The 56503-nt window shown below is 68.9% G+C and carries 52 protein-coding genes (1 of these 52 cut by a window edge); 30 read left to right on the top strand and 22 right to left on the bottom strand.

Annotated elements, in window-relative coordinates; genetic code table 11:
- Positions 1 to 671: 671 nt before the first annotated feature.
- Positions 672 to 1319, bottom strand: coding sequence for a ChrR family anti-sigma-E factor (locus tag IE266_RS06155; protein ID WP_189679156.1), 648 nt, complete (start codon positions 1317 to 1319; stop codon positions 672 to 674).
- A gap of 8 nt (positions 1320 to 1327) precedes the next feature.
- Positions 1328 to 1906, bottom strand: a complete 579-nt coding sequence (locus tag IE266_RS06150) for a sigma-70 family RNA polymerase sigma factor (RefSeq protein ID WP_189679155.1) — start codon at positions 1904 to 1906, stop codon at positions 1328 to 1330.
- A 190-nt stretch (positions 1907 to 2096) separates the two neighbouring features.
- On the opposite strand from IE266_RS06150, the gene IE266_RS06145 reads away from it, so the two are divergent.
- The 10 genes from IE266_RS06145 to IE266_RS06100 all read left to right on the top strand — a co-directional run bounded on the left by IE266_RS06145 (position 2097) and on the right by IE266_RS06100 (position 12685).
- Entirely contained in the window at positions 2097 to 3395 is a 1299-nt protein-coding gene (locus tag IE266_RS06145; RefSeq protein WP_189679154.1) for an NAD(P)/FAD-dependent oxidoreductase, read from the top strand.
- Positions 3392 to 4147, top strand: a complete 756-nt coding sequence (locus tag IE266_RS06140; protein WP_189679153.1) for a DUF1365 domain-containing protein — start codon at positions 3392 to 3394, stop codon at positions 4145 to 4147. The genes IE266_RS06145 and IE266_RS06140 overlap by 4 nt, the downstream gene beginning before the upstream one ends.
- A 17-nt stretch (positions 4148 to 4164) precedes the next feature.
- Entirely contained in the window at positions 4165 to 5361 is a 1197-nt protein-coding gene (locus tag IE266_RS06135; RefSeq protein ID WP_373310538.1) for an MFS transporter, read from the top strand.
- A gap of 3 nt (positions 5362 to 5364) precedes the next feature.
- A complete protein-coding gene (locus tag IE266_RS06130) occupies positions 5365 to 5928 on the top strand; it encodes a DUF3833 domain-containing protein (RefSeq protein WP_189679152.1) in 564 nt (187 codons plus the stop codon).
- Positions 5928 to 6659, top strand: coding sequence for an SDR family NAD(P)-dependent oxidoreductase (locus IE266_RS06125; protein WP_189679151.1), 732 nt, complete (start codon positions 5928 to 5930; stop codon positions 6657 to 6659). The genes IE266_RS06130 and IE266_RS06125 overlap by 1 nt, the downstream gene beginning before the upstream one ends.
- Before the next feature lie 70 nt (positions 6660 to 6729).
- A complete protein-coding gene (locus IE266_RS06120) occupies positions 6730 to 7047 on the top strand; it encodes a DUF3775 domain-containing protein (RefSeq protein ID WP_189679150.1) in 318 nt (105 codons plus the stop codon).
- A gap of 116 nt (positions 7048 to 7163) precedes the next feature.
- On the top strand, positions 7164 to 8132 hold the full coding sequence (locus IE266_RS06115) for a class I SAM-dependent methyltransferase (protein ID WP_189679149.1): 969 nt from the start codon (positions 7164 to 7166) through the stop codon (positions 8130 to 8132).
- 43 nt (positions 8133 to 8175) lie between these two features.
- Complete coding sequence (gene pdxR, locus IE266_RS06110) at positions 8176 to 9642, top strand: MocR-like pyridoxine biosynthesis transcription factor PdxR (protein ID WP_189679148.1); 1467 nt, start codon at positions 8176 to 8178, stop codon at positions 9640 to 9642.
- Positions 9643 to 9752: 110 nt separating this feature from the next.
- A complete protein-coding gene (gene xsc, locus IE266_RS06105; RefSeq protein ID WP_189679147.1) occupies positions 9753 to 11525 on the top strand; it encodes a sulfoacetaldehyde acetyltransferase in 1773 nt (590 codons plus the stop codon).
- Positions 11526 to 11545: 20 nt separating this feature from the next.
- Complete coding sequence (locus tag IE266_RS06100) at positions 11546 to 12685, top strand: acetate/propionate family kinase (RefSeq protein ID WP_189679146.1); 1140 nt, start codon at positions 11546 to 11548, stop codon at positions 12683 to 12685.
- 13 nt (positions 12686 to 12698) lie between these two features.
- Here the strand turns inward: IE266_RS06100 and IE266_RS06095 are convergent, their stop codons facing one another.
- Positions 12699 to 13556, bottom strand: a complete 858-nt coding sequence (locus tag IE266_RS06095; protein WP_189679145.1) for a phosphate acyltransferase — start codon at positions 13554 to 13556, stop codon at positions 12699 to 12701.
- A gap of 36 nt (positions 13557 to 13592) precedes the next feature.
- On the opposite strand from IE266_RS06095, the gene IE266_RS06090 reads away from it, so the two are divergent.
- From IE266_RS06090 to IE266_RS06070, 5 genes are read left to right on the top strand one after another with little or no spacing between them, the layout of a single operon-like run.
- Positions 13593 to 14729 (top strand): citrate/2-methylcitrate synthase, encoded by a 1137-nt coding sequence (locus IE266_RS06090; protein WP_189679144.1) that lies wholly within the window; start codon positions 13593 to 13595, stop codon positions 14727 to 14729.
- Positions 14683 to 15474: a sulfite exporter TauE/SafE family protein gene (locus IE266_RS06085; RefSeq protein ID WP_229863908.1), complete on the top strand. Its 792-nt coding sequence runs from the start codon at positions 14683 to 14685 to the stop codon at positions 15472 to 15474. The genes IE266_RS06090 and IE266_RS06085 overlap by 47 nt, the downstream gene beginning before the upstream one ends.
- 40 nt (positions 15475 to 15514) lie before the next feature.
- On the top strand, positions 15515 to 18328 hold the full coding sequence (locus IE266_RS06080) for a molybdopterin oxidoreductase family protein (protein WP_189679142.1): 2814 nt from the start codon (positions 15515 to 15517) through the stop codon (positions 18326 to 18328).
- Between the two features lie 25 nt (positions 18329 to 18353).
- Positions 18354 to 19103, top strand: coding sequence for a 4Fe-4S dicluster domain-containing protein (locus IE266_RS06075; protein ID WP_189679141.1), 750 nt, complete (start codon positions 18354 to 18356; stop codon positions 19101 to 19103).
- The gene (locus IE266_RS06070; protein ID WP_189679140.1) at positions 19103 to 19975 is read left to right on the top strand and encodes a dimethyl sulfoxide reductase anchor subunit family protein; all 873 of its coding nucleotides are present in this window, start codon (positions 19103 to 19105) and stop codon (positions 19973 to 19975) included. The genes IE266_RS06075 and IE266_RS06070 overlap by 1 nt, the downstream gene beginning before the upstream one ends.
- Before the next feature lie 162 nt (positions 19976 to 20137).
- Here IE266_RS06070 and IE266_RS06065 read toward each other — a convergent pair whose 3' ends face one another.
- A complete protein-coding gene (locus IE266_RS06065) occupies positions 20138 to 21508 on the bottom strand; it encodes an aspartate aminotransferase family protein (RefSeq protein ID WP_189679139.1) in 1371 nt (456 codons plus the stop codon).
- Between the two features lie 156 nt (positions 21509 to 21664).
- Here IE266_RS06065 and IE266_RS06060 point away from each other — a divergent pair, with 156 nt between their 5' ends.
- Together IE266_RS06060 and IE266_RS06055 are read left to right on the top strand one after the other, a co-directional pair.
- Complete coding sequence (locus IE266_RS06060) at positions 21665 to 22909, top strand: D-amino acid dehydrogenase (protein ID WP_189679138.1); 1245 nt, start codon at positions 21665 to 21667, stop codon at positions 22907 to 22909.
- 11 nt (positions 22910 to 22920) lie between these two features.
- Positions 22921 to 23715 (top strand): maleate cis-trans isomerase family protein, encoded by a 795-nt coding sequence (locus IE266_RS06055; protein WP_189679137.1) that lies wholly within the window; start codon positions 22921 to 22923, stop codon positions 23713 to 23715.
- 172 nt (positions 23716 to 23887) lie between these two features.
- On the opposite strand, the gene IE266_RS06050 is transcribed toward IE266_RS06055, so the two are convergent.
- Both IE266_RS06050 and recO read right to left on the bottom strand, forming a co-directional pair.
- Complete coding sequence (locus tag IE266_RS06050) at positions 23888 to 25798, bottom strand: elongation factor G (protein WP_189679136.1); 1911 nt, start codon at positions 25796 to 25798, stop codon at positions 23888 to 23890.
- 145 nt (positions 25799 to 25943) lie between these two features.
- Positions 25944 to 26669, bottom strand: coding sequence for a DNA repair protein RecO (gene recO / locus IE266_RS06045; protein ID WP_189679135.1), 726 nt, complete (start codon positions 26667 to 26669; stop codon positions 25944 to 25946).
- A 170-nt stretch (positions 26670 to 26839) separates the two neighbouring features.
- Between recO and IE266_RS06040 the strand changes: the two genes are divergently transcribed.
- Positions 26840 to 27766, top strand: coding sequence for an MBL fold metallo-hydrolase (locus IE266_RS06040; protein WP_189679134.1), 927 nt, complete (start codon positions 26840 to 26842; stop codon positions 27764 to 27766).
- A gap of 62 nt (positions 27767 to 27828) precedes the next feature.
- Here the strand turns inward: IE266_RS06040 and IE266_RS06035 are convergent, their stop codons facing one another.
- From IE266_RS06035 to IE266_RS05980, 12 genes are all read right to left on the bottom strand, one after another.
- A complete protein-coding gene (locus IE266_RS06035; RefSeq protein ID WP_189679133.1) occupies positions 27829 to 28605 on the bottom strand; it encodes a methyltransferase domain-containing protein in 777 nt (258 codons plus the stop codon).
- Positions 28606 to 28723: 118 nt separating this feature from the next.
- Positions 28724 to 30646, bottom strand: a complete 1923-nt coding sequence (gene ftsH / locus IE266_RS06030; protein WP_189679132.1) for an ATP-dependent zinc metalloprotease FtsH — start codon at positions 30644 to 30646, stop codon at positions 28724 to 28726.
- Between the two features lie 78 nt (positions 30647 to 30724).
- On the bottom strand, positions 30725 to 31984 hold the full coding sequence (gene tilS / locus IE266_RS06025) for a tRNA lysidine(34) synthetase TilS (RefSeq protein WP_189679131.1): 1260 nt from the start codon (positions 31982 to 31984) through the stop codon (positions 30725 to 30727).
- Positions 31975 to 32796, bottom strand: a complete 822-nt coding sequence (locus IE266_RS06020; RefSeq protein WP_189679130.1) for a tetratricopeptide repeat protein — start codon at positions 32794 to 32796, stop codon at positions 31975 to 31977. Before IE266_RS06020 ends, tilS begins: the two co-directional genes overlap by 10 nt.
- 1 nt (position 32797) lies before the next feature.
- Entirely contained in the window at positions 32798 to 33307 is a 510-nt protein-coding gene (gene pal, locus IE266_RS06015) for a peptidoglycan-associated lipoprotein Pal (protein WP_189679129.1), read from the bottom strand.
- A 72-nt stretch (positions 33308 to 33379) separates the two neighbouring features.
- Complete coding sequence (gene tolB, locus IE266_RS06010) at positions 33380 to 34699, bottom strand: Tol-Pal system beta propeller repeat protein TolB (protein WP_189679128.1); 1320 nt, start codon at positions 34697 to 34699, stop codon at positions 33380 to 33382.
- A complete protein-coding gene (tolA, locus tag IE266_RS06005; RefSeq protein WP_189679127.1) occupies positions 34696 to 35898 on the bottom strand; it encodes a cell envelope integrity protein TolA in 1203 nt (400 codons plus the stop codon). The genes tolB and tolA overlap by 4 nt, the downstream gene beginning before the upstream one ends.
- A 7-nt stretch (positions 35899 to 35905) precedes the next feature.
- Positions 35906 to 36382 carry a protein TolR gene (gene tolR, locus IE266_RS06000; protein WP_189679126.1) on the bottom strand — a complete coding sequence of 159 codons (477 nt, stop codon included), beginning with the start codon at positions 36380 to 36382 and terminating at the stop codon, positions 35906 to 35908.
- A 3-nt stretch (positions 36383 to 36385) separates the two neighbouring features.
- A complete protein-coding gene (tolQ, locus tag IE266_RS05995; RefSeq protein ID WP_189679125.1) occupies positions 36386 to 37081 on the bottom strand; it encodes a protein TolQ in 696 nt (231 codons plus the stop codon).
- A 96-nt stretch (positions 37082 to 37177) separates the two neighbouring features.
- Positions 37178 to 37579 (bottom strand): tol-pal system-associated acyl-CoA thioesterase, encoded by a 402-nt coding sequence (gene ybgC, locus IE266_RS05990; protein ID WP_189679124.1) that lies wholly within the window; start codon positions 37577 to 37579, stop codon positions 37178 to 37180.
- Positions 37580 to 37626: 47 nt separating this feature from the next.
- Positions 37627 to 38157 carry an RNA 2',3'-cyclic phosphodiesterase gene (gene thpR / locus IE266_RS05985; protein ID WP_189679123.1) on the bottom strand — a complete coding sequence of 177 codons (531 nt, stop codon included), beginning with the start codon at positions 38155 to 38157 and terminating at the stop codon, positions 37627 to 37629.
- The gene (locus IE266_RS05980) at positions 38157 to 38774 is read right to left on the bottom strand and encodes a hypothetical protein (protein WP_189679122.1); all 618 of its coding nucleotides are present in this window, start codon (positions 38772 to 38774) and stop codon (positions 38157 to 38159) included. The genes thpR and IE266_RS05980 overlap by 1 nt, the downstream gene beginning before the upstream one ends.
- A gap of 153 nt (positions 38775 to 38927) precedes the next feature.
- Between IE266_RS05980 and IE266_RS05975 the strand changes: the two genes are divergently transcribed.
- The 3 genes from IE266_RS05975 (at position 38928) to IE266_RS05965 (ending at position 40915) form a co-directional block, all read left to right on the top strand.
- Positions 38928 to 39548, top strand: coding sequence for a MarC family protein (locus IE266_RS05975; protein WP_189679121.1), 621 nt, complete (start codon positions 38928 to 38930; stop codon positions 39546 to 39548).
- 39 nt (positions 39549 to 39587) lie between these two features.
- Positions 39588 to 40169: a retropepsin-like aspartic protease family protein gene (locus IE266_RS05970; protein WP_189679120.1), complete on the top strand. Its 582-nt coding sequence runs from the start codon at positions 39588 to 39590 to the stop codon at positions 40167 to 40169.
- Between the two features lie 74 nt (positions 40170 to 40243).
- Complete coding sequence (locus IE266_RS05965) at positions 40244 to 40915, top strand: dienelactone hydrolase family protein (RefSeq protein WP_189679119.1); 672 nt, start codon at positions 40244 to 40246, stop codon at positions 40913 to 40915.
- Here IE266_RS05965 and IE266_RS05960 read toward each other — a convergent pair.
- Positions 40912 to 41751: a VOC family protein gene (locus IE266_RS05960; protein WP_189679118.1), complete on the bottom strand. Its 840-nt coding sequence runs from the start codon at positions 41749 to 41751 to the stop codon at positions 40912 to 40914. The genes IE266_RS05965 and IE266_RS05960 overlap by 4 nt on opposite strands.
- Positions 41752 to 41875: 124 nt before the next feature.
- Between IE266_RS05960 and IE266_RS05955 the strand changes: the two genes are divergently transcribed.
- On the top strand, positions 41876 to 42904 hold the full coding sequence (locus IE266_RS05955) for an aldo/keto reductase (protein ID WP_189679117.1): 1029 nt from the start codon (positions 41876 to 41878) through the stop codon (positions 42902 to 42904).
- Positions 42905 to 43056: 152 nt separating this feature from the next.
- On the opposite strand, the gene IE266_RS05950 is transcribed toward IE266_RS05955, so the two are convergent.
- The 3 genes from IE266_RS05950 to IE266_RS05940 all read right to left on the bottom strand — a co-directional run bounded on the left by IE266_RS05950 (position 43057) and on the right by IE266_RS05940 (position 47132).
- On the bottom strand, positions 43057 to 44793 hold the full coding sequence (locus tag IE266_RS05950) for an OmpA family protein (protein ID WP_229863907.1): 1737 nt from the start codon (positions 44791 to 44793) through the stop codon (positions 43057 to 43059).
- Positions 44794 to 44893: 100 nt separating this feature from the next.
- Positions 44894 to 46150 (bottom strand): vWA domain-containing protein, encoded by a 1257-nt coding sequence (locus IE266_RS05945; protein ID WP_189679116.1) that lies wholly within the window; start codon positions 46148 to 46150, stop codon positions 44894 to 44896.
- A gap of 73 nt (positions 46151 to 46223) precedes the next feature.
- Positions 46224 to 47132 carry an AAA family ATPase gene (locus IE266_RS05940; protein WP_189679115.1) on the bottom strand — a complete coding sequence of 303 codons (909 nt, stop codon included), beginning with the start codon at positions 47130 to 47132 and terminating at the stop codon, positions 46224 to 46226.
- A gap of 202 nt (positions 47133 to 47334) precedes the next feature.
- On the opposite strand from IE266_RS05940, the gene IE266_RS05935 reads away from it, so the two are divergent.
- The 8 genes from IE266_RS05935 to IE266_RS05900 form a co-directional block, all read left to right on the top strand.
- The gene (locus IE266_RS05935; protein WP_189679476.1) at positions 47335 to 48366 is read left to right on the top strand and encodes a glycosyltransferase family 2 protein; all 1032 of its coding nucleotides are present in this window, start codon (positions 47335 to 47337) and stop codon (positions 48364 to 48366) included.
- Positions 48363 to 48992 (top strand): sulfotransferase family protein, encoded by a 630-nt coding sequence (locus IE266_RS05930; RefSeq protein ID WP_189679114.1) that lies wholly within the window; start codon positions 48363 to 48365, stop codon positions 48990 to 48992. The genes IE266_RS05935 and IE266_RS05930 overlap by 4 nt, the downstream gene beginning before the upstream one ends.
- A complete protein-coding gene (locus IE266_RS05925; protein ID WP_189679113.1) occupies positions 48989 to 51301 on the top strand; it encodes a glycosyltransferase family 2 protein in 2313 nt (770 codons plus the stop codon). The genes IE266_RS05930 and IE266_RS05925 overlap by 4 nt, the downstream gene beginning before the upstream one ends.
- A 27-nt stretch (positions 51302 to 51328) precedes the next feature.
- Complete coding sequence (locus IE266_RS05920; RefSeq protein ID WP_189679112.1) at positions 51329 to 52378, top strand: glycosyltransferase family 2 protein; 1050 nt, start codon at positions 51329 to 51331, stop codon at positions 52376 to 52378.
- 105 nt (positions 52379 to 52483) lie between these two features.
- Positions 52484 to 53443, top strand: coding sequence for a phosphoadenosine phosphosulfate reductase (locus IE266_RS05915; protein ID WP_189679111.1), 960 nt, complete (start codon positions 52484 to 52486; stop codon positions 53441 to 53443).
- Positions 53444 to 53483: 40 nt separating this feature from the next.
- Complete coding sequence (pyrC, locus tag IE266_RS05910; protein ID WP_189679110.1) at positions 53484 to 54521, top strand: dihydroorotase; 1038 nt, start codon at positions 53484 to 53486, stop codon at positions 54519 to 54521.
- 164 nt (positions 54522 to 54685) lie between these two features.
- Positions 54686 to 56032: a calcium-binding protein gene (locus IE266_RS05905; protein ID WP_189679109.1), complete on the top strand. Its 1347-nt coding sequence runs from the start codon at positions 54686 to 54688 to the stop codon at positions 56030 to 56032.
- A 343-nt stretch (positions 56033 to 56375) separates the two neighbouring features.
- Positions 56376 to 56503, top strand: the start of a protein-coding gene (locus IE266_RS05900; protein WP_189679108.1) for a replicative DNA helicase. The gene runs 1369 nt beyond the window's last position; only the first 128 of its 1497 coding nucleotides appear in the window; it begins with the start codon at positions 56376 to 56378; its stop codon lies off the right edge, out of view.

Raw genomic sequence — 56503 nt, 5'->3', positions numbered from 1 at the left:
TCGCGCAGCTTGCTTTCGAGGGGGAGAGAGAAGCGCCCCTTGGCCGGAGCCTCGTGAAAAGACGCTTGATGTCTGCGCCCTCCCCTCTCCCCTCGGGGGAGAGGGGTTGGGGGTGAGGGGGGACCCCGATCAGACCTTCATGAACAGCTAGATCAGGTACTGTCGTGCTGCTTCTCATGCAGAGCCCCCTACCCTCTCCCTCCCCCTCAAGGGGGGAAGGAAGCGCCCTTGACCGGAGCCCCGCGAAAAGACGCCCGAGGTCTGCGCCCTCCCTTCTCACCTCGGGGGAGCGGGTGGGGGTGAGGGGGGCACCCCGATCAGACCTTCATGACCGGCTGGATCAGAGGCGGTAACGCGGCATCATGTCCCGCACCGCCCCTTCGAGCGGCAGCGAAGCGCCCTTGACCGGAGCCCCGCGAAAAGACGCCCGAACTCCGCACCCTCCCCTCTCCCCTTGGGGGAGAGGGGTCGGGGGTGAGGGGGGGGGGGACCCCGATCAGACCTTCATGACCGGCTGGATCAGACGCAGCAACCCGACTTCATGTACAGAACCGCCCCTTCGTGCGGCAGGTAAGCGCCCTTGGCCAGAACCCCACGAAAAGACGTCCGAGCAGCGCAACCTCCCCTCTCCCCGCGGGGGAGAGGGGTTGGCGGTGAGGGGGGCACCCCGATCAGATCTTCAGGAACGGCTGGATCAGGCGCGGGATCAGGCTGCGGAAGCGCAGCGGCGCGTCGGTCACCGCGAGGCAGATGCAATCGGCTCCGACATCGGCGATCGGCGTGTGCACGATGCTCTCGTCCGCCGTCTCGACATCGCCACGCGCAAAGCTCGCGATCTCGTCCGAAAAGGCGCCCTGCAGCACCATGGTCAGCTCGCGCCCGCCATGGCCGTGGTCGGGCACCGAGGCCCCGGCGGGGATGTAGAGCAGCCGCGCCGTGGCCTTGCCCGAGGTCGGCAGGATCGCCTGCCGCACCCCCATGCCGACCGGGCGCCACTTCACCGACGCGAGGTCGCCGCCGACGTAATCGGCCAGCGGCGCCGGCAGCACCGCGCAGCGCTTGCGCTCGGGCACAGGCTCGGGCGCAGAAGCCAGCTCGATCCGCGCCAGCGCGTGCTCGATGCTGCCCTCGGTCATCTCGACGCCGTCGTCCTCGATCAGCGCGCCGCCGACCGCGTCATAGGCAGCCACCGCCGCCCGGCAGGTATCGCAGAGCGACAGATGCGCCGCGACCATCAGCGAGAAGGCTTCCGGCAGGGTTCCCGCCGAATAGCCCATCAGCAGGTCGTCCCCGATATGATGATGTATCGTCTCTTCCATGCTCGTCATCACTTCATTGCGTGACGCAGGCGATCCAGCGCCAGGCGTATCCTCGATTTGATCGTTCCGAGCGGCAGCCCGGTCTCGGCGGCAATCTCGCTGTGGCTGACATCGCCCCAGTAGGCCCGCTCGATCAGCTCCCGCTGCGCCTCCGGCAGTGCCTTCAGCGCCGCGCGCAGCCGTTCGCTTTCCTGCTGCAGCGCCAGGGCGTCTTCCTGGTCGGGTTCCGCCTCGGGCCCCCAGGGCAGGTCTTCGGGCTCGGGCCGGCGGTCGCGGCGCAGCAGGTCGATCCGCCGGTTGCGCGCGATGGTGAAGATCCAGGTCGCCACCGAGGCGCGCGAGGGGTCGAACAGATGCGCCTTGTTCCAGAGCGTGGTCATCACGTCCTGCGCGCATTCCTCGGCCAAGGCCGCATCGGCCCCCGACTTCATCAGGAACCCCTTCACCCGCGGCGCGAAGTGCCGGAACAGCGCGGCAAAGGCCGCCCGGTCCCTCTCGTCGCGGATCCGCAGCATCAGCCGGACCCATTCCCCGGCATCCGGTGTGGCTTCTTCCTTGCCCAACGTCCTGCGACCCGCCTTCTTCATGGCCCGCCCCGCGCTTCCGGTTGCCAGAAGCGGGGCAGGCGTTTCGTCGATGGGTTCTAACGCGATCAGCATGTCCGGTCTACGCCGCCCCGGCCGGTACGGATCACTCGGCCCGGAGAAATTCTTTTGCATCCGGTTGCCGCGCTGCTGCGTAACCCACTGCACAACCGGAACAGAGACGAGGGACCACATGCCGTTTGAAACCGCCGCAGGCGCGCCGAGGAAGATAGCCGTGATCGGCGGTGGCATTTCCGGCATGGGCGCCGCCAATCTGCTGGCCGACACCCACGCGGTGACGCTGTTCGAGGCCGCGCCCCGCCTCGGCGGTCACGCCCGCACGGTGATGGCCGGCCGGAACGGCGACCAGCCGGTCGACACCGGCTTCATCGTCTTCAACCGCGCGAACTATCCCAACCTCACCGCGCTGTTCGAGCGGCTCGGCGTGCCGGTTACCGAAAGCAACATGAGCTTCGGCGTGTCGATCGACGGCGGGCGCATGGAATACGCGCTGCACAGCTTCGATGCGCTGTTCGCCCAGCGCAGCAACCTGCTGCGCCCCGCCTTCCAGCGGATGCTGCGCGACATCCTGCGCTTCAACGCCCGCGCGCTCGAGGTCTCGCAGGACCGCAGCCTGACCATCGGCGACCTGATCGAGCGGCTGAAGCTCGGCCCCTGGTTCCGCGACTACTACCTCCAGCCCTTCTCGGGCGCGATCTGGTCGACGCCCAAGGGCCGCATCCTCGACTTCCCCGCCTGGGCGATGGTCCGCTTCTTCGAGAACCACGCCCTGCTGAGCCATACCGGCCAGCACCAGTGGTACACGGTCAAGGGTGGCTCGGTCGAATACGTCTCGCGCCTCGAGGCCGCGATGCGCCGCAAGGGCGCCGAGCTGCGCCTTGCCACCCCGATCGAGGCGGTACGCCGCGGCCCGCTTGGCGTCGAGATCCGCAGCGCCGGCAGCGAGTGGGAGCTGTTCGACGAGGTGGTCTTCGCCACCCATTCCGACGACAGCCTGCGGATGCTGGCCGACCCCAGCCACGACGAGGCCGCGATCCTCGGCGCGGTGCGCTACCAGCCGAACGAGGCGGTGCTGCACGCCGATACCGCCATCATGCCGAAGCGCCGCAAGGTCTGGGCCAGCTGGAACTATTGCGAGGACGCCCGCGTGCCCTCGGACCGCATCGACCTCACCTACTGGATGAACTCGCTGCAGCCGATCCCGCAGGACGACCCGCATTTCGTGACCCTGAACACCCGCCGTCCGATCCGCGAGGAACTGGTCTACGACACCACCACCTTCCGCCACCCGGTCTACGACGCCGCCGCGCTGGCCGCGCAGGAGCGGCTGCGCCTGGTCAACGGCGCCAATGCGACCTGGTTCTGCGGCGCCTGGGTGAAGAACGGGTTCCACGAGGACGGCCTCTCCAGCGCCATCGACGTGGTCGAGGCCATGGCCCAGGCCGCCGCCGCGAGGCTCGCCGCCGAATGAACAGGGTCGAGCACATCGCCGGCCATACCTTCCACGCCCGCATGGGCGCGGTGACGAATGCCTTTCGCTATGCCATCGACTACGTGCTGCTCGACCCCGAGACCGCGCCGCAGGCCCCCCGCCTCTTCGCCCGCAACCGGCGCGGGGTGACGGCGCTGCACGATGCCGACCACGGCGGCCCGCCGGGCCAGGGGCGCGGCGCGGCCTGGGCGCGCGAGGTTCTGTCGCGCTATCAGGTGAGCGGCATCGCCCGCCTGCGCCTTCTGGCGCAGCCGCGCGTGCTGGGCCATGTGTTCAACCCGGTCAGCTTCTGGCTCTGCGAGGACGCAGAGGGCGCGCTTATCGCGGTGATCGCCGAGGTGACCAACACCTATGGCGACCGGCATTCCTATCTGTGTCACAAGCCCGATCTCTCGCCCATCGCCGCCGAGGACCGGCTGGAGTCGCAGAAGATCTTCCACGTCTCCCCGTTCCAGCCGGTGGCGGGCAGCTACCGTTTCCAGTTCGACATCCGCCCCGACCGCATCGGCATCCGCATCGACTATGGCCGCGAGGCGCGCGGGCTGGTCGCCACCCTGACCGGTCCGCGTGCGCCGCTCACCAACCGCTCGATCCTGTCGATGCTGCTGCGCCGCCCCTTCGGCTCGCGCCGGGTGTTGGCGCTGATCCACTGGCAGGCGCTCAAGCTCTGGTGGAAGGGCGCGCGCTTCCGGCACCGCCCCGAGCCACCGGCGCAGGAGGTCAGCCGGTGAGCACGATTGACATGCCGATGACCCGACCCCGCCTGCCGGCCTATGGCCTGTTCGCCGGGCTGCTGGCGGCGGCCGGGCTGCCGGTCTACCTGCACGCGCCGAAGTTCTATGCCGACAACTACGGCCTCAGCCTCGCCGCGCTTGGCAGCACGCTCTTCGTGCTGCGCCTGCTGGACGTGGTGCAGGACCCGCTGCTCGGGCGGCTGGCCGAACGCCTGCGCCACCACCGCGCCGGTGCCGTGGGACTGGCCGTGGCGGTGATGGCCGCCGGCATGGTCGGCCTGCTTGCCGTCGCCCCGCCCATCGCGCCGCTGCTGTGGCTCGCGCTGACGCTGACGGCGGTCTTCTCGGGCTACAGCTTCCTGACCATCTGCTTCTATGCCCAGGGCGTCGCCACCGCGCAGGAGCTTGGCCCGCATGGCCACCTGCGCCTTGCCCGCTGGCGCGAGACCGGCGCGCTGCTCGGCGTCTGCGCCGCAGCCCTTGCGGTGCCGCTGGCCGGCTATGCCGCCGCCTTCGCGCTGCTGGCGCTGGCCGCGACGCTGGCGATGCGCGTGGAATGGGACACCTCACGCCTGCCCGTCTCCGGCGGGCTGCGTCCGATCCTCGCCGACCGGCCCGCGCGCCGGCTGCTGCTGATCGCCTTCCTCAACGCCGCCCCGGTGGCGGTGAGCTCGATCCTCTTCCTGTTCTTCGTCGAAAGCCGCCTGCAGGCCCCCGGCCTCGAAGGCCCGCTGCTGCTGCTGTTCTTCCTCTCCGCCGCCGCCGCCGCGCCGCTCTGGAGCTGGCTGGCCGAGCGCCACGGCGCCAAGCGCGTGCTGCTCGCCGCGATGGTCCTCGCCGTGCTCTCCTTCGGCGGCGCGCTGGCGCTCGGCCCCGGCGATGCCCTGCCCTTCGCGCTGGTCTGCCTGGCCTCCGGCGCGGCCACCGGCGCCGACCTGACGCTGTTGCCCGCGCTCTTCGCGCGGCGCATGGCGCGGGTCTCTCCCGCCGCCGCCGAAGGCTTCGGCCTCTGGACCTTCATGTCGAAGCTGACGCTCGCCTTCGCCGCCGTCGCCGTTCTGCCGCCGCTCGAAGCCGCCGGCTTCCGCCCCGGCGCGGGGAACCCGCCCGAGGCGCTGGCGCTCCTGGGGCTGCTCTATGCCGGGCTGCCCTGCCTGCTGAAACTCGCCGCCATCGCGCTGCTGGCGGCCACCAACCCGGACGAGGACTGACCGATGGACAGCCTGACCTCCTTCCTGCTTGGCGGTGCAACCGTCCTTGCCCTGGCCCAGGCGCGCAGCCGCCTGACCGGCTTCGCCGCCCAGCGCCCCGAGGACTATGCCGCCAGCCAGCCGCAGTTCGACCTGCGCCGCCACCTGAACGGCGAGATCGACTGCGAAGGCGCGATCTTCGGCCCGACCGGCCGCGTCACCTCGCGTTTCACCGGCGATTTCCTCGCCCGCTGGGACGGCAACCACGGCACCATGCGCGAGCATTTCCGCTTTGACAGCGGCGCCGAGCAGCGCCGCGAATGGCAGCTGACACTGGGCAACGGCAACCGCTTCGAGGCCACCGCCCCCGATGTCGTCGGCACCGGGCGCGGCACGGTCAGCGGCCCGGCGGTGCAGCTTGCCTATCGCCTGCGCCTGCCGAAGGACGCGGGCGGCCATGTCGTCAGCGTCAACGACTGGATGTATCTCGCCCCCAACGGTCACATCGTGAACCGCTCGGAGTTCCGCAAGTTCGGCATCCGGGTGGCCGAGCTGATCGCCACCATGCGCCCGAGGGTGCCAGCCTGATGCGCGACTTTGCCGGCAAGCGCTACTGGCTGATCGGCGCAAGCGAAGGGCTGGGCGCCGCGCTCGCCGCCGAACTGGCCCGGGCCGGAGCGCATCTCATCCTCTCCGCCCGCTCCGGCGACCGCCTGCGCGAGGTGGCTGCCACCCTGCCGGGCCCGGCCGATATCCTCCCGCTCGACGTCGCCGACCGCGACAGCATCGCCTCAGCAGCGGCGCGGGCCGGGCCTGTCGACGGGATGGTCTACCTCGCCGGTCTCTACTGGCCCATGCGCGCGCAGGAGTGGAACGCCGAACAGGCCGAGGCCATGGCCGATGTGAACTTCACCGGCCTCGTGCGGATGCTTGGTGCGGTGGTGCCCGAGATGGTCGCCCTCGACCGCGGCCATATCGTCGTCATCGGCTCGCTTGCCGGTTTCCGCGGCCTGCCCGGCGCCATAGGCTATGGCGCGGCCAAGGCCGGGACGATGTCACTGGCGGAATCGCTGCACGCCGATCTCAAGGACACGGGCATCGCGGTGCAGCTGGCCAACCCCGGCTTCATCCGCACCCGGCTGACCGCCAAGAACGACTTCAACATGCCCTTCCTGATGGAACCCGAGGCCGCCGCCCGCGCCGTCTTCCGCCACATGCGCACGCGCCGCTTCGCCACCAGCTTTCCGCGCCCCTTCTCCTGGATCTTCCGCCTCGGCGCGCTGCTGCCCGACGCGCTCTATTTCCGTCTGTTTGCTTGAGATCAAGGCCGCGCGTCCCCAACTTCTGTCAGACAGGCCGCGAACAGATCGCTTCGGAAGGAAACCGACCATGAAGGAACTCTCCCCCCGCGCCGTTGCCCAGGTGGCGCTGATGGCCCGCGAACTCGACCGGGCCGAACCCGAACTGCGCGCCTTCATCGACCGGATGAGCGAGGACCAGCAGGCCGAACTGGTGGCGGTCATGTGGATCGGACGCGAGGTCTTCGAGGCCGAGGACCTTGCCGAGGCCATCGCCACCGCCCGCGCCGAGGCCACCACCCCCTGCGCCGACTACCTGCTTGGCACGCCGCATCTCTCCGACCATCTCGAAGCCGGTCTCGAGGCACTCGGCATCGACGTCACCGACGAGGAAGACGAACTGATGTAGGCGCCCGACGCCTCCCGCCCGCGCCGGAAATGCCCGCGCGGGTGACACTGTTGCTTCCCAAGACAGGGATTTCCGGGCAGTCTGACGCCATTCTTTGACGTCATTCAGGTGCCCCCATGTCCAGTGAACTGCCGTCCTTCCTCTCCGCCGATGTCAGGCTGGGCGCTGCCCTGGACGACCTTGCCGAAGTGATCGAACAGCTGGAGATCCAGCAGAAGAAGCTCGACACGCTCGGCAACCGGATCGTCGGGCTGGCCAAGACCAACAGCGCCGACTGGAACGTCACCGCCCGCTCGGCGCTCACCTCGCTGAATGCGCGGCTGACGCTGCAGCAGAAGGCGCTGGACCAGACCCGCGCTGCCTTCACCACCGCGCGCGATGCGGTCGCCGCCACCGGCAAGGCGCATGACCTGGCGCTGGAGCAATACCGCGAGCGGGAACTGGCGCGCTATCAGGCGATGCAGGTGATGATGCGCCGCCAGGGCGCGCTGGGGCGGATTCTGAATTCAATGGTCGAGATGCGCCGCCGCGAGGCTGGAATGCCCGACCCGGACTCGCAGGAATACGTGCTGATGCAGGGGGCCTACGACTATATCCCCTTCGACATCAACCGCTTCATCGACCTGCTGGGCCGGCTCGACACGCTGCTCTCGCTCGACCCGGACTATCGCCACCCGACGCTGCGCTACCGCCCGATCCGCTTCCTCGAAGCCGGCGCCGGGCCGGGGCGCAACGTGATGCTGCTGAAGGCCTCGCAGCTGGTCTTGACCGAGACGGTCGCCGGCTTCGACCTGAACGGGTTGCAGATCGAGAACGGCCAGCGCGCCTTCGGCCTGCAAACCGAGCTTTTCGTCGCCGACGCGCTGACCTTCAACTACAGCCCCTATGACGTGATCTTCTCCTATCGCCTGTTCCGCAACGACGAGATGCAGGCGCAGCTGGAGACGCGGATGGTCGGCTCGATGAAGCCCGGCGCCTACCTGCTGGCGCCCTTCCCCTTCGACCTGACATTGCAGCCCGGACTGGACTCGGTCGACCCCGATTTCGACATCTGGAAGAAGCGCGAAGAGGCCACAAACCACTAAGTCCAGATTGCACCCATTCTAAGTCCAAATTACAGTGGCCGTCATGGCCATCTCCGTTGAAACCTTCTTCCTTGTTCCCGATGCCCAGGGCACGCTGCAGGCGCAGATCCAGCAGATGATCGCGCAGGGCATCCTGTCGGGCCGCCTGCACCGGGGCGAGAAGCTGCCCTCCTCGCGCCGCCTCGCCACCCACCTCGGCGTGAGCCGGATCACGGTGACGCTGGCCTATACCGAACTGCTCGCGAACGACTACCTGACCTCACGCGGGCGGTCGGGCTATTACGTCTCGGACAACGCCCCGGTGCCGCCGGTCTACGAACCCACCGCCCCGGCCGAGGACCGCGTCGACTGGCCCCGCGCCATCGTCAAGACCTTCTCGGGCGGCGACACGCTGGACAAGCCGCGCGACTGGGCGCGCTACCGTTATCCCTTCATCTACGGCCAGGCCGACCCGACGCTCTTCGACCATGCCAACTGGCGGCTCTGCGGGATGCGGGCGCTGGGGGCCAAGGACTTCTCCTCGCTCACGGCGGACTATTTCGACCAGGACGACCCGCTGCTGGTCGAGTTCATCGCCCGCCACACCCTTCCCCGGCGCGGCATCGCGGCGCGCCCCTCCGAGATCCTGATCACCATGGGCGCGCAGAACGCGCTCTGGCTGACCGCCCAGGTGCTGCTGAACGCGCGCCGGCAGGCGGCGGTCGAGGATCCCTGCTACTACGCATTGCGCGACCTGCTGACCCAGACGCGCTGCACGATGGTGCCGATTTCGGTCGATTCCAACGGCTTGCCGCCCGAGGCCATCCCCGACCGCACCGATGTGATCTTCTGCACGCCCAGCCACCAGTCGCCCACGACCGCCACCATGCCGATGGATCGGCGCAAGGCGCTGCTCGACCGCGCACGCGAGCTGAACGCGCTGATCGTCGAGGATGACTACGAGTTCGAGCTATCCTTCCTCGGCTCGCCCTCCCCCTCGCTCAAGTCGCTCGACCGCGAGGGGCGGGTGATCTATGTCGGCTCCTTCTCCAAATCGCTGTTTCCGGGGCTGCGGCTGGGCTATCTCGTCGGCTCGGCCGCCTTCATCCGCGAGGCGCGGGCGCTGCGCGCCCAGGTGCTGCGCCACCCGCCGGGGCACATGCAGCGCTCGGCCGCCTACTTCCTCTCGCTCGGCCATTACGACGCGCAGATCCGGCGCATGTCGAAGGCGCTGCACGACCGCCGCAGGACGCTCGAGGAATCGGTCGCGCGCCACGGGCTGACCGTGGCCGGGCGCGGCGCCTACGGCGGCTCATCGCTCTGGATGCGCGCGCCCGCCGGGGTCGACACCACCGCGCTGGCCGAACGGCTGCGCACGCAGAGCGTGCTGATCGAACCCGGCGCGCCCTTCTTCGCCGGCCCCGACCGCCCGCGCGATTTCTACCGGCTCGGCTATTCCTCGATCCAGCGCAAGTCGATCGACGCCGGCGTGGCGCAGATCGCGGCGGCGCTCAGCGGCTACTGGACTTAGTCCAGCGACCAGACTGGCCCTAACTGCCACGCAAGCGACCGCCTAGAGATAGTCGCGACATACCGGGGCGGCCCTGCGCCCTCCGGTCGGCATTTCTAGGAGTTCGCACAATGAAGATGACCACCGAAGAAGCCTTTGTGAAAGTGCTTCAGCGCCACGGGATCCAGCACGCCTTCGGCATCATCGGATCGGCCATGATGCCGGTCTCGGACCTGTTCCCCAAGGCCGGCATCACCTTCTGGGACTGCGCCCACGAGGGCAGCGCCGGCATGATGGCCGACGGCTATACCCGCGCCACCGGCAAGATGAGCATGATGATCGCCCAGAACGGCCCCGGCATCACCAACTTCGTCACCGCCGTGAAGACCGCCTACTGGAACCACACCCCGCTGCTGCTGGTGACCCCGCAGGCCGCCAACAAGACCATCGGCCAGGGCGGCTTCCAGGAAGTCGAGCAGATGAAGCTGTTCGAGGACATGGTCGCCTACCAGGAAGAGGTCCGCGATCCCTCGCGCATGGCCGAGGTGCTGAACCGCGTGATCCTGCAGGCCAAGCGTGCCTCGGCCCCGGCGCAGATCAACGTGCCGCGCGACTTCTTCACCCAGGTCATCGACATCGAACTGCCCGAGATTGTCGAGTTCGAACGCCCCGCCGGCGGTGAGGCCGCGCTGGACCAGGCCGCCAAGCTGATCTCGGAAGCCAAGTTCCCGGTGATCCTGAACGGCGCCGGCGTGGTGCTGGCCAAGGCGATCCCGGCCACGATGGCGCTGGCCGAGCGTCTCGGCGCGCCGGTCTGCGTCGGCTACCAGCACAACGACGCCTTCCCCGGCTCGCATCCGCTTTTCGCCGGTCCGCTCGGCTACAACGGCTCGAAGGCCGGGATGGAGCTGATCAGCCAGGCCGACGTGGTGCTCTGCCTCGGCACTCGCCTCAACCCCTTCTCGACCCTGCCGGGCTACGGCATCGACTACTGGCCGAAGCAGGCCAAGATCATCCAGGTCGACATCAACCCCGACCGCATCGGCCTGACCAAGAAGGTCTCGGTCGGCATCGTCGGCGACGCCAAGAAGGTGGCCGAGGGCATCCTCGCCCGTCTCGGCGAACATGCCGGCGACGAGGGTCGCGACGCCCGCCTCGCAAAGATCGCGCAGACCAAGTCGGCCTGGGCACAGCAGCTCTCGGGCATGGACCACGAGGACGACGATCCCGGAACCACCTGGAACGAACGCGCCCGCGCCGCCAAGCCGGAGTGGATGAGCCCGCGCATGGCCTGGCGCGCGATCCAGTCGGCGCTGCCGAAAGAGGCGATCATCTCCTCGGACATCGGCAACAACTGCGCCATCGGCAACGCCTACCCGGCCTTCGAGGAAGGGCGCAAATACCTCGCCCCCGGTCTCTTCGGTCCCTGCGGCTATGGCCTGCCCGCCATCGTCGGCGCCAAGATCGGCTGCCCTGACGTGCCGGTGGTCGGGTTCGCCGGTGACGGCGCCTTCGGCATCGCCTGCAACGAACTCACCGCCATCGGCCGCAGCGAGTGGCCGGCGATCACCATGGTCGTCTTCCGCAACTACCAGTGGGGCGCGGAAAAGCGGAACTCGACGCTCTGGTTCGACGACAACTTCGTCGGCACCGAGCTGGACGAGGGCGTGACCTATGCCGGCATCGCCAAGGCCTGCGGCCTGCAGGGCGTCCAGACCCGCACCATGGAAGAGCTGACGGCGGCGCTGAACAAGGCGATTGCCGACCAGAAGGCCGGCAAGACCACGCTGATCGAGGCGCTGATCAACCAGGAGTTGGGCGAACCCTTCCGCCGCGACGCGATGAAGAAGCCCGTGCAGGTCGCGGGCATCGACGCCGCCGACATGCGCGAGCAGGTCGTCTGAGCGCACAAGGGGATACCCTCATGCGCATCCTGGTTCTGAATGCCGGGTCGTCGTCGATCAAGTTCGCGGTCTTCGACGGCGGGCTGGACCAGCAACTCGCGGGCATGGCCGAGAATATCGGCTCTGCCTCGCGGTTGCGGATCGGCGATAGCGTGAGCGACTGTCCCCTCATCGACCACCGCGCGGCGCTGGAGGCCATCCTCAAGGCGCTCCGGTCGCGCGGCATCTCTCCCCAGGATCTCACCGCCGCCGCGCATCGCGTGGTGCATGGCGGGCACCGGCTCACCGGGCCGGTGCGGATCACCCCCGAGGTGCGGGCCGAGATATCTGCCTGCTCCCCTCTCGCGCCGCTGCACAATCCGCACAACCTCGCGGCCATCGACACGCTGGCCCAGCTGGCCCCGGAGCTGCCGCAATACGCCAGCTTCGATACCTCCTTCCACGCCACCAACCCCGATGTCGCCACCCGTTATGCCATCCCGCGGATGCAGGAGACGCGCGGCATCCGCCGCTACGGCTTCCACGGGCTGAGCTACGACTCGCTGGTGCGCCGCCTGCCGCAGGTCTCGGGCCAGTCGCTGCCCTCGCGCCTGCTGGCCTTCCACCTCGGCAACGGCGCCTCGATCTGCGCCATCCACAACGGCCGCTCGGTCGCCACGACGATGGGCTATTCGCCGCTCGACGGGCTGACCATGGGCACCCGCTCGGGCGGGATCGACGCCAACGCGGTGCTGCGCCTGGTCGAGGAGAACGGCCTCGAGCGCACCAAGGCCATCCTGAACCACGAGAGCGGGTTGCTCGGCCTGTCGGGCGGCAAGTCGGACATGCGCAACCTGATGCTCGACCCTTCCGCCGACAGCGCCTTCGCGGTCGAGCATTTCTGCTACTGGACCCTGCGCCACGCCGGCAGCCTGATCGCCGCGATGGAGGGGCTCGACGCCATCGCCTTCACCGGCGGCATCGGCGAGAACGCCATCGGCGTGCGTGCCCGCATCGTCCGGGGCCTGGAATGGCTCGGCGCGCGGCTCAATCCAGACGCCAATCACGCCCGCGCCGCGCAGCTCCATGCCGCGACCTCCAGGGTCGCGATCTGGGCCATCCCGGCCGAGGAAGAGCGGATGATCGCCGCCAATGCCCTCGGCCTGATGGAGGCCGCATGAACGGGACGCGCCCTCAGCCCGCCGCCATGGCGACGGTGACAATGGTCGAGGCGACGATGTCCTCGGCCGTGGCGCCGCGCGACAGGTCGCAGACCGGCTTGCGGAAGCCCTGCAGGAACGGCCCCAGCGCCTGCGCACCGGCCAGTTCCTGCGCCAGCTTGTACGCGATGTTGCCAGCGTCGAGCGAGGGGAAGACCAGCACGTTGGCGTCGCCCTGCCCCAGCCCCTTCTTCGCGGCGATGCCGGGGTTCAGCGCCGCATCCGCCTGGATCGGCCCGGTGAAGCCGGTCGCCTCGGCCGCCGCGCGCACCGTGTCGACGCTGTCGCCGGTGCCCGAGGTGCCGGTCGAGAAGGACAAGAGCGCCACCCGCGCCTCGCCCAGCAGCGCCCGCGCCGATACCTCCGAGGCCCGCGCGATGGCGGCCAGCGCCTCGGCGTCGGGGGCGACGTTCACCGCGCAATCGGCAAAGACCATCTCGCGCCCGTCGGGAAACAGCATCAGGAAGAAGGACGAGGGCAGGCTCACCCCCTCGGCCAGGCCGATCGCCAGCCCCGCCGCCTCGATCACCCGGCGGGTCGGGCTGTCGGCCCCGGCGACCATCGCGTCGGCCTCGCCCGCGGCCACCATCGCCGCGGCGCGGATCAGCGGCTTGTCCAGCATCCGGCGCGCCAGCGCTTCCTTCATGCCGCGCGCCGCGACCAGCGCCGCCACCTGCGCCTCGCTCACCTCGGCCAGCCCCAGCGGCTCGCACAGACCCTCCGCGCCCAGCCGGGCCACCGCCTCGGCGACGCGCGGTTCCGCGATTTCCGGAAACACGACGCGCGCCCGCCGGGCCTTTGCCGCCTGCGCCAGAGTGTCGATCAAAGCCATATCCGCCCCCCATTCGAAAGCCCGAAGGAGCCTCAAGTGACAGAGACAGTCAAGATCAACCGCGGCCTGAAAGGCGTCTATTTCGAAAGGTGCGGGGTCAGCGACATCGACGGCAACGCCGGCGAGCTCAGCTACCGCGGCTATTCCATCCACGATCTCGCAACCCATTCCACCTTCGAGGAAGTCTGCTACCTGCTGATCCACGGCGAGCTGCCGACATCGGCGCAGCTGGCCGAATTCGACGCCGCCCTGCGCGCCGCGCGGAGCGTGCCGCCGGCGGTCTTCGACATCATCGCCGCCTGCAAGGACGGCCACCCGATGGACGTGCTGCGCACCGCCGTCTCGGCGCTGGCGGCTCTGGATGCCGACAGCCAGAAGGTCGGCGAAGCCGCCTTCATCGCCAACGGTCTCAAGCTGACCGCGCAGGTGCCGGTACTGATCGCCGCGCATGAGGCGATCCGCAACGGCCGCGCGCCGGTCGCGCCCGATCCGGCGCTGAGCCATGCCGCCAACTGGCTCTGGATGCTGAAGGGCGAGAAGCCCTCGGAAGACGCCGCGCGGCTTGCCGACGTCGACTTCATCCTGCACGCCGAACACGGCGCCAATGCCTCGAGCTTTGCCGCCCGCGTCACCATCGGCACCGAGGCCAACCTGCACGGCGGCATCGTCACCGCACTCTCGACCCTTGCCGGCCCGGCCCATGGCGGCGCCGCCGAGGACGTGATGAAGATGGTCAAGGAGATCGGCACCCCCGACCGCGCCGCCGACTACGTCAAGGCCAAGCGCGCCGCGAAGGAAGCCGTCACCGGCTTTGGCCACCGCGTCTACCGCAAGGAAGACCCCCGCGCCCGGCATATGCGCGAAGGCGTGCGCAAGCTCGGCGAGGAGATGGGCGCGCCGCAATGGTACGAGATCCTGCAGGGCGTGGTCGAGGCGATGAAGCCCTATGCCCGCCATGGCCTCAACGTGAACGTCGATTTCTATTCCGGCGTGATCTACCAGCTGCACGGCATCCCGATGGACCTCTACGTGCCGATCTTCGCCATCGGCCGGATGCCCGGCTGGGTGATCCAGTGCATCGAGCAGCAGCGCAACAACATCCTGATCCGCCCGCTGACGCTCTACGATGGCCCCGCGCCGCGCGGCTACCTGCCGATCGGCGAGCGCGGCTGACGTGCTGGGGCTGAGCCCTTACGAACTTGCCTACGTCATGGCGGCGGTCTTCTGTGCCGGCGTCGTGCGCGGGTTCTCGGGCTTTGCCCTCTCGGCGCTGATCATGGCGAGCTGCGTGCTGATCCTGCCGCCGGTGGTGCTGATCCCGGTCTGCACGCTGCTGGAACTGGCGGCCAGCGCCATGCTCATGCGCGGCGGCCTCGGCGAGGCCGACCGCGGCATGGTGCTGCGCCTGCACGGAGCGGCGGCGCTCGGCATTCCGGCGGGGCTGGCGCTGACCACCAGCGTCGACCCGAACGTCTCGGCGCTGATCGCTCTTTGCCTCGTCTCGGGTCTGGCCACGCTCCAGCTCGCGCGGGTGCAGCTGCCGGCGCGCGGGTGCGCCACCACGCTGGGCGTCGGCCTGATGGCCGGCCTTGCCACCGGCCTCGCCTCGATCGGCGGCATGGTGATCGTGCTCTACGTGCTTGCGCTGAACATGCCGGCGCGGATGGCGCGCGCCTCGATGATCTTCAGCGTCTTCCTCGGCGGCTCGCTCTCGCTGTTCTGGCAGTTCGCCTTCGGCATGACCAACTGGCTCGCCCTGCAACGGGCGCTGGTTCTCCTGCTGCCCTGCCTCGCCGGCATCTGGGTCGGCCGCGCGCTCTTCGTGCCGGCCTACGAGCGCCATTACCGGCGCTTCTGCCTCTCCCTGCTGCTGGCGCTCGCCGCCATCGGCATCGTTCAGCGGATCGCCGCCCGATGATGACCCGCACTCCCATTTCGAACCAAGGAAAGTTCCCGCAATGAACCAGCCGCGCATCGATACGTCGCCGAAGGTCTCGGACGAGATCCGCAAGACGACCTGCTACATGTGCGCCTGCCGCTGCGGCATCAACGTGCACATGAAGGACGGCAAGGTGGCCTATATCGAAGGCAACCGCGACCATCCGGTGAACAAGGGCGTGCTCTGCGCCAAGGGCTCGGCCGGTATCATGCAGGTCAACGCCCCCTCGCGCCTGCGCGCGCCGCTCAAGCGGGTCGGGCCGCGCGGCTCGGGCCAGTTCGAGGAGATCAGCTGGGACGAGGCGCTGGAGATCGCCACCGGCTGGCTCGCCCCGATCCGCGCCACCAACCCCGAAAAGCTCGCCTTCTTCACCGGCCGCGACCAGTCGCAAAGCTTCACCAGCTACTGGGCGCAAAGCTTCGGCACCCCGAACTACGCCGCCCACGGCGGCTTCTGCTCGGTCAACATGGCCACCGCCGGGATCTACACCATGGGCGGCGCCTTCTGGGAATTCGGGCAGCCCGACTGGGAGCACACCAAGCTGTTCCTGCTTTTCGGCGTGGCCGAGGACCATGACAGCAACCCGATCAAGATGGGCCTCGGCAAGCTCAAGGCCAAAGGCGCGCGGGTGATCGGCATCAACCCGATCCGCACCGGCTACAACGCCGTCGCCGACGACTGGATCGGCATCACGCCGGGCAGCGACGGCCTGTTCATCCTATCGCTGGTCCATGTGCTGATGAAGGCCGGCAAGATCGATCTCGACTATCTCGCCCGCTACACCAATGCCCCGGTGCTGGTGAACTGCGACCCCGCCTCGGCCGAACACGGCCTCTTCCTGCGCGACGGCGACGGCAAGCCGCTGGTGATCGACCGCGACACCGGCCAGCTCGCGCCCTTCGACCGCAAGGGCCTGCGCCCCGACCTCGGCGGCACCCTGACCCGCGACGGCATCACCCACCGCCCGGTCTTCCACCTGATGGCCGACCGCTACCTCGCCCCCGAATACGCCCCCGAGGCGGTGGCCGAACGCTGCGGCATCACCGCCGCCCGCATCCGCGCCGTGGCGGGCGAGATCGCCCGCGTCGCCTTCGACGAGGCCTTCGAGTTGCCGCTCGAATGGACCGACTTCCGTGGCGAGACCCACAAGACGATGAAGGGCCGCCCGGTCAGCTTCCACTCGATGCGGGGCATCTCGGCCCATGCCAACGGCTTCCAGACCTGCCGCGCCCTGCACGTGCTGCAGATCCTGCTCGGCACCGTCGAGGTGCCCGGCGGCTTCCGCTTCAAGCCGCCCTACCCCAAGCCCGCCGAGGCCCACCCCAAGCCGCATGTCGGCGTGAATCCCGGCCAGCCGCTGAACGGCCCACACCTGGGCTTCGTACACGGCCCCGCCGACCTGGCGCTGAAGGACGACGGCAGCCCGGCCCGGATCGACAAGGCGTTTTCCTGGGAAAACCCGATGTCGAGCCATGGCCTCATGCACATGGTGATCTCGAACGCCCATGCCGGCGATCCCTACCGGATCGACACGCTGTTCCTCTACATGGCGAACATGTCCTGGAACTCGTCGATGAACACCTCGGGCGTCATGAAGATGCTGACCGACCAGGATGCGGAGGGCAATTACGTCATTCCCCGGATCATCTACTCCGATGCCTACAGCTCCGAGATGGTGGCCTATGCCGACCTGATCCTGCCCGACACCACCTACCTCGAACGCCACGACTGCATCTCGCTGCTCGACCGGCCGATCTCCGAGGCGGATGCCGCCGCCGATGCGATCCGCTGGCCGGTGATCGAACCCGACCGCGACGTGCGCGGCTTCCAGTCGGTGCTCTGCGAACTGGGCGCGCGGCTGAACCTGCCGCAGTTCACCAATGCCGACGGCTCGCAGAAATTCGCGGATTACGCCGACTATATCGTGAACCACGAACGCCGCCCCGGCGTCGGCCCGCTCTCGGGCTGGCGCACGCCGGGCGAGACCGGCTCCGGCAAGGGGCGCGGCGGGGTGAACCCCGACCAGCTCGACGAATACATCGCCAACGGCGGCTTCTGGACCCGGCACATCCCCGAGGCGAGCGGCTATTACAAGCCCTGGAACATGGCCTACCAGGACTGGGCGGTCGAGACCGGCCTCTACGACAAGCCCCTGCCCTACCTGTTCCAGCTCTACGTCGAACCGCTGCGCCGCTTCCAGCTCGCCGCCGAGGGCCATGGCGAGCGTCAGCCGCCCGACCACCTGCGCGCCCGCATCGGCGAACAGCTCGACCCGCTGCCGATCTGGTACGACACCGCGCCGGCCACCGGCGACTTTCCGGTGCACGCGCTGACCCAGCGCCCGATGGCGATGTATCACAGCTGGGGCAGCCAGAACGCCTGGCTGCGCCAGCTGCACGGGAGGAACCCGCTCTACGTCCCGAGCAAGCTGATGCGCCAGCATGGGCTGAGCGACGGCGACTGGGCCCGCGTGACCTCGCCCCATGGCGCCATCGTGGTGCCGGTGATGGAAATGGCCGCCCTCAACGAGAACACGGTCTGGACCTGGAACGCCATCGGCAAGCGCAAGGGCGCCTGGGCGCTGGAACCCGACGCCCCCGAGGCGACCAGGGGCTTCCTGCTCAACCACCTGATCCACGAGCTGCTGCCCGAGAAGGGCGACGGCCAGCGCTGGGCGAACTCCGATCCGGTGACCGGGCAGGCGGCCTGGTTCGACCTGCGGGTGCGCATCGAGAAGGTTGCCGCCCCGAGCGAAAGCCAGCCGGCCTGGCCGCCGATCGCCTCGCCCGTGGGCCAGGGGCCGAAGGAACTGAAATGGGAGAGCGGGAAATGAACGACCCGAGACTGGAGAACCGGCCATGACCGAACTTCCCGCCAGCACCACCCGCAAGATGGGCCTGGTGATCGACCTCGACACCTGTGTCGGCTGCCATGCCTGCGTGATCTCCTGCAAGGGCTGGAACACCGAGAACTACGGCGCGCCGCTGTCCGACCAGGACCCCTACGGCGCCGATCCCTCGGGCACCTTCCTCAACCGGGTGCATTCCTACGAGGTCCAGCCCGACCAGGGCGCGGCGCAGCTGATCCACTTCCCCAAGTCCTGCCTGCATTGCGAGGACGCGCCCTGCGTCACCGTCTGCCCCACCGGCGCCAGCTACAAGCGCACCGAGGACGGCATCGTGCTGGTGAACGAGAGCGACTGCATCGGCTGCGGCCTCTGCGCCTGGGCCTGCCCCTATGGCGCGCGCGAGCTCGACCAGGCCGAGGGGGTGATGAAGAAATGCACCCTCTGCGTCGACCGCATCTACAACGAGAACCTGCCCGAGGAAGACCGCGTGCCCGCCTGCGTGCGCACCTGCCCTGCCGGCGCGCGGCACTTCGGCGATTTCGCCGACCCCGAGAGCAACGTCTCGCAACTCACCGCCGCGCGCGGCGGCATCGACCTGATGCCGGAACTCGGCACCCGGCCAGTGAACAAATACCTGCCCCCCCGCCCCAAGGACCAGCTGGAAGGCCAGATCGACATCCTGGCCCCGCTGCTCGCCCCGGTCGTCGAAGAGCCGACCGGCTTCCTCGGCTGGCTCGACCGCACGCTCGGGAGGCTCTGATGCATCCGGCACCCTCCGTCATCCTCTTCACCTCGCTCTCGGGCCTCGGCTTCGGCCTGCTGGTCTTCCTCGGCCTGGGCTTCCCCGATGTCACCGGCTGGACCGCCTTCGCCTTCTTCGTGCTCTCCTACCTGCTGGCGGTCGGCGGCCTCTCGGCCTCGACCTTCCACCTCGGCCACCCGGAACGGGCGCTCAAGGCCTTTACCCAGTGGAAGACCAGCTGGCTCTCGCGCGAAGGCTGGTTCTCGGTCGCGGCCCTGCTGGTCCTCGCGGCCTATGGCGCCGGGCTGGTCCTCCTCGGCACGCGCTGGAGCCTGCTCGGCTGGCTCGGCGCCGGCCTCAGCCTCGCCACCCTCATCGCCACCTCGATGATCTACGCCCAGCTGAAGACCGTGCCGCGCTGGCACTCGCCGCTGACCCCGGCGATGTTCCTCTCGACCGGCCTCGCCGGCGGCGCGCTGCTCGCAGGCCAGGTGACGGCGGCGCTCTGGCTGCTGCTGCTCGCCGGGCTGGTGCAGGTCGCCTACTGGATCACCGGCGACCGCGCGCTGGCGCAATCGGGCACCACGCTCGCCTCCGCCACAGGCCTCGGCCCCATCGGTCGCGTCCGCGCCTTCGAGCCGCCGCATACCGGCTCGAACTACCTCACCCGCGAGATGGTCTTCGTCGTGGCCCGCCGCCACGCGGTGAAACTCCGGGTGATCGCACTGGCCCTGATGGTGGTGATCCCCGTGCTCTTCCTGCTGCTGCCCTTCAGCCACGCCTGGGCGGCGCTGGCAGCGCTCAGCCACCTCGCCGGCGTCTTCTGCGCCCGCTGGCTGTTCTTCGCCGAGGCCGAACACGTCGTCGGCCTCTACTACGGCCGGCGCTGACGGCCACAAGGCAGAGGCGCCGCGCCCCCGGTTTCTCTTCTTCAAAAATACTCGGGGGAGTCGCCCGGAACGGGCGGCGGAGGCAAGGCCCCCGGAATCGCCGCCTCCGCCGGGCGTGGACCGCCGGCGAAGGCGTAGGGCGGGGTTTCACCCCGCCGCGCGTCACATGCCGATTTCGGCCGCCGTCTCGTCGAGCGAGCGCTTCGTCCGCGCCAGCATGTCATCGACCTCGGCATGGGTGATGATCATCGGCGGGCAGAAGGCCAGCGCGTCGTTCATGTTGCGCGAGATGACGCCATTGGCCTGCATCTTCGCCGCCGCGATACCGCCCAGTGCGCCGGGCTTGTCCAGCCCCGCCTTGGTCTCCTTGTCGGTGACCAGCTCCAGTGCCGCGATCAGGCCGACGCCGCGGTGCTCGCCGACCAGCGGATGCCCGGTCAGCGCCGCCAGGCCCGCCTGCATATGCGCGCCGACATCGCCGACATGGTCCAGCAGCTTGTCCTCCTCGATGATCCGCAGCGTCTCCAGCGCCACCGCCGCGCCGACCGGGTGGCCGCCGCCGGTATAGCCATGACCGAAGGTGCCGATGCGGTTGCTCTCGTCGGCGATCGGGGCGAAGACCCGCTCGTTCACCAGCAGCGCCGAGAAGGGCTGGTAGCTCGACGTGATCTGCTTGGACAGCGTCATCATGTCGGGCTTCATGCCGAAGGTCTCGGTGCCGAACATGTTCCCGGTCCGGCCAAAGCCGCAGATCACCTCGTCGGCGATCAGCAGGATGTCATACTTGTCGAGCACCGCCTGGATCGCCTGCCAGTAGCCCTGCGGCGGCACGATCACGCCGCCGCCGCCATTGACCGGCTCGCCGATGAAGGCGGCGATGGTCTCGGGGCCCTCGGCCAGGATCAGCTCCTCCAGCTCGCGCGCGCGGCGGGCGACGAAGTCGGCCTCGCTCTCGCCCGGCTCGGCGTCGCGCCAGTAATGCGGGCTGCCGGTGTGCAGGAAGCCCGGCAGCGGCAGGCCGAAGGAGGTGTGATTGTAGGGCAGCCCGGTCATGCTGGCCGCCACCACGGTGACACCGTGATAGCCGCGCAGGCGCGAGATCACCTTCTTCTTCTCCGGCGTGCCCAGGGCATGGGCGCGATACCAGAGCATCTTGACCGCCGTGTCATTGGCCTCGGAGCCCGAGTTGGTGAAGAAGGCCTTGCTCATCGGCACCGGGGCCAGGTTCACCAGCTTCTCGGCCAGGTCGACGGCCGGCCCGTGCGAGCGCATCGAGAAGATGTGGTAGAACGGCAGTTTCTCCATCTGCCGCGTGGCCGCCGCGACCAGGCGCTTCTCGGAGAAACCGAGACCGGCGCTCCACAGACCCGACATCGCCTCGAGGTAGCGGTTGCCGTTGTTGTCGGTGACGTAGATCCCCTCGCCGCTCTCGATCACCAGCGGACCCTCGGTCTCGAGCTTGCGGGCATTGGTATAGGGATGCATCAGGTTCTTGATGTCCCGCGCCTCGGTCGAATTCGGGATGTCCTTCATGGTGTCTCCTTGTCTGCCCGCAAATTGCGCGGCCCCGGAAGTGATGACGCGGCCCCTGACCCGAGTCAATGCAACCGCCGGGGCCATGCCGCAATCGCGATTGACGATGCCCGTTTGTATGCCATCCTGCCCCGGCGGCAGGTTTGGGGACGGTCGATGCATATCGCGATTCTGGGTGGCGGCGTGGTCGGGGTGACAGCGGCCTACGAGCTTCAGAAGGACGGCCACCAGGTCACGGTCATCGAGAAGAACGAGGCGGTCGGCACCGAGACAAGCTGGGGCAACGCCGGGATGATCGCGCCGGGGCATTCCTTCACCTGGTCCTCGCCCAAGGCGCCGATGATCATGCTCAAATCGCTGTTCCTGCGCGACCAGTCGATCCGCTTCAAGCCGCAGGCGGACCTGCGCCAGTGGCTCTGGTGCCTGCAGTTCCTCGGCCAGTGCACGGCGGCGAAATCGACGGCCAACACGGCGCGCAAATATGCCATCGCCTCCTATTCGCAGAAGATCCTGCAGGAGACGGTGCGCGATGTCGGCATCGACTATGGCAAGGTCGACCGCGGCATTCTCTATTTCTACCGCACACAGGAGCGCTTCGAGGCCGGGGCCGCCCACATGCAGATCATGGCCCGGCTCGGCCATACCATCGAGGTGCTCGACCGCGCCCAGGTGCTGGCGCTGGAACCGGCGCTGCAATCGGTCGGCGACCGGATCGCCGGCGGCATCTACTGCCCGACCGACGAATCCGGCAGCTGCCACCTCTTCACCACCGCGCTCGCCGCGCATGTCGCCCGCAATGGCGGCGAGATCCGCACCGGCGAGCGGGTACTCTCGCTGCAGGCGACCGGCGACCGCATCACCTCGGTGACCACCGACCGGGGCGTGGTGAAGGCAGATGCCTTCGTCATGGCGCTCGGCAACGAGAGCCCGAAGCTCTCGCGCACCATCGGCGAGCCGCTGCCGATCTGGCCGGTGAAGGGCTATTCGCTGACCATCCCCGTGGGCAACAACCCGGCGCCGCCGACCATCGGCTCGGTCGACGAGGAGAACCTCGTCGCCATAACCCGCTTCAACGACATGGTGCGGGTCACAGCCACCGCCGAGGTCGCCGGCTATTCCACCGCGCACCGCCCCTCGGACTTCGCCTTCATGGGATCGGTGGTGCGCGAGCTCTACCCCGAAGGCATGGACCACGACCGCGCGCAGATGTGGGCGGGGCTCCGGCCGATGACGCCGACCAACCTGCCCTTCATCGGCCGGCGGCGGCACGCGAACCTGTGGTATGATACGGGCCACGGCCATATCGGCTGGACCATGTCGCATGGCTCGGCGCGGATCCTGGCGGATGACGTGGCGGGGCGGACCCCGGCGCTGGCGCTGGCCGCGGTGAACGACAGCTGAGGGAGAGGCGCATGAAGGACGCGGATTTCGTCGACCTGGGAGTGCTGCCCTGCAGCCTGGACGGCGGCGTCGCCGCACGGGCGGCGATCGGGCTGGTGGTGCTGGGCATCGACCAGACCATGGAGCTGGAGTTCCGCCGGCTGATGCCGCTCGACGGGGTCGGCCTCTATGCCAGCCGGGTGTTCTGCGACAACGAGATCACCCCCGAGACGCTGCGCGCCATCGGCCCGCGCATCGCGCCGGGCACCGAGCTCATCATGCCGGGACAGCACCTCGACGTGGTGGCCTTCGGCTGCACCTCGGCGACGATGACGCTGGGCGAGGAGGCGGTCTTCGCCGAGATCCACAAGGTGCGCCCCGGCATCGCCTGCACCACCCCGGTCACGGCGGCGCTGGCCGCCTTCAAGGCGCTCGGCGCGCGGCGGATCGGGGTTTTGACGCCCTACGAGCCGGCGGTGAACGAGATCGTGCGCCGCTACCTCGACTCGCGCGGGGTCCATGTCGCGGCCTTCGGCACCTGGAACAAGGTGCAGGACCCGGAAGCGGCGCGGATCTCGCTCGACTCGGTCGAGGACGGCGTCGCGCGGCTCGCCGAGGCGGCGCAGCTCGACGCGGTCTTCGTCTCCTGCACCTCGATCCGGCTCTCGGAACGCGTCGAGGCGATCGAAGCCCGCGCCGGGCTGCCGGTGACATCGAGCGATCACGCCATGGCCTGGCACTGCCTGCGCCTCGCCGGGGTGAACGATGCCGTTCCCGGCGCCGGGCGGCTGTTCGGCGTCACGCTGGAGGGCACGGCGGCGGGGTGAAACCCCGCCTTACGCTCGTCGCGGAAGTCCACGCCTGGGGGCCGGTGTCGCCCTGGGGGGCGCTGCCCCCAACGCCTTCGGCGTCTCCCCCGGAGGTATTTGGGAAGAAGAGAAACCAGGGGCATGGTGCCTGGTTTCCTTCCGGGTCGCGGTGGGCGGCCGGCGCGGGGCGTCAGCCCGCGGCGCGGCGGGGCGGTTCGCGCAGCTCCTCGTAGTGGTCGAGCTCCGAGCTGTACCAGGCGGTGCCCCGCGTGGCGCCGCCGAGCGCGTTGAAGAGCTCGGCTTCGGCCGAGACCGGCAGCAGCGCGTGGAAGGCGTCCCAGCCGGCGGCCTCGGGGTCGGCTTCGAAACTCACCACCTGCCCTTTCAGCGCGCTGACCAGCGGCACAAGCCCGCCGGAATAGACCGTGGGCACCCGGATCGTCACCCGGTTGATCGGCTGCAGCACGACGGTCCCGGCCTCGGCCAGCGCCTCGCGCACCGCGTTGCGGCCCGCCGTGCGGAAGGCGAAGTCGGAGCTGTCGACGGCGTGGAACTTGCCATCCTTCAGCAGCACGCCGAGGTCGACCACCGGGTGGCCGTTCGGCCCCTCGGAGAGCGCATCGCGCGCGCCGGCCTCGACCGAGGGGATGTAGTTCTTCGGGATCGCGCCGCCCTTGATCTGCTCGCCGAAGCGGAAGCCCTCGCCCCGCGCCAGCGGCATCACCTCGATCAGCACGTCGGCGAACTGCCCGGCGCCGCCGGACTGCTTGCGGTGGCGGTGGTGCTTCTCGACCTTGCGGGCGATGGTCTCGCAGAGCGCCGCCGGGATCTCGACCGTCTGCACCTCGATGCCGAAGACGCCGGTCAGCTTGTCGACCAGCCGGCGCAGGTGCAGCGGGCCTTGCGTGCAGAGCACGGTATGGCCGCTGCCCTCGTGCTGGAGCAGCGCGAGGCCGGGGTCGATCTCGGAGAGCCGCGCCAGGGCGGTGGCAAGCCGGGTCTCGTCGCGCTCGTTGGCCGGGGTGACGAGGAAGCGGTGGTTGGCGGTGCGCGGGCGCAGACCCTCGGGGACCGGATGCGCGCCGGTCGCGGTGAACAGCGGCGTGTCGGCCGAGAGGTGGTCGCTCTTGACCGCGAGGCCGATGCCGCCAGCCTCGAGCGCGCCCACCGGCGCGCGGGCGTCGAGGTCGAGGAAGCTGCCGACCGAGGCGCCGGCAAGCGACGCGCCGGGGCCGACGCCCGGCGCCACCGCGCGCACCAGCACGGTCTTGCCCAGGTGCTTGACCGCATCGGCCATGCAGCCGACCGCCAGCACGCCCTCGGGCAGCCGCTCGCGCAGTTGCTCGACGTCCGGCACCTCGTGGCGCAGCGATTTCATCAGCCGCAGCACGCCCTTGCCATGCGCCGCCGAGCCCAGCAGCGCCGGCACCAGGTCGTGGTGCTGCAGCACCTGGGTCGCCACCCGGTAGATATCCTCGGTCATCGGCTTCTGATCCTCGATCAGCTGCTCCATCAGGGCATCGTCGAAATCGGCGAGATGTTCGAGGAAATCCATCCGCGCCTCGGCCTCGCGGTCGCGTATCTCGGGCGGCATCTCGACCAGCGAGGAGCGGGCGTTGTCGTGGTATTCCCAGGCCCGTTCCGAGATCAGGTCGACCGCGCCCACCACCCGGTCGCCCTTGCGCATCGGGATCTGGCGCAGCACGATGCCGTGCTGGCAATAGACCTGCAGCGCCGCGACGATGTCGCGGACGCGGTCGGTGGCGGCGTCGATGCGGTTGATGAAGACGAAGGTCGACAGGCCCGAGGCCTCGAGCAGCCGCAGGTAGGGCGCGGCCAGCACCGCCGCCTCGGTATCGGCCGGGACCACCAGCACCGCGGCATCCGCCGCCATCAGCGCCGGGCCGACCTGGGCCAGGCTGTCAGGCCCGCCGGGCAGGTCCAGCGCAGCCCAGGACTCGCCCATGAATCCGAACCGGGTCACCGCGGCGTCTCCGGCCAGCGCCAGGCGCTGCGGATGCTGCTCCTCGAGCGAGGCGAGCGCCTCGATGACCGTGGTCTTGCCCGCCTGAGACGGGCCCACGACAGCTATGACTTTCATGATTATCCTCCCCTCGCCGACGTCCCGTTCGACGCGGCAGCAGCGGGGATTGGGTCCCCGAACCACGCGGGACGCATCATCAGGATAGCCAATTCGGGCGCGCTTGCCACCGTTTGATTGCATCGGCGGCCATGCGCCGCCGCTCTCAGCCCCGCCGGGCGAGGGCTTCGACGAAACGGGCGCGGGCCGCGGGCAGCGGTTTGTCCCCCAGTCCGGCGGCGAAATGATGGGCCAGGAAATAGCCGGTGGTGCCCAGCGCCTGCACGATCTCGGCGTCCTCCGCCTCGCCCTCGCCGCGCAGGCAGGGCGGCAGCGGCAGCAGCCGCGAGGCCCATTCGCCGGCCCCCTCGGCCGAGACGGCGCGCCCGGTGCGGGGCGAGACATAGACCAGGTTCTCGCGCGTGCCGGTCACCGCGCAGGCCGAGAGATCGAGGCCGAAGCCGAGGTCTTCCAGCAGCGCCTTTTCCCAGTTCAGGTAGGCCAGCGGCCAGATCTCGTCCTGGCCCAGCAGGTCGAGCAGCCGCTCGCTGGCGAGGTAGAGGCGCGGGAGGGCCTCGCGTTCGGGCAGGCTGAAGGCCAGCAGCGCGCAGACCGCGTTCAGCCCGGCCAGCGCCAGGCGGCCCGACATGGCGGCGGCGGCGCGGCTGCGCAGCGGTTCGACCTGGAAGGCGCCGAGATGGTCTTCGAGCCGGGCGCGCCATTCGAGGTCTAGCTGGGCGCCGGGTTGCAAGATCGGCGCGATCTTGCGGCTGACACCGCCGCGCACCACGCCGGCGTGGCGGCCATGCGCCTCGGTGAATACCTCGATGATCGCCGAGGTCTCGCCATGCTGGCGCGCGCTGAGAAGGATGCCGTGGTCGCGCCACTCCATGGGGATGCCCTGCCCTGACCGGCTGCCATAGGACACCAGATGCGGCGCGAAGAAAAGGGGCGGCGCACCCTGCGCTTTTTCGCACAGCCCTCGCGATTATCCGCAGGATCTTTCCGCGGAGGTTTTGCGCACTAGACTGACCCCTACCATACATTTCTTGGAGGGGATTGATGACCGACACGACCCGACTGAGCCGCCGCAGCCTGATCGCCGGGGCCGCCGCCCTGCCGCTGAGTGCAGCTCTGCCGAGCGCCCTGCGCGCCGCGGCGCCGATGATGGGCGCCACCGCGCCGATGTTCAACCGGATCGCCCTGGGCGAGTTCGAGGTAACGACGATCCTGGCCGGCTCCCGGCCGGTGCCGAACCCGCACGACATCTTCGGCCTGAACGCCAGCCCCGAGGACTTCGCAGCCGCATCGGCCGCGGCCAACCTGCCGACTGACGTGGCGCAGTTCTTCTTCACCCCGACCGTGGTCAATACCGGCAAGGAGCTGGTGCTCTTCGACACCGGCCTGTCGGGCGAGGGCACCACCGCCGCGCTGGCGCAGGCGGGTTACACGCCCGACCAGATCGACGTGGTGGTGCTGACCCACATGCACGGCGACCATATCGGCGGGCTGATGACCGGCGATGCGCCGACCTATCCGAACGCGCGCTATGTCACCGGCTCGGCCGAGTTCGACCATTGGGACATGTCGGGCAACGAGACCTTCGAGAAGCAGATGCGTCCGCTCGCCGAGAAGGCCAGCTTCCTCGACGATGGCGGCAGCGTCACTAGCGGGATCACCGCCATGGCCGCCTTCGGCCATACGCCGGGGCACATGACCTACATGCTGGAGAGCGGCGGCAAGCAGCTGCTGATCGGCGCCGACTTCACCAACCACTATATCTGGTCGCTGGCGCATCCCGACTGGCAGGTGAAATTCGACGCCGACAAGGAGATGGCGGCAACGACCCGCCGCAAGCTGCTCGGGATGCTGGCGGCCGACAAGGTGCCGATGATCGGCTACCACATGCCCTTCCCCGGCCTCGGCTATGTCGAGACGGCCGGCGAGGGCTATCGCTACGTGCCGCACAGCTACCAGCTTCTGCTCTGACGCCTTCCCGGAGGCCGGGACCCTGCGCCGCCGCCCCACACGGGCGGCGGTTTGTCGTTGGATCAGGCCCTGACCAGGGTGAAGAACAGCCGACGGAAGGGGAACAGGACCGAACCGTCGGGGCTGCGCGGATAGGCCTTGTCCATCACCGCGTCGTAATGGGCGACAAGCTGCGCCTGTTCCTCCGGTTCCAGCACCGCCAGCACCGGTCGGGCGAAGGTCGAGCTGGTGAACTGGCGCACCGGATGGCCCTCGGCGGCGGGTTCCAGCAGCTGGAAATACTCGGTCTCCCAGAGCATCAGGTGCCCCAGCGGCGCAAGCATCCGGTGATAGGCCGCGCCCTCCAGGATGCCGGGCGAGGTGGCCGGATCGAACCGGCCGGGGAAATGCTGCTCGACCAGGTCATGCCACAGCCGGTGCGAGGGCGCGCGGTTCTGGTGCGGCATCTGCACCGCCAGCGTGCCGCCCGGCGCCAGCAGGCTGGCCAGACGCGGCATCAGCCGCTCGTGATCGCCGACCCAGTGCAGCGCCGCGTTGGAGAAGATCAGCGCCGGCGGCGTGCCGGGCTGCCAGGTGGCGGCGTCGGCCTCGGTCAAGGCCGTGTAGGCCCCCGTCTCGCCCGCCTTCGCCAGCATCGCCGGCGAGGTGTCGAGGCCGGTCAGTTCCCGCTCGCCGAACCGGGCGCGCAACATCGCGCCGGCCGCCCCCGCTCCGCAGCCGAGGTCGACCACCCCGCCCGCCGGCAGCCCTCCCACCTGCGCTAGCAGGTCGCGCGCCGGGCGCAACCGCAGGTCGGCGAAACGGGCATAGCTCTCGGGGTTCCAGTCCTTCGCGGTCATCGGCGCTCCTTTCCCTTGGGGCCTCTGCCCCGGCGCGACCATGCCACGAAGCGGCCGCCAAGCGAAAGGCCCGGTCTCCTTGCGGAAACCGGGCCTCGCATCTTCCTGCCGGGCCGCCTCAGGCGGTGGGTTCCGGCTCCATCCCGCCCTCGGGGGCCGAGGGCTTGGGCTTGGTCTTCGGGATCGCCGTGACGCTCGAGGTCTCGGCGGCCTCCTTGGCCTCGCCGTCACCGCCATCCGGCGCATGGGGCGGCTCGCCGCGCATCACGCGCTCGATCTCCTCGCCGGTCAGCGTCTCGTATTCGAGCAGGCCCTGGGCCAGGCGTTCCCAGTCTTCCTTCTTCTCGACCAGGATCTTCTGGGCCCATTGATAGGCCTCGTCGATCATCCGCTTGACCTCTTCCTCGATCAGCTCCTTGGTATGGGCCGAGACCGAGAAGCCGCCGGCACCATTGCCCATGTAGCCTTCGTGGGCCTGCTGGTAGTCGATGTTGCCGACCTTGTCGGACATGCCCCAGCGCATCACCATCGCGCGGGCCAGGCCGCTGGCCTGCTGGATGTCGCCGGCCGGGCCGTTCGACACCGAGTCCTCGCCCCACTTCAGCACCTCGGCCGCCTTGCCCGCCATGGTCATGGCGAGCTTCTGGGCGCATTCGTCGCGGTGCCAGTTCAGGCGGTCGATCTCGGGTAGCGAGACCACCATGCCCAGCGCGCCGCCGCGCGGGATGATCGTCGCCTTGTAGACCGGGTCGCACTTGGGCAGCGCCAGGCCGACAACGGCGTGACCGGCCTCGTGATAGGCGGTGTGCTCCTTCTGCTCCTTGGTCAGGACCATCGAGCGGCGCTCGGCGCCCATCATCACCTTGTCCTTGGCGTTCTCGAAATCGGCCATGGCGACAAAGCGGCGGCCCAGGCGCGCCGCCATCAGGGCGGCCTCGTTCACCAGGTTGGCAAGATCCGCGCCCGAGAAGCCCGGCGTGCCGCGCGCGATCACGCGCAGGTCGACGTCGGGGCCCAGCGGGGTCTTGCGGGCGTGCACCGAGAGGATCTTCTCGCGGCCCTTGATGTCGGGGTTGCCCACCGTCACCTGCCGGTCGAAGCGGCCGGGGCGCAGCAGCGCCGGGTCCAGCACGTCCTTGCGGTTGGTGGCGGCGATGATGATGACACCCTCGTTGGCCTCGAAACCGTCCATCTCGACCAGCAGCTGGTTCAGCGTCTGTTCGCGTTCATCGTTGCCGCCGCCATAGCCGGCGCCACGGTGGCGGCCGACGGCGTCAATCTCGTCGATGAAGACGATGCAGGGCGCGTTCTTCTTGGCCTGGTCGAACATGTCGCGCACACGGGATGCACCCACGCCGACAAACATTTCCACGAAGTCCGAGCCCGAGATGGTGAAGAAGGGCACGCCTGCCTCGCCCGCGATGGCGCGTGCGAGCAGCGTCTTGCCGGTGCCGGGAGGGCCGACCAGCAGCGCGCCCTTCGGAATCTTGCCGCCGAGGCGCGAGAACTTCTGCGGGTTGCGCAGGAACTCGACGATCTCTTCCAGTTCTTCCTTGGCCTCGTCGATGCCGGCGACATCGTCAAAGGTGACGCGGCCGTGCTTCTCGGTCAGCAGCTTGGCGCGGGACTTGCCAAAGCCCATGGCCCCGCCCTTCCCGCCGCCCTGCATCCGGTTCATGAAATAGACCCAGACACCGATCAGCAACAGGATCGGCAGCAGGGTGATCAGGATCGACTGGAAGAACGACTGCTGCTGCGGCTTGGCCTGCACCGGGATGTTGTTGTCGATCAGAAGCTTGGTCACCTCTGCATCGTCCGGCTTGACCGTCACGTATTCCTGGTTGTCGCTGCGGCGATAGCGGATCTGCTCGCCATCCAGCGTCGCCTTGGTCACGTCGCCGGATTTCACCGCCGTGACGAATTCGGAATAGGTTCTCTCCTGGTTCTGGAGCGTTCCGCCCGAGCCACTGAACAGGTTGAACAGAGCCAGGATCAACAGAAACAGGACGACCCAGAACGCGATGTTGCGTGCATTGCCCAAGAAAATTCTCCTCACAAGCCGGGCCCCATTCGGGCCAGCCGCTGGTTTCCCTCTAAGATAGACATCAGACGGCGGGGTTCAATGCGATAATACGCCCGAAGCGAAGCCTTCTTCGCCGTCCTCGAGGGTTGCCGACCATCCCCGGCCCGCACCGGCCAGGGGCGCGGCAATTAGGGTGTCGCCCCGCCAGAGCGCCGGGCCGGCCAGTTGCGCGGCCCGCGGCAGGCCTTCGGCGCGCCAGTCGGGGCATTGCGCCAGCCCGCTTTCGCCGAGCGCCGCGATCTCTTCACCGGGCTGCGCCACGCCACCGCACAGCCGCCAGCGATTGTCCCAGAGACCGCCTGCCGGCACCCGCAGGCCCGCCACGGCCTCGGGTTCGCGGCAGATCCAGGCGCGCCCCTGCCGGTGCACCATCAGGCAGCCGCCCAGCGCCCCGGCGCGCCCCTCGCGCAGCGCCTCGGCCAGCGCCGCCACCGGCGCGCGGCGCGGCGGATAATCGCCACCGGCGATCCAGCGGATGGCGCGGATCAGCAGGCGGCGGGCAATCTCGTCGGGCAAATCGCGGAACCCCGCCGGATCGATCGCCACCGCCCCGCCCCGCACCTCGGCAATCTCGCAAGCCGCCCGGTGGGTGTAGAAATCCAGCGCATCGCGGCTGCGCGCCATGTTCGCCGCCACCTCGGCCAACACCGGCGCGGTGATGCCCAGCGGCGCGAGCTGCGGCAGGATCTGCCGCGCCTTCACCCGGTCATAGCTGTCGTCGGCATTGCTCGGGTCCTCGGCCCAGCCGATGCCGTAGCGCAGAAGGTAGTCGCGCAGCTCGGCACGGGTGAGCGACAGCATCGGGCGCAGGAAGGTCACGCCATGCTGGACCCGGGCTGGCCGCATTGCCGCAAGCCCGTCGGCCCCGGCGGCGCGGGCCAGGCGCATCAGCACCGTCTCGGCCTGGTCGTCGGCGGTATGGCCCAGCGCGACATGGCCGATCGCCCGCCCCCGCGCCCAGTCGGCCAGCAGGCGGAACCGCGCGCGCCTGGCGTTGTCCTGAAGGTTGCCGCCGGCGTGGTCGCGCCAGAGCAGCACGCTATGGGGAATGCCCAGCGCGCGGGCCTGTTCGCCCGCCGCCGCCGCCTCGGCAGCCGCCTCGGGGCGCAGGCCGTGATCGACCGTCGCCGCCTCGATCTGCACCTGGGAAGGATCAAAGGCCTGCCGCAGCAGCTGCATCAGCGCGACCGAGTCGCCGCCGCCCGAAACCGCGACCGCCAACCGCGCGGGGGGTGCGCCCGAAAAGGCCGCGCGCACCTGTGTCAGAAGCTCCGCGTCGCCGCGGCTCAAGAGCATCCCAGCTTGCGCATCTCGGTCTGCGACTGCGCCACGGCGGGCGCGGTCGGAAAGCGCGCGGCCACCTCGCCCAGCGTGATGCAGGCCTGCTGGGTCTGGCCCAGCCGCCCCAGCGCCGTGCCAAGCCGCAACAGCGCGTCGGGCGCATGCGGGCCGGTGGTCTCGGCGTTGAAGCTGGCGAGATAGGCCCGCGCCGCCTCGCGCGTGTCACCCAGCCCTTCGAGCGCCAGGCCGCGCGACATCTCCGCCTCGGCCGCCAGCGGGCTGCCCGGATAGGTCGCGCTGAACGAGGCCAGCAGGCTCGCCGCGCGGGCATTGTCGCCCGCCGCAAGCGCCGCCTTGGCGGCCTTGAGGTCGGCCTCCTCGCCCACCGCCAGTTCGGTGGAGGGCGTCGAGGGCGTGGCCGGGGCCGGCGTCGCCGCGCCGGTGACGGGCACACCGCCCAGGGTCGAGGTCTCGCCCAGCTTGGAGACGTCGCCGCCCTCCAGCTCGACCAGGCGGAACTCCAGGTCGCCGATCCGGTTGGTGCCGTCGATCACCACCTGGTTGACCCGGTTCTCCAGCTGCTCGGTGCGCGCGGTGACGCGTTGCAGCGCCTCTTCCATGACGGTGACCCGGTCAAGGACCGTGTTCCCGCCAAGCTGGACCGAGGGGCTGCCGGTGGTCGACAGCTCGCGCTTGAGCTTCTGGATCTCGACATTGAGAATCGTCAGCTCCTGCCGGATGTCCGCCAGCGTCTGCTTGTCCTGCGCCTGCAAGGGCGCCGTTGCCATTGCCAGCGCGAACAGCGCCAGCCCCGCGATCCGTTTCATGTTACCCTGCCAGTCCGCCGGACAGCACCGTCACCGCCCGCCGGTTCTTGGCATAGCAGGCTTCCTCGGAGCAGATTTCGATCGGGCGTTCCTTGCCATAGCTGATGGTCTTCAGCCGGTTCGGCGCCACTCCGCGCGAGATCAGGTATTCGCGCGCCGCATTGGCCCGGCGAGCGCCCAGCGCAAGGTTGTACTCGCGGGTGCCCTGCTCGTCAGCGTGGCCTTCGATCACCGCGACGTAATCGGCGTTGGTGCCCAGCCAGCGGGCCTGCCCGTCGAGCACGCCCTGCGCCTCGGACGAGAGGGTCGACTGGTCCACGGCAAACAGCACGCGGTCGCCGATGGCCTGCTGGAAGTAGGCCGGCGAAGTCGGGTCATTGGCCGAACCGGGGATAACCGACCCCGAGCCGGCACCGGCGCTGCCGGGCCCGCCGCCCAGCCGGCCCGCGTTGGTGCAGGCCGCCATCGCCAGCACCAGGGCGACGGTGGTGATTTTCGTGATAATGCTCATTGAATGCCTCTCGTTACGGCTTGTTCTTGGGCTTTGATTAACACATCGGGCCGCGCTTGGGAACGCGTCCCATCAATTCTGCAAGGGCGACCAGGCCGGGTCCGACGCCCCGTCGGGCGTGGTGATGGCCTTGAGATTGCGCCCGGTGATGTCGACCGAATACAGCGCCGACCGCCCCGCCGCGCCCTGGGTTTCTCGGGCGAACATGATGACCCGTCCGTTCGGCGCCCAGGTCGGGCCCTCATCGAGGAAGGAGGCGGTGAGCAGCCGCTCTTCGCTGCCATCGGTGCGCATCACGCCGATGTGGAAGCGGCCCTTGTTCTGCTTGGTGAAGGCGATCATGTCGCCGCGCGGCGACCAGACCGGGGTGCCGTAGCGCCCCTGCCCGAAGCTGATCCGCCTGGGCTCGCCGCCACCGGCGGACATGATGTAGAGCTGCGGCGTGCCCGAACGGTCGCTCTCGAAGACGATCTGGCTGCCGTCGGGCGAATAGCTGGGCGCGGTCTCGATCGAGGGATCGCTGGTCAGACGGGTCTGCGCGCCGCTGTCGATCGACATCGAGTAGAGGTCGGTGTTGCCGCCCTGGGTGACCGAGTAGAGCACCGTCCGCCCATCGGGTGCAAAGCGCGGGGCAAAGCTCATCGTGCCCTCGGTGGTGTCGAGCACGCGGCGCTGCACCTGGCCGATGTCCAGCACGAAGATGCGCGGGCTGCCGGTCTCGTAGCTGGTATAGAGCACGCGGTCGCCGGTGGGCGAGAAGCGCGGCGCCAGCACGATCGAGCTGCTGTCGGTCAGATACTGCACGTTGGCGCCGTCGTAATCCATGATCGCCAGCCGCTTGAGGCGCTGGTCCTTGGGCCCGGATTCCGAGACGAAGACCACGCGGCTGTCAAAATAGCCGCCCTCGCCGGTGATCCGGGAATAGACCGCATCCGCCACCTTGTGCGCCATCCGCCGCCAGCCGTCGACCGAGCCGGAGAACTGCAGCCCGTTGCCTAGCTCGGCGCCCGAGAAGACGTCGTAGACGCGGAACTGCACGGTGAGCGCATTGCCCGCCTGGCTGACCGAGCCGGTGATCAGCGCCTGGGCGTTGATCGCCTTCCAGTCGGCATATTGCACCGGCGCGCCGAAATCGCGGATCTGGCTGATGAAGGCGGTCGAGGGGATTTCGCGGAACAGGCCGGTGCCGGCCAGGTCGGCCGCGATCACCCGCGCCAGCTGCGCGCCCATCTGGTTCGCCTCGGGCGTCGCGCCGATCAGGTCGGGCACCGCGAAGGGCAAGGGTTCGATCACGCCTTCGGTAATGACGATCCGCAACGGGCCGTTCTGCGCCGAGACAGGCGGGGCGAGCAGGCAGGCGCCCACCAGAAGGGTCAGCAGAAGTCGCATCATTTGATCCGCATCCTTTCGGGATTGAAGGTCATCTCGATCTCGCTCCAGTGTGCATATTTTTCCGCCGGCAGGTCAAACCCGCTGGCCCCGCAGCGCAGGATCGCGCGGCGCGCCGCCTCGTAGGCCTGCCGCGCGGCTGTATCGTCGCCGCCCGAGCTGGACACCATCCGGATCGACCCGCCATCGGGCTTGCCGTCCTGGGCCACGTTCACCGCCACCACGACGGTGGTGTTCAGCGCCGCGGACGAGAGCGAGCCGACGTTCCAGCACTTGGACACCTGCACCCGCAGCGCGTCCTTCTCGCCTTCCGAGAGCGGCGGGCCGGCCGGCGCATGCGCCGCGGCCTGCTGGCCGCCGCCCAGCGCTTCGGCGAGGGCATCGTTCACCGCCGACTTGTCGACCGGCTTCGCCTCGGGCTTGGCTTCGGGCTTGGCCGCGGTCTTCGGCTCGGTCTTGGTCTCGGGCTTGGCTGCCGGCTTCGGCTCGGGCTTGGGCTGCGCCGTCTCGACGACCTTCTCGGGCACCGTCGGGCGCGGGGTCGAGGGCGGGCGGCGCGAGGTCGAGGGCGCCAGCGAGGACTCGGCCTTGGCATCCGGGCGGATGCGGTCGGTCGCCTCTTCCGGCGCGGTGGCTTCCTTCTGCTCCTGCGGCTTGGCAGGCCCCTTCTCGGGCACCACGGCGGGAGTCGCCTCCTCGGCGGGCTTGGTATCGGGGGGCGGCGCGGCCACGACCTCGGGCGCGACCCGTTCGACCGGGCGCGGCTGCGGCTTGGTGGGCTTGGGTTCGGGGGCCACGACAACGGGCGGCGCCGGGGGTTCCGGCGTCGGCGGCTCGGGCGTCGGCGGCGGTTCTGCCACCTGCGGCGCGGGCGGTTCGGGCTGCGGTTTCGGTTCGGCCACTTCTGGTTCCGGGGCAGTCTCGGGTTCGGGTTCTGCCACGGCTTCCGGCGGCGTCACCTCCTCAACGGCTGGCGGCGGTTCCGGTTCCGGCGCGGGGGCCTCGGTTTCGGCGGGGGTCTCGGCCGTCTCGGCCTGGGTCTCGGCGCGCGGCTGCGTCAGCGCGGCATATTCCTCGGCCGAGATCACCGATACCGCCGGCATTTCCAGCGGCGGCGGGTCGGAATCGAACACCCCGCCCAGGAAGGCGAGCCCGATCAGCCCGATATGGGCTGCGCCGGAGATCTTGGTGCCGGTCTGCACGCCCGCCTCACTGACCCGAGCCGTCCAGCGTCGGACCGCCCGTGTCGGTCACCAGACCGACATTGGAGAACCCGCTGGCATTCAGCGCGCCCATGACCTGCATCACGTTTTCATAGGGGATCGAGCCATCGGCCCGCAGGAAGATCTTGTCGCTTTCCCGCTCGGCCGCGATGGCGCGCAGCTTGCCGACCAGCTCGTCACGCGGGGTCTCGGTGGTCTGGATCTGGATCCGCCCGTCGGCCATCATCGTCACCGTCAAGGGCTCTTCCTGGTCGCCCGGCAGCGCGGTCGCAGCCGTCTTGGGCAGTTCGACCGGCACCCCCACGGTCAGCAGCGGCGCCGCCACCATGAAGATGATGAGCAGCACCAGCATCACGTCCACGAAGGGCGTGATGTTGATATCGGCCATCGGCCGGCTGGCCCGCCGGTCGCGCCGGCGGCGGCCACCGCCCCCGCCCGATTTCTGCTGCATCGCCGCGCCCATCGCTCAGGCGTCCAGCTGGCGCGAGAGGATGGTGGCGAATTCGTCGGCGAAGGCCTCGTAGCCTGCAACGATGCGGTCGCTGTCGACGCTGAGCTTGTTGTAGAAGATCACCGCCGGGATGGCCGCGAGCAGGCCGAGGCCGGTCGCCAGCAGCGCTTCGGCGATGCCGGGCGCCACCACGGCCAGGTTGGTGTTCTGCTGCGCCGCGATCTCGATGAAGGCGTGCATGATGCCCCAGACGGTGCCGAACAGCCCGACGAAGGGCGCGGTCGACCCGATGGTCGCCAGCACGGTCAGCCCGCTCTGAAGGTCTTCGGCCTCCTTGTTGATCGCCACGTCCATCGACCGGTCGATGCGCGCCTGCGCCCCGGCGATCAGCCCGCCGTCATTGCGGTGCGAACGCCGCCACTCGGTCATGCCCGCGGCAAAGATCTTCTCCGAGTTGCCGGCCGGGTTGGGCCCGATCTGCTCGTAGAGCCCGTCCAGCGGCTCACCCGACCAGAAGGCCTGGTCGAAGATCGTCGCCTCGCGCCGCGCCCAGCGGAAGAGGATATGCTTCTGGATGATGATCGCCCATGACCAGACCGAGGCCAGGGTCAGCATCAGCATGACCAGTTTGACGGTAAAGGTGGCGCGCGCGAAAAGCGCCCACATGGAGAAGTCGATCTCCTGCGCCATCGCCAGGTTCGATGTGTCCATTTGCCTGCTCTAAAGTGATGGCCGTATTTGTTCGGCCTTGTTCCGGCTGAATCTACCCGAGCCGCAAGTCAATTACCATGACCCTCGCGTGGGCGGTCACGAATGTTTCAACAATGCGCGAATCTCTGCCGGAAGCCGCACCGGACGCCCCTCGGCGGTCATGCAGACGGCGGTGACGCTGGCGGAGAAGAGCACCTCTTCGCCGCGCCGCACCACCTGGTCCATCACCAGTCGCGCCCCGCTGAGCGAGGCAACCGAGGTCTCGACCACCAGCGCATCGTCGAAACGGGCCGGCGCGAGGTAGTCGCATTCGATCCGCCGCACCACCCAGACGAACCCGGCATCGCGCATGGCGTTCTGGTCGTTGCCGAGGTTGCGTACCCAGTCGCTGCGCGCCCGCTCGATGAACCGCAGGTAGTTGGCGTGATAGACCACGCCGCCCATGTCGGTGTCCTCGTAATAGACGCGGACGGGGAAGAGATGCTGCGGACTGCTCATGCCGGCACGCTATGCGGAACGCGGGCGGGCTTCAAGGCGGGCGGGCTTCAAGGATAGCTCGCAAGCATCTCGTGGCGCGCGCCGTCGCGGTGCAGGTCCGAACGGTAGAGAGCGAAGCCCTCGACCGGGAAGGGAAACAGCGCGGCATCGCCATGCGCCTGCAGGTAGCGCCCGAGGCGCGCCAGCTCTTCGAGGCCGGGCCGGTTGAAGCGCGCCAGCGTCACATGCGGCGTGAAGCGCGCGCGAGGCAGCTCGATCCCGGCGCGTCGGACCGCCCGCATCACCGCCTGCTGCAACTCCTTCAGCCCCTCGCCCTGCCCCCGGATGAACAGCACCGTCGGCTGCGCGCCGCCAAAGATGTCGACCCCGGCGAGGCGCAATTCGAAGGGCGCGAAGGCGATGGTTTCCAGCTCCTCGTGCAGCGCCTCCAGCGCCGCGCGGTCGGTCTCGCCGAGGAAAGCCAGCGTCAGGTGCAGGTTCTCTTCCGGCACCGGCCGGCCCGCCCGCAGCGGCTCCTGCAGGGCGGTCAGGCCCGGCAGCACCGCCTCGGGCATCGGAATGGCGATGAAGGCGCGCATCAGCGCGCCATGCGCGCCGCCAGCCGCAGCGCGTGGGACGGATCGCGCGCCGCGTCGGGCAGGACCGGGTCATAGGCCGCGCGGATCACCTCGGCGATCTCGGGGCGCAGGATGGTCCGCCCGCCTGCGATGGCGAGCGGCGAGACTTCGGCAAAGGCCGCCTCGGACCAGCAGAGGATCGCCTGCACTACCTCGCTCAGCGCCAGGTCCTCGGCCGGCATCTCGGCCAGATCGCCGCCCATGCGCAGGAAGACGAAGGCCGCCCGGATCGCGCCAGCGTCGTCGAAGCGGAACACGCGGTAGCGTTCCGCCCCCTCCTCGGCCAGCCGTCCGGCCAGCGCCGCGATGCCCGGCAGCAGCCGGTCGAGTTCCGGCACCGTGGCCAGTTCCGACCAGTCGCGCAGGAAGAAGACCATGCAATTGGCGCCCAGTTCCGGATCGCGCTCGGCCATGCGGTGGCCGGCCAGGCTCACCACCGCCTCGAAGGCGCCCTTGACCACCGCGAGCGTGGCATCCTCGACTCCGAAGACCACCGGCGCGATCGGATGCGCCCAGCGGGCGAAACGATAATCGCCGCTGGAGCCGGTGAAGAGCTGTTCGATCTCGGAAGGTGTCACGGCCGCGCCCCCTGCTGTTCTCGGGGCTCCGGCATAGCCCCTGCCGCCGCGCGCCGCAATGGCACAGCCCGCGCCCGTGCCGGGTGTGCGGCGCGATCCTTTCTGCTAGGCTCGACCGCGAATCCCGCGACCAAGGCCAGCCCGAACCCCTTCATGGACACCGCCTTTCTCGTCACAGCCTTCGTCACCATGTTCGTGGTGATCGACCCGCCGGGGCTGGCGCCGCTGTTCCTGGTGCTGACCCAGGGGATGAGCGCCGGGCACCGCCGGGCCATCGCGCTGCGCGCCTGCGCCGTCGCCATCGGCGTGCTCGCGCTCTTCGCCGCCTTCGGCGAGGCGGTACTCGGCTTCGTCGGCATCTCGATGCCCGCCTTCCGCGTGGCGGGCGGCATCCTGCTGTTCCTCACCGCGCTCGACATGCTGTTCGAACGCCGCACCAAGCGGCGCAAGGACCAGACCGACGAACACCCCGAAGACCCCTCGGTCTTCCCCCTCGCCGTGCCGCTGATCGCCGGGCCGGGCGCCATCGCCTCGATGATCCTGCTGGCCGGGCAGAAACCCGGCTGGGAAGGTTTCGGATACGCCATCGTGGTCATGGTCGCGGTCATGGCGGTGGCGATGCTCTTCCTCGAACTCTCCTCGCTGATCGAACACGCGCTCGGCAAGACCGGCATCAACGTGGTGACCCGCCTGCTCGGAATGCTGCTCGCCGCCCTCTCGGTGCAATTCGTGCTCGACGGTCTGCGCGCCTTCGGCTTTGCCTCGCCGGGCTGAGCCCCTATATCCGCAGGGAACGCCCCCAGGAGCCCCGCGATGAGCAGCGAAGACACCGGACGCCTGATCTACCTGGTCATCCTCGCCTGCGTCGTGGGCTTCTGGTTCTTCGTGCAGAACCGCGACTCGCTGAACAAGAAGCTGCAGCAGGCCTCGGTCTGGGGGCTGATCTTCGTCGGCACCATCGCCGGCTTCGGCCTCTGGGGCGATATCCGGCAGAACTCGGCCTATATCGCCTCGGTCGATGCCGAGGCCGGCAGCATCACCGTGCCGCGCGCCCGCGACGGGCATTACTACCTGACGCTCAAGCTCAACGACAAACCGGTGCGCTTCGTGATCGACACCGGCGCCAGCGATATGGTGCTGCGCCGCGAGGATGCCGAGGCCGCCGGGATCGACCTCGCCGCCATCAGCTTCCACCGCTCGGCGATGACCGCCAACGGCGCGGTGCGGGTGGCGCCGGTCACGCTCGACAGCGTCGCCATCGGCGACATCACCGACCGCAACGTGCGCGCCAGCGTCAACGACGGGGTGATGGATTCCTCGCTGCTGGGCATGTCCTACCTGCAACGCTACTCACGCATCGAGATCGCCGGGGGCAAGCTGGTGCTGACCCGCTGAGCCATCCCCCCGTTGAACCCGGCGCAAAATCGGTGTCTGCTCGCACCGGCGTTCGACATGAGGGGAGTGACGCGATGGGAGAGCAGATCCGCCTGAAGGCGGCCGACGGTTTCGAACTCGGCGCCTGGCTGGCGCGGCCCGAGGGGCTGGGCAAGGGCGCCATCGTCGTGGTGCAGGAGATCTTCGGCGTAAACGCCCATATCCGCGAGCTCTGCGACCGTTTCGCCGCCGCCGGCTACGCCGCCTGCGCCCCGGCGCTCTTCGACCGCACCGATCCCGGCTTCGAATGCGGCTATACCCCCGAGGATATCGCCCGCGCCCGCCAGGTGATGAACAAGGGCGATATCTCGACCTACCTGCTCGACGTCGCCGCCGCCCGCGACGCGCTCACCGGCTACAGCCCGGTCTCGATCACCGGCTTCTGCCTCGGCGGCTCGGTCGCCTTTGCCGCCGCCGCAAGGCTCGACGGCTTCCTCTGCTCGATCCCCTTTTACGGCGGCCGCATCGCCGCGATGAAGGACGAGGCGCCGCGCTGCCCGATGATGATGTATTTCGGCACCCAGGACCAGTCGATCCCGATGAGCGACGTCGAGGCGATCCGCGCCGCCCGCCCCGAGTCGACCATCCACGTGGTCGAGGCCGGCCACGGCTTCATGTGCGACCATCGCGCCAGCTACGCGCCCGAGGTGGCGGCGAAGGCCTGGAACGAAACCATCGCCATGCTCGACCGGCTGACCGGGAACTAGCGCTCGAAGATCCAGGCCCCGCGCCCCAGCGCGGGGTCGAAAGGCACCACCAGCACGGCCCCCTCGCGCCGGGCCTCCAGCCCGGCCGCCAGCGCGCGCCGCTCCATCCCGTCGAGGTCTTCGACCCCGATCCGCAAGGCGGCAAAGGCCGCGCGGCCGGTCTCCAACGCCTGCCCGGTCAGCACAAGCGCCTCTCCCTCGGGCAGGAAATCCAGCGCCCCGCCCGCCAGCCCCTGGCCCAGCACCCGCGCGAAACGGGCGCGCGCCTCCGCCGGGTCGGGGGCCGAGACCACCAGCCCGCGCAGCGCCCGCGCGCCGTTGGGATGTGTCATCCAGCGCGGCTGCCAGAGCGCGCCGGGGTTGTGATGCGTCACGATCTGCACCCGCCCCTCGGGCATCGCCCCCTCGGCCAGCCGCGCCACGGTAAAGGCCGCGCGCTCCTCGCCCTCCGGCGTGGCCACCATGCGCGAGAAATGCACCAGCGGCCGCATCGCCACCCCCGCCGCCGTCAGCCGCGCGTGATCCGACGCCGCGTCGATTGACCCGAAAGCCGCAAGGTGCAGCCCGGCCCGCCGCTCCAGCGCGGCGCGGAACTCGCGCCCGAGCGCGGTGTCGGCGGTATGCAGCAGGAACTCCAGGTAGCCCTGCCCCAGCATCACGCAGATATTCCCCGTGCCGGTCAGCCGCGCCTGGCCGGTCTCCGGGTCGGGCGCGACCTGCGCCGAGAAGGGCGTCACGCTGAACCCCAGCGCCTCCAGCGCGCGCCGCGCCGCCGCCTCTTCGGCGATGAAATGGCCGGAGTGATCCAGCGTCAGCTCACCCGTCTGTCCTGTCATGTCCACTCTCCTGTCCGGCGACCTTAGCCGGATGCCGCCCACCGCCAAGGGCGAAAACGGCGCGCGCCGCGTTGCCCCCGCCGCCGCCTTCCGCTTAACTCGCCGCAGCAAGGGGGAGGCATTCATGGCACTGGCGACACGGCACTGGGACAGGCTCGGCAATGGCGGGCTGACCTTCACCGAGCTCGGCTTCGGCACCGCGCCGCTCGGCAATCTCTACCGCGCGATCTCCGACGCCGAGGCCGACGCCATCCTCGCCCGCGCCTGGGAGGCCGGGGTGCGCTATTACGACACCGCGCCGCTCTACGGCTTCGGCCTGTCGGAAACCCGGCTAAACCGCTTCCTCCGCGACAAGCCGCGCGGCGATTACCTGCTCTCGACCAAGGTGGGCCGCCTGCTCGAACCCTGCCGCCCCGAGGCACGCAGCGGCATCGGCAAGTGGTTCGAGGTGCCCAACCGCCGCGAGGTCTACGACTATTCCTACGATGGGGTGATGCGCTCGGTCGAACACTCCTTCGAACGGCTCGGCGTCGACCGGATCGACATCCTCTTCGTGCATGACCTCGACGTGCCGAACCAGGGCAGCCGCGCCAATGTCGAGGCCAAGCTCGCCCAGCTCATGGCCGGCGGCTACCACGCGCTGGAGCGGCTGCGGAATGAAGGCGCGATCCGCGCCTTCGGCGCCGGGGTCAACGAATGGCAGGTCTGCCAGCAGATGGCCGAGCGCGGCGATTTCGACCTCTTCCTGCTCGCCGGGCGCTACACGCTGCTGGAGCAGGAGGCGCTCGACAGCTTCCTGCCGCTCTGCGAGGCGCGCGGCATCGGCATCGTCATCGGCGGGCCCTACAACTCGGGCATCCTCGCCACCGGAGCGCGCCCCGGCGCCTTCTACAACTACGACCCCGCCCCGCCCGAGATCCTCGACCGCGTGGCCCGGATCGAGGCGGTCTGCGCGGCGCATGGGGTACGCATGGTCGACGCCGCCTTCCGCTTTCCATTGCACCACCCCGCGGTGCTCTCGGTCATTCCCGGCGGGCAGGGCCTGTCCGAGATGGACTCGAACCTCGCCGCCCATACCGCGACCCTCCCGCCGGCGCTCTGGCAGGAGCTGCGCGAGAAGGGCCTGTTGCGGCCCGACGCCCCCACCGGGTGACGTGCACGAACGTGTCCCGGAAAGTCACTCACGAAAAACCAAATAGAATCAGCCACTTGAAAAGTGTCCCAGCTGGGACACCCTGAAACGCCCCCTCGAAACGCAAAAAGGCCGCCCCCGAAGGAGCGGCCTTTCCCTGCTCTTCCCCTGCTTCAATTCAGCAGCGGCGTGATCCGTCGAACCGCGACGCGGCGGTTGGCTTCCTCGGCGGTATAGGTCGGCACCTTGAGGTCGGCCTCGCCATAGCCCTGCACCACCAGGTTCTCCGGCGGCACCTGGAAATACTGGCTCAGCGCCAGCGCCACCGTCTCGGCCCGCCGGTCCGACAGGGCGAGGTTCATCTCGGCGCTGCCGATGGCGTCGGTATGGCCCTCGACCAGGAAGACCTCGGCCGGGTTGGCCTGGATCGCCGACCGGATCGCCGCGCCCAGCGCCGCGAGGTTCTGCGCCTGCTCGGGCCGGATCGCCGCCGACCCGGTGTTGAACCGCAGGTTCTCCACCGCGATTTCCGGCACCAGCCGGCGCACGGCGTCGATGTTCCGCACCTGGGCCAGCGAGAAGCTGTGCGAATAGGGGTTCGACCCCGTCGCCAGCATCGCCGCCTGCAGGTCCGAGGCGCTCACCGAGTCGTTGTATTCGAAGGTATTGCGGTTCACCTGCGGCAGCTGCGAGACCACCACCGGCGGGCGCACCTGGGTGTCGTCGAACAGCCGCACCTCGCGCCCGTCCGCCAGCACCTTGGTGCGGCGCAGCACGCGGCCGTCGGCGGCGCGAATGGTCACCACCTGGCTGCCGTCCTGGTTGATGACGCGGGTGCGGGTCGACCCGTCCGAGAAGGTCTCGGTCTTCACCTGCGCGCCGGGCTGGCGCAGCAGCACGTCGTCATCCTTGAGCACGCGATAGCCGTCATCGGTCTCGACGATCACCCGGTCGCCAGAGTTCGAGACCACCTTGTCGCCGTTCTTCAGCAACTGGCCCACGGCCAGCGCGCCAAGTCCGAGGATCGCCGCCTTCTCAAGGTTCGACAGCCCCTTCTTCTCGGTTGCGACCGGCGCGGTGGCGAACTCCTGGTCGGCCTGGCGCACCTCGTTCTCGGTGACCGTCTCGGTGGTCACTTCGCCCTGGGTCTGGCTGTTGGCCTCGACCTGGGCTGCCTGCTGCTGCTGTTCCGCAGCGGCATCGGCCTGGGCCTGCGCATCGGCCGGCAGCACGTTGCCCTCGGACCTGGCCGCCTGACGGGCGGCCTGCCGCTCGGCCTTGCGCTGCGCCTTGCGTTCGGCGCGCTTCTGCTCCTCCATCTCAGCCTTCTGCACGGCCGCCGGATCCTGAGTGGTGGTTTCGGTCTGCGCGGTGGTGTTCACCTGCGTGTCGGTCTGGGTCTGCGTCTGCGCGGTCACCGGCGGCGTGGCCGGCGCCGGTTGCTGCGCGGCAGGAGCAGGCGGAGGCGTCACCGGCGCCGGCTGCTGCGTCGCGGCCTGCGTCTGCGTGTCGGTCTGCACCTGCGCGCCACCCTGGACCTGCGTGTTGGTCTGGGCCTGCGTGTCGGCCTGCGGGGCCGGCTGGGTCTGAGCCTGCTCGGCCGCCTTGGCCGCCTGACGTTCCGCCTTTTTCTCGGCCTGGCGTTCGGCCTTCTTCTCGGCCTTGCGCGTGTCCTTCAGCTCGGACTTGATCGCCTCCAGCTTCTCGGCCTTCTCGGCTTCCGACAGCGTGGAATCCTGCCGCACCAGCACCTGCAGGTCCTTCAGTTCTTCAAGGCTGAGGTCGGCAAGCTGGTCGACGGTGAAATTCACGTCGAGGTTCGCCGCCTGCGCCAGCGTCATCGCGGGCGAGGTCAGCACCATGGACGCGGCGGTCATCAGCGCGGTGGTCGATTTCAGAAAGCGATTCATAGCTCTCCCTTCCTTTCCACATACTTGGGTCGCGGAGATAACGCATATGGGCGTCCTCCGGTTGCACGGCAAATAGGCAACCGAGGCTTACAGGCGGCTTTCAGCCACCGAGCATCGCCATGAGCCGCGCCTTCTCGCCCAGGTCGTCGGTGCGCGAGATCACCCGCGCCAGGTCCTCGAGCGAGGCCACCGAATGGCCCGCGCGGAAGCTGTCGACATGGGGCAGCATGGCGGCGATCCCGCGCGCCCTGGGGGCGAAGCCATCCCAGCGCAGCAGCGGGTTCAGCCAGATCAGCCGGCGCGCCGAAAGATGCAGCCGCTCCATCTCGCGCGCCAGGGCGTCCGGGTCCTCGCGGTCGAGCCCGTCGGTGATGAGCAGCACCACCGCGCCCTGCCCCATCACCCGGCGCGACCAGTCGCGGTTGAAGGCGTGCAGGCACGACCCGATCCGCGTACCGCCCTCCCAGTCCTGCGCCTCGGCCCCCGCCGCCGCCAGCGCCGCGTCGACATCGCGCTGGCGCAGGTGGCGGGTGATATTGGTCAGCCGCGTGCCGAAGGTGAAGGCGTGGACCTTGGCCCAGCCCTGCCCCCTGGCGTTCGAGACCGCATGCAGGAAGTGCAGCACCATCCGCGAATACTGGCTCATCGAGCCGGAGATATCGCAGAGCACCACCAGGTTCGGCCATTTCGGCCGGGGCGTCAGCCGCGCGATATCGCGGATCTCGCCGCCCTGCCGCATCGAGGCGCGCAGGGTGCGGCGCCAGTCGATGCGTCGCCCGTCGAGCGCCGGCATCCCCCGGCGCGAAGGGATCGGCTTCACCGGCAGGCTGAGGCGGGCCAGCATCCGCTTGGCGGCGGCGATCTCGGCGGTGCTCATCTGCTCGAAGTCGAGGGTGCGCAGGCGTTCCTCCCCGGACATGGTGGCCGAGGCATCGACCTCGATGGTGGTCTGATCCTCGCCCGCCTCGGGTTCCGGCCCCTCGGGCAGCATCCCGTCGAGCAGCGCCTCTGCCGCGCGTTTCTCGGCGGCTTCCGTGCGCCGCTCCTCCTGCACACCGCGGATCGCCGGCAGCATCATCGCCATCATGTGCTCGAGGTAGCGCGGGTCGCGCCAGTAGAGGCGGAAGACCTGGGCAAAGACCGCGCGATGCTCGGGCCGGTTCACGAAACAGGCGTGCAGCACCCAGTAGAAATCGCGTTTCTCGGTGAAGCCCGCCGCCGCCACCGCCCTTATCGCGTCGATCACCCGGCCGGGGCCGATCGGCAGACCGGCCTTCCTGAGCGCCCGCGCGAAATGGGTGATATTGGCGGTGAGTTTCGGGTTGTCGGGGAGCGAGAGCGGGAGGTGTTCGGCCATCAGACGCGGCAGGGGCGCTGCCCCCGCACCCCCGGAGGTATTTGGGAAGAAGAGAAGCAGGGAAGGCGCGCGCTCATGCCGGTTCGAGCGATTGCTTCGCCTCGTCGAGGATCCGCTTGGCCTCGGAGCCCTGCAGCTTCTGGATGTCGTCCTGGTATTTCAGGATCGCCCCCAGCGTGTCGGCGATCACCTCGGGCGAGAGCGTCAGCACGTCGAGCGCGAGCAGGCACTTGGCCCAGTCGATGGTCTCGGCGACGCCGGGCTTCTTGAACAGGTCCTCGGTGCGCAGCTTCTGCACGAAGGCCACCACCTCGCGGCTGAGGGTCTCGGCGGCCTCGGGGGCGCGGGCGCGGATGATCGCCATCTCGCGCTCGAAATCGGGGTAGTCGACCCAGTGGTAGAGGCAGCGCCGTTTCAGCGCGTCATGCACCTCGCGGGTGCGGTTCGAGGTGAGGATGACGATGGGCGGCTCGGGCGCCTTGATGGTGCCGAGTTCGGGGATCGTCACCTGGAAGTCGCTGAGCGCTTCAAGCAGGAAGGCCTCGAAGGGTTCGTCGGTGCGGTCGAGCTCGTCGATCAGCAGCACCGGCGCGCCGTGCTCGTCGGGGCGCATCGCCTGCAGCAGCGGGCGCTCGATCAGGTAGTCGGGGCCGAAGAGTTCGCGGTTCAGGAGTTCGCGGTCGGCGTTGCCGCTCGCCTCGGCGGTGCGGATCGCCACCATCTGCGCAGCGAAGTTCCACTCGTAGACCGCGCTCGCCGCGTCCAGCCCCTCGTAGCACTGCAGCCGGATCAGCCTCCGGTTCAGCCCCGCCGCCAGCGCCTTGGCGATCTCGGTCTTGCCAACCCCGGCCTCGCCCTCGAGGAACAGCGGCCGCCCCAGTTTCAGCGAGAGGAACACCACCGTGGCCAGCGCCCGGCCGCAGACATAGCCCTGGCTGCCCAGCATCGCCTGAACGGCGTCGATCGACTCCAGCTGCGTCATGTTCCCTCCCGCTTTGGCCCAGAGGACACGGAACGCATGGCCCCGTCAACCGTGCCCGCGAGGCCACGCCGGGGCGCGCCTTGGTTGACGGATTCAGGCGGAAATGCCATCAATCGAACAGATAAAGGCGCCAACCCCGTGGTTGAACATGGGCAATGAAGCGCGGCAGGCGGACAAGATGGTGAAGCAGGAGCGTGACGGGTTGCGGATCACCGCCGTGACCTGCGTCAAGAACGAGGGGCCGTTCCTGCTGGAATGGATCGCCTTCAACCGCCTGATCGGCGTCACCGGCTTTCTGTTCTACTCCAACGACTGCACCGATGGCACCGATCTGTTGCTCGACGCGCTGGCTGCGCGCGGGCTGGTCAGCCACCTGCCCAACCCCGCCGAGGGGCGCAACTTCCAGATGGAGGCGCTGAAGGACGCGCGCCGCCAGCAGGTGGTGCGCGAGGCCGACTGGGTCTGGGTCGCCGATGTGGACGAGTTCCTGAACATCCACGCGGGCGACCATACCATCCCCGCGCTGATCGCGGCCTGCGGCGATCCGCAGGCGATCTCGGTCAGCTTCCAGTTCTTCGCCAACGATGGGGTCGAGGGGTTCGAGGACCGCCCGGTGATCGCCCAGTTCGACCGCTCGCACAATCCCGACATCTGGTGCGGCGACCTGGCGATCGAGGTCAAGTCTCTGGTGCGCAAGGACTTTCCCCTGCAATACTACGGCGCGCACCGGCCCTTCTTCAAATCCGACCTGCCGGCGCGGCGGCAGCCGCGGTGGACCGACGGCTCGGGCCGCGCGGTGCCGCAGAAATTCCTGCTGGCCGCCAACCCGCGCCGCATCCGCAAGTTCCCGGCCCAGGGCGCGCGCGATTTCGCCACGCTGAACCATTACGCCCTGCGCAGCCTCGACAGCTACCTGGTCAAGACCGACCGCGGCGACGTCAACCGCGAGAACCGCGCCTTCGACGACACCTACTGGCGCGAGCGCAACGACCCGGCGCATGAGGACACCAGCATTCGCCGCTACCTCCCCGCGCTTCAGAGCGCCCTCGCCGAGCTGAAGGCCGACCCGGAGATCGCCGCGCTGCACGACGCCTGCGTCGCTGCCCATATCCGCCGCCGCGACGCGCTGCTGGCGCAGGACGACTACCGCGCGATGCAGGCGCAGCTGCGCGCCGCCCCCGCACTGCCGCCGCAGGAAAGCGCTATGCTGCAAGCGCTGGGGCTGGCCCCGTGACGCTGGTGGCGGTGAACCTCGGCCTGCCCAAGTCGGGCACCACGACGCTGGCCAAGGCGCTGCGCATGGCCGGGCTCAATGTCGCCGACCACCGCCTGCGCGGGCGCAACGCGGCCGAACCGGGGCAGAAGGGCCTCTATGTCGCCGAGCTGCTTTACCGGGGCTATTTCCAGACCGGCGATCCCGCGGCCTTGCTGCCCAACGTGCAGGCCATCTCGGAGATGAGCATGCTGCACGACGGGCTGTCGGTCTGGCCGCAGACCGACCTGGCGCTGATCCGGGCGATCCGGGACCATAACCCCGGCGTCCGCTTCCTGGCGTCGCGCCGCGATGCCTTCGCCATGTCGCAATCGATGCTGGCCTGGTCCAACCTCGGCACCACGCGCCTGCCGGCCAGCAACATTCCGGGCCTGCCCGTCGGCTTTGGCGAGACCAGCAAGGAGCGCGAGATCTGGATCGAGGGGCATTACGCCACCCTGGCCGAGGCCTTCGCGGGCCGCGACGACTATCTCGAATTCGACGTGGCCAACCCCGAGGCCCCCGCCCGCATCGCCGCCTTCCTCGGCCGTGACCTGCCCTGGTGGGGCCATCTGAACGCCAACCGGCTGAGCGAGACCGCGCGGTGAGGATCTGGCTGCACATCGGCTTCGAGCAGACCGGCAGCGCGCGCCTGCAGCAGGTGCTCGACGACAAGCGCGACAAGCTGATCGGCAAGGGTATCCTGTTCCCGCGCAGCACCGGGGCGAAGAACGACACCCGGCTGTTCATGGCGGTGACCGACCCCGACCATGTCGACTCGCTGCGCTTCTCGCGCGGCTTTTCCGACCCCGCCAGGCAGGCCGCCATGCGCGCCGCGCTGGTGGAGGACCTGCGCCGCGAGATCGAGCAGCACCAGCCGCACACGCTGATCCTCTCGGCGGCGCAGTTGGGCGCCTCGCTCTACCGGGCCTCGGAGCTTGACCGCCTGCACGGGCTGCTTGGCGCCTTGTCGGACGATATCCGCATCCTTGCCCATGTCGACGAGCCGGCCCGCCTGCTGGCCCGGCACTATGCGGCCCAGGTCTTCGAGGGGCGCAGCCTGCCGCTCGACCGCGAACTGGCGGGGGCGGGGGCGGCGGACTGGTGGCAGGCCTGCGTCGCGGCGATGCCTACCATCGACCCGGCCCTCGGACAATTCGAAGAGACCCAGGGCGCGCCCTTCTGGCTCGACTATGCCGCGCTGGTCCAGTTCTGGGAGGGGCGGTTCGGCGCAGGCACGGTCTCGCTGCGTCCCTATGATCCCACCGTTTTCGCCTCGGAAACCTTCACCGACGAGATCCGGGAGTGTTTCCCGATCGAAGGCTCAATCGGCAAGGCCGCCGCCGCCGCGCCGGACCCCGAGGTTTCTGCCGCCTGGACCGCCCGCGCCCGCCAGCTGAACGCCCTGCTGATCCGCGTGCTGGAGCGGGGCGAGCATCACCTGCCGCGCCCGCTGTGGCGCAGCTTCATGTCGGAACTGCGGGTGCCCGGCGCGCCGATCGATCCTGGATCGCTGTCGGCCATCTCGCGCCGGCTGGCCCTGGCCGACCGTTTCCCGGCGCTGGCCGGGCTCAAGACCCCTGCGCCACAGCCCGACTGGACCGAGGCCGACCCGACCAACGGGTTCCGCGCCTCGCAATACCTGCTGGCCTTCCTCTACCGGATCGAGCGGGCCACCAAGGCCGAGGCCGAAGCCCGCGCCGCGCCGCGCCCGGCCCGGCCGGCCGAGGCCATCAGCGCCGAGGCCAGGGCACTGATGCCGCCCCAGGCGCTGGCGAATTTCGAGAAGCTGCGCCGCTCGCCCTATGCGCCGCACAACGCCCTCGGATCCCTGGACGAGGAGGCCGCCGCCGCCCCCTATGCCCCCGCCCCTCCTCGCATTCTCGCGCCGGGGTCGAGCGGCAATGTCATCGTCGGCTGCATGAAGAACGAGGCGCCCTATATCGTCGAATGGGTCGCCTATCACCGCGCCATCGGGATAGACAACTTCCTGATCTACACCAATGGATGCGAGGACGGGACGAGCGAAATTCTCGACCGCCTGCAAGAGCTTGGCGTGCTCCAGCACCGCAACAACGACAACTGGAAGGGCAACTCGCCGCAGCAGCACGCGTTGAACAAGGCGCTGAAAGAGCCGGTGATCCGCAACGCCGAGTGGATCATCCATATCGACGTCGACGAGTTTATGAACATCCGCTGCGGCAACGGCACGCTGGACGATTTCTTCGCCCATGCCCCCGAGGCCACCAACGTGGCGATGACCTGGCGGCTGTTCGGCAACAACGGCGTAAAGGCCCTAAGCGACGACTTCGTGATCGACCAGTTCGACGCCTGCGCGCCGAAATACTGCCCCAAGCCGCACACGGTCTGGGGCTTCAAGACCATGTTCCGCAACATCGGCGCCTATGCCAAGATGAGCTGCCACCGGCCCAACAAGCTCTCCGAGGCGTTCCGCGACCGGGTGGTCTGGGTCAACGGCTCGGGCCAGGACATGACCGCCGAGGCCGCCGAGCGCGGCTGGCGCAATTCGACCAAGTCGATCGGCTACGACCTGCTGCAACTCAACCACTACGCCCTGCGCAGCGCCGAGAGCTTCCTCATCAAGCGCCAGCGCGGCCGGGCGCTGCATGTCGACCGCTCGATCGGGCTGAACTACTGGATCCGCATGGACTGGTCGCAGTCGCGCGACATCACCATCAAGCGCAACCTGCCCCGCCTGCGCGCCGAATACGACCGGCTGATGGCCGACCCCAGGCTGCGCACCCTGCACGACAGCGGCCTCGCCTGGCACCGCGCCAAGGCCGATGAACTGCACGCCACCCCGGAATTCCGCGAGCTCTATGAACAGGCGCTGCGGGTCCGGCTCACCGAAACCGAACGCGTCGCCTATGCGCTCGCCCTGGACATGGAAAGCTGACCTGCCCCGGTTTTCCAGGATAACACATTGAACATAGTCGCCATTCTCACCGTCCGAAACGAGGCCGCCTTCCTGCTGGAATGGCTGGCCCACCATCGTGTCGCCGGCATCACGCATTTCGTGGTGCTGTCGAACAACTGCCAGGATGGCACCGACACCATGCTCGACCGCCTGGCCGAGATGGGCTGGCTCACGCATATCCGCAACGAAGGGCCCTATGCCAAGGCCGGGATCCAGTTCACCGGCCTGCGCCTGGCCGACGACTGCGAAGCGGTGAAGTCGGCCGACTGGCTGATCGCCCTCGACATCGACGAATTCGTCAACGTCCACGTCGGTGACCACACCCTGCCCGGCCTGATCGCCGCCCTGCCCGAGGCCAGCGCCATAACCCTCACCTGGCGGCTGTTCGGCAATGCCGAGGTGGTGCGCTATACCGATGCCCCGGTAACCGAGACCTTCACCCGCTGCGCCCCCGAGATCCTGCACTGGCCCTGGCGCGCGGCGATGTTCAAGACGCTCTACCGCAACGACGGCACCTACCGTCACCTCGGCGTCCACCGCCCACGCGGGCCGGCGCGGGGCCGGCTGGCGGCCTACCGCTGGTTCGACTGCATGGGCAATGAACTCGACGAGCAGTTCAAGACCCGCCGGGTGTTCTCGAACTACGGCCGCCCGCTCTACCACCTGGCGCAGGTCAACCACTACCCGCTCGGGTCGATGGAGAGCTACGTGCTCAAGGCCGACCGGGGCCGCGCGGTGCATTCAGACCAGGGGCTGGGCCTCGACTACTGGGTCGAGCGCAACCTGAACTTCGAGACCGACACCACCATCGCCGCGCTGGCCGAACCCTCGGCCGCGCTGCGGACGGAACTGCGCGCCGACCCGACCCTCGGCCCGCTGCACAGGGCCGCCGTCGCCTGGCGCAAGGCCCGCTTCGAAGAGCTCATGCTGAACGAACGTGCCCGCGCCCTGTTCGGCCGCCTGCTGATGACCCCGCCCTCGCGGACGGTCCGGCCCGCCGGGGCGCAGATGCTGATGCGCTACGCGGCGCTGAGCCGCGAGCAGGATCAACAATAGCACTCCCATAGGCGCTTTGTTTCCCTCCCGGCCACGAAATCCACGGAATATTTGGAATCGACGCGCAGCCATGGTTAACTGAGCCCGTTGTGTGGGGCACTGTTCATGACCGAATTGCTGAACGAGATCGACCGCTCTCTGGCGCGTCTCGACGTTGAAGAGTGGAAAAAGCGTCTGATCGGCATCGGCCGCTCCAGCGGCGGCTACCGCGACCTCGGCTTCCGCCATTTCGCAGTGCTGATCGACCGTGGCCCCTCGCTCCTCGTCACCTTCGAAACCGTTCAGGGCATCCGCTCGCTCTCGGAACAGGCCACGCCTCTGGGCTTCGACCTGGTCCGCTCGCAGGGCTGGTCGCATCTCTGCTTCGTCTCGGACGGCGACACCTGGTTCCGTGATGCCTCGGTCCACGCCTATCTCGACCGGCTGGTGGATGAGGCCTTCTTCGACCAATACGACAACGTCGTCTTCTACGGCGCCGGCCCCTGCGGCTATGCCGCCGCCGCCTATTCGGTGATCGCACCGGGCGCCACCGTGGTCGCGGTCCAGCCGCAGGCAACGCTCGCGCCGGACATGACCGAATGGGACCCCCGCTTTGCCGAGATGCGCCGGATCTCCTTCACCGACCGCTACGGCTATGCCCCCGACATGCTGGACGCCGCCGAAGAGGCCTTTGTCCTCTACGACCCGCGCCAGGAATACGACGCCATGCACGCCGCGCTTTTCGCGCGGCCCAATGTCACCCGGCTGCGCCTGCCCTTCCTCGGCGCGGCGCTGCAGACCCAGCTGATGGAAATGGGGATCCTCACCAAGATCCTCGAACGCGCCGGCTCGGGCACTCTGACGCCCAAGTCCTTCTACCGCCTCTACCGCGCAAGGCGCGACAACCCCTCCTACCTGCGCGCGCTGATGGGCAGGCTCGACTCCGACGACCGCCCCTTCCTCAACGCCCTGCTCTGCCGCAACGTGGTCAAGCGGATGAACGCCCCGCGCTTCCGCCGCCGTCTCGACATGCTGGAACAGCAGGCCGAGGCGGGCGAATTTGTCCTGCCCTCGACCGCCGCCTGACCTCTGGCGAGACACTCCCGCCTGTGCTAGCAGCGCAGGCATGAGCGATACCATCACGATCACCCGCCCCGACGACTGGCACCTCCACCTGCGCGACGGCGCCATGCTGAAGGCGGTGCTGCCGCATACCGCGCGCCACTTCGCCCGCGCCATCGTGATGCCGAACCTGGTGCCCCCGGTGGTGACCGGCGCCCAGGCCGCCGCCTACCGCGACCGCATCCTCGCGGCGCTGCCCGAGGGCATGACCTTCGAGCCGCTGATGACCCTCTACCTGACCGAGGCGACCGACCCCGCCGACGTCGCCGCCGCCCATGCCTCGGGCCTGGTGAAGGCGGTCAAGCTCTACCCCGCCGGGGCCACGACGAATTCCGCCAGCGGCGTCAAGGACTTCGACAAGGTGCGCGGCGTGCTCGAGAAGATGGCCGAGATCGGCCTGCCGCTCTGCATGCACGGCGAGGTGGTTGATAGCCACGTCGACATCTTCGACCGCGAGGCCGTGTTCATCGACCGCGTGCTCGACCCGATCCGCCGCGCCACGCCGGGCCTGCGGGTGGTGATGGAGCATATCACCACCGCCAACGCCGTGGACTATGCGCGCGCGCAAGGCGACGATCTGGGCGCGACGATCACCACGCACCACCTGGTGATCAACCGCAACCACATCCTCGCCGGCGGCATCCGCCCGCATTACTACTGCCTGCCCGTGGCCAAGCGCGAGGAACACCGCCTCGCCTTGCGCGCCGCCGCCACCAGCGGCGAGGCCCGTTTCTTCCTCGGCACCGACTCGGCCCCGCACACCGACGCCAACAAGCTGCTGCCCTGCGGCTGCGCCGGCTGCTTCACCGCGCCCAACACAATGTCGATCCTCGCCCAGGTCTTCGAGGAGGAAGCCGCGCTCGACCGGCTCGAGGCCTTCACCTCGCTGAACGGCCCGGCCTTCTACGGCCTGCCCGCGAACACCGGCAAGATGACCCTCACCAAGGGCGCACCGGTCAGCTACCCCGGCCATATCGACACGGCAGACGGCCCGGTGACGGTATTCGATCCCGGCTTTCAACTGGCTTGGCGCGTGGACTGAAGCACGATTCAAGGCCGATTGTTTCCCAATCGACACAGCCTGAAGGTCCGCGAACCGCTGTAACAGCGGTTCATCAACCTTTCGGGCAGTTCAGGGTTGCCTCAACGTCATGACGACTGCACCTTGCGGGCAGTCCAATTTGACAGACCGAGGTATTCCACCCCATGACCACCATTACCCTGACCGGCACCCGCGTCGATTTCGTCAACGGCGATACAGCGGCAGTAGGAACCGACACCGCCGTCCTGACCATGCCCTCCGCAAGCTCCACCTTCTCGTACAGCATAGACTACTACGATGAAGGTGTGCCGATGGTGAACGTGGACGAGGACCTGCTTCAGGGCTTCATTGCCGGCCTCTCGCTTGCCGACCTGCAGTCCACCGACAGCATCGAGGCCTTCATCGTGACCGTCGAATGGTCCGGGAATTTCACGACCATCCTCGGCCTGAACTGGCAGACCGGCCCCAACACCGACAGCGATCTCTATTTCGTCCTCGACGGCGCGGCACTGCCCTCGGCAACTTCCGTAACCGATTGGAACAATTTCGACGCCACCATCACCGGCCTCAGCCTCCCCACAGGCAGCTACGCCCCGGGTCAGAACATCCTCTGGACCGATTTCGACAATTACACGATCACCGAAGATGACGAGCTCTACGGCACCAACGGCCGCGACATCCTCGAAGGCGGCATCGGCGACGACTACTTCTATTCCTCGGCTGGCCGAGACGTCTACCGCGGCGGCGCAGGGTTCGACCAGGTCACCTTCGGCGACGACCCCAACGGCGTGCGCGTCAACCTTGCCCAGGGCACCGGGACCGACGGTTACGGCAATACCGACAAGTTTGTCAGCATCGAGATGCTGCGCGGTTCGATGCATGACGATGTCTTCATCGGCAAGGCCGGCACCCAGATCTTCCGCGGCCTGGCCGGCGACGACGTTATGAACGGCGCCAAGGGTATCGACATGGTGCGCTATGACCGCGACGCCAACTACGGCGGCACCTCCGGCGTGACCGTTCACCTGGGCAAAGGCACTGCAACCGACGGCTTCGGCGACACCGACACGCTCCGGAACATCGAGAACGTGCGCGGCAGCGCTTTCAACGACCGGCTGACCGGCAGCAAGGGCAAGAACGTGCTGGAGGGCGGAGGTGGCAACGACAAGCTCTTCGGCCTGGCCGGCAACGACGAGCTTATCGGCGACGCGGGCAAGGACCGCCTCGACGGCGGCGCAGGCGATGACATCCTGACGGGCGGCGCCCATGCCGACATCTTCGTCTTCTCCGGCGCCTTCGGCAACGACACCATCACCGACTTCCAGACCGCCGGGCGGGCCGAGAAGATCGACCTGTCGGGCGTCGCCTCGATCCGGAGCTTCCGGGACCTCAACAACAACCACCTCTCCGATGTGAACGGCGTGGCGGTGATTGACGACCTCAACGGCAATACCATCACCCTCGAGGGCCATGTCGCCGCCGACTTCTCGGCCAACGACTTCATTTTCTGATCCGGTTTCCGTTCAGGACCAGGGCCCGCACCCCGCGTGCGGGCCCTTTTTCTTGGCGAATCGACACCGCGCGCGACCATCGGCCCGATTCCGCGCCGGTCATGTATCTAACCGGCCGACACGGCAGCGGGAGCAGGCGCGCGGCCTATTGCCCCGGCGGGGTTCCGCGCCCCTCCTCACCAGATATTGACGCATGGCCAGCAATGACCGCAACATGCCGCATGGCCCCGAATGTTTCACGCTTTTCCACAAAACATACAGTTTGCCGCTGCCGACGTGCATTTGATAGAAGCGGTCCACCACAAACGAAACCGCGCCGAACGCGGACGGGCAGAGGGACAACATGAACGAAATCGCCAAGCTCACACCTGCGCGTGCCGAGATCGATTCACCGGCAAGCCTGCCACATTCCATCGAGGCCGAGCAGCAGCTCCTCGGCGCCATCCTGACCAACAACGATGTCTACGACCG

Source organism: Seohaeicola zhoushanensis (assembly GCF_014656415.1).
Classification (GTDB): Bacteria; Pseudomonadota; Alphaproteobacteria; order Rhodobacterales; family Rhodobacteraceae; genus Seohaeicola_A; species Seohaeicola_A zhoushanensis.
Note: the sequence above shows the minus strand (reverse complement) of the source record. Positions and strands in the feature narration are given on the sequence as shown.

What these genes read in the sequence shown, in the direction of transcription:
- IE266_RS06040 (WP_189679134.1), top strand. Translation starts at nt 26,840, where the DNA reads ATGACCGACACGACCCGACTGAGCCGCCGCAGCCTGATCGCCGGGGCC.
- IE266_RS06135 (WP_373310538.1), top strand. Translation starts at nt 4,165, where the DNA reads ATGACCCGACCCCGCCTGCCGGCCTATGGCCTGTTCGCCGGGCTGCTG.
- IE266_RS06140 (WP_189679153.1), top strand. Translation starts at nt 3,392, where the DNA reads ATGAACAGGGTCGAGCACATCGCCGGCCATACCTTCCACGCCCGCATG.
- thpR (WP_189679123.1), bottom strand. Translation starts at nt 38,157, where the DNA reads ATGCGCGCCTTCATCGCCATTCCGATGCCCGAGGCGGTGCTGCCGGGC.
- IE266_RS06050 (WP_189679136.1), bottom strand. Translation starts at nt 25,798, where the DNA reads ATGAAAGTCATAGCTGTCGTGGGCCCGTCTCAGGCGGGCAAGACCACG.
- IE266_RS06070 (WP_189679140.1), top strand. Translation starts at nt 19,103, where the DNA reads ATGCATCCGGCACCCTCCGTCATCCTCTTCACCTCGCTCTCGGGCCTC.
- IE266_RS05970 (WP_189679120.1), top strand. Translation starts at nt 39,588, where the DNA reads ATGAGCAGCGAAGACACCGGACGCCTGATCTACCTGGTCATCCTCGCC.
- IE266_RS06125 (WP_189679151.1), top strand. Translation starts at nt 5,928, where the DNA reads ATGCGCGACTTTGCCGGCAAGCGCTACTGGCTGATCGGCGCAAGCGAA.
- IE266_RS05975 (WP_189679121.1), top strand. Translation starts at nt 38,928, where the DNA reads ATGGACACCGCCTTTCTCGTCACAGCCTTCGTCACCATGTTCGTGGTG.
- IE266_RS06100 (WP_189679146.1), top strand. Translation starts at nt 11,546, where the DNA reads ATGCGCATCCTGGTTCTGAATGCCGGGTCGTCGTCGATCAAGTTCGCG.
- IE266_RS05945 (WP_189679116.1), bottom strand. Translation starts at nt 46,150, where the DNA reads ATGGCCGAACACCTCCCGCTCTCGCTCCCCGACAACCCGAAACTCACC.
- tolB (WP_189679128.1), bottom strand. Translation starts at nt 34,699, where the DNA reads ATGATGCGACTTCTGCTGACCCTTCTGGTGGGCGCCTGCCTGCTCGCC.
- IE266_RS06145 (WP_189679154.1), top strand. Translation starts at nt 2,097, where the DNA reads ATGCCGTTTGAAACCGCCGCAGGCGCGCCGAGGAAGATAGCCGTGATC.
- IE266_RS06095 (WP_189679145.1), bottom strand. Translation starts at nt 13,556, where the DNA reads ATGGCTTTGATCGACACTCTGGCGCAGGCGGCAAAGGCCCGGCGGGCG.
- IE266_RS06115 (WP_189679149.1), top strand. Translation starts at nt 7,164, where the DNA reads ATGTCCAGTGAACTGCCGTCCTTCCTCTCCGCCGATGTCAGGCTGGGC.
- tolR (WP_189679126.1), bottom strand. Translation starts at nt 36,382, where the DNA reads ATGGGCGCGGCGATGCAGCAGAAATCGGGCGGGGGCGGTGGCCGCCGC.
- IE266_RS06055 (WP_189679137.1), top strand. Translation starts at nt 22,921, where the DNA reads ATGAAGGACGCGGATTTCGTCGACCTGGGAGTGCTGCCCTGCAGCCTG.
- IE266_RS06065 (WP_189679139.1), bottom strand. Translation starts at nt 21,508, where the DNA reads ATGAAGGACATCCCGAATTCGACCGAGGCGCGGGACATCAAGAACCTG.
- IE266_RS05915 (WP_189679111.1), top strand. Translation starts at nt 52,484, where the DNA reads ATGACCGAATTGCTGAACGAGATCGACCGCTCTCTGGCGCGTCTCGAC.
- tilS (WP_189679131.1), bottom strand. Translation starts at nt 31,984, where the DNA reads ATGCTCTTGAGCCGCGGCGACGCGGAGCTTCTGACACAGGTGCGCGCG.
- IE266_RS06130 (WP_189679152.1), top strand. Translation starts at nt 5,365, where the DNA reads ATGGACAGCCTGACCTCCTTCCTGCTTGGCGGTGCAACCGTCCTTGCC.
- IE266_RS05955 (WP_189679117.1), top strand. Translation starts at nt 41,876, where the DNA reads ATGGCACTGGCGACACGGCACTGGGACAGGCTCGGCAATGGCGGGCTG.
- IE266_RS05950 (WP_229863907.1), bottom strand. Translation starts at nt 44,793, where the DNA reads ATGAATCGCTTTCTGAAATCGACCACCGCGCTGATGACCGCCGCGTCC.
- IE266_RS06075 (WP_189679141.1), top strand. Translation starts at nt 18,354, where the DNA reads ATGACCGAACTTCCCGCCAGCACCACCCGCAAGATGGGCCTGGTGATC.
- IE266_RS06120 (WP_189679150.1), top strand. Translation starts at nt 6,730, where the DNA reads ATGAAGGAACTCTCCCCCCGCGCCGTTGCCCAGGTGGCGCTGATGGCC.
- IE266_RS06060 (WP_189679138.1), top strand. Translation starts at nt 21,665, where the DNA reads ATGCATATCGCGATTCTGGGTGGCGGCGTGGTCGGGGTGACAGCGGCC.
- IE266_RS05940 (WP_189679115.1), bottom strand. Translation starts at nt 47,132, where the DNA reads ATGACGCAGCTGGAGTCGATCGACGCCGTTCAGGCGATGCTGGGCAGC.
- IE266_RS06035 (WP_189679133.1), bottom strand. Translation starts at nt 28,605, where the DNA reads ATGACCGCGAAGGACTGGAACCCCGAGAGCTATGCCCGTTTCGCCGAC.
- IE266_RS06080 (WP_189679142.1), top strand. Translation starts at nt 15,515, where the DNA reads ATGAACCAGCCGCGCATCGATACGTCGCCGAAGGTCTCGGACGAGATC.
- ybgC (WP_189679124.1), bottom strand. Translation starts at nt 37,579, where the DNA reads ATGAGCAGTCCGCAGCATCTCTTCCCCGTCCGCGTCTATTACGAGGAC.
- pyrC (WP_189679110.1), top strand. Translation starts at nt 53,484, where the DNA reads ATGAGCGATACCATCACGATCACCCGCCCCGACGACTGGCACCTCCAC.
- IE266_RS05960 (WP_189679118.1), bottom strand. Translation starts at nt 41,751, where the DNA reads ATGACAGGACAGACGGGTGAGCTGACGCTGGATCACTCCGGCCATTTC.
- pdxR (WP_189679148.1), top strand. Translation starts at nt 8,176, where the DNA reads ATGGCCATCTCCGTTGAAACCTTCTTCCTTGTTCCCGATGCCCAGGGC.
- IE266_RS06150 (WP_189679155.1), bottom strand. Translation starts at nt 1,906, where the DNA reads ATGAAGAAGGCGGGTCGCAGGACGTTGGGCAAGGAAGAAGCCACACCG.
- xsc (WP_189679147.1), top strand. Translation starts at nt 9,753, where the DNA reads ATGAAGATGACCACCGAAGAAGCCTTTGTGAAAGTGCTTCAGCGCCAC.
- recO (WP_189679135.1), bottom strand. Translation starts at nt 26,669, where the DNA reads ATGGAGTGGCGCGACCACGGCATCCTTCTCAGCGCGCGCCAGCATGGC.
- IE266_RS05905 (WP_189679109.1), top strand. Translation starts at nt 54,686, where the DNA reads ATGACCACCATTACCCTGACCGGCACCCGCGTCGATTTCGTCAACGGC.
- pal (WP_189679129.1), bottom strand. Translation starts at nt 33,307, where the DNA reads ATGAGCATTATCACGAAAATCACCACCGTCGCCCTGGTGCTGGCGATG.
- tolQ (WP_189679125.1), bottom strand. Translation starts at nt 37,081, where the DNA reads ATGGACACATCGAACCTGGCGATGGCGCAGGAGATCGACTTCTCCATG.
- IE266_RS05965 (WP_189679119.1), top strand. Translation starts at nt 40,244, where the DNA reads ATGGGAGAGCAGATCCGCCTGAAGGCGGCCGACGGTTTCGAACTCGGC.
- IE266_RS06020 (WP_189679130.1), bottom strand. Translation starts at nt 32,796, where the DNA reads ATGAAACGGATCGCGGGGCTGGCGCTGTTCGCGCTGGCAATGGCAACG.
- IE266_RS06085 (WP_229863908.1), top strand. Translation starts at nt 14,683, where the DNA reads ATGGCCCCGCGCCGCGCGGCTACCTGCCGATCGGCGAGCGCGGCTGAC.
- IE266_RS06155 (WP_189679156.1), bottom strand. Translation starts at nt 1,319, where the DNA reads ATGGAAGAGACGATACATCATCATATCGGGGACGACCTGCTGATGGGC.